General features: G+C 59.7%; 59 protein-coding genes (2 of these 59 running past the window's edge). 10 read left to right on the forward strand and 49 right to left on the reverse strand.

Translation table 11 applies throughout. The features are described from left to right. From V5F23_RS24885 to V5F23_RS24895, 3 genes are all read left to right on the forward strand, one after another. Positions 1-804 carry the 3' portion of an ABC transporter permease gene (locus V5F23_RS24885; protein WP_338496893.1) on the forward strand. 462 nt of this gene lie to the left of the window's left edge, so only the last 804 of its 1,266 coding nucleotides appear in the window; its start codon lies beyond the left edge, outside the window; its stop codon occupies positions 802-804. 11 nt (positions 805-815) lie between these two features. Next, positions 816-1,334, forward strand: a complete 519-nt coding sequence (locus V5F23_RS24890) for a DUF3299 domain-containing protein (protein WP_042729455.1) — start codon at positions 816-818, stop codon at positions 1,332-1,334. A 248-nt stretch (positions 1,335-1,582) separates the two neighbouring features. After that, the gene (locus tag V5F23_RS24895; RefSeq protein WP_042729456.1) at positions 1,583-2,281 is read left to right on the forward strand and encodes an OmpW family outer membrane protein; all 699 of its coding nucleotides are present in this window, start codon (positions 1,583-1,585) and stop codon (positions 2,279-2,281) included. A gap of 135 nt (positions 2,282-2,416) precedes the next feature. Here V5F23_RS24895 and V5F23_RS24900 read toward each other — a convergent pair whose 3' ends face one another. Both V5F23_RS24900 and V5F23_RS24905 read right to left on the reverse strand, forming a co-directional pair. After that, on the reverse strand, positions 2,417-3,346 hold the full coding sequence (locus V5F23_RS24900; protein WP_042729457.1) for an NAD-dependent epimerase/dehydratase family protein: 930 nt from the start codon (positions 3,344-3,346) through the stop codon (positions 2,417-2,419). Further along, positions 3,339-4,223 carry a sugar nucleotide-binding protein gene (locus V5F23_RS24905; RefSeq protein ID WP_042729460.1) on the reverse strand — a complete coding sequence of 295 codons (885 nt, stop codon included), beginning with the start codon at positions 4,221-4,223 and terminating at the stop codon, positions 3,339-3,341. Before V5F23_RS24905 ends, V5F23_RS24900 begins: the two co-directional genes overlap by 8 nt. 314 nt (positions 4,224-4,537) lie before the next feature. Here V5F23_RS24905 and V5F23_RS24910 point away from each other — a divergent pair, with 314 nt between their 5' ends. Beyond that, the gene (locus V5F23_RS24910; protein ID WP_338496896.1) at positions 4,538-8,851 is read left to right on the forward strand and encodes a DEAD/DEAH box helicase; all 4,314 of its coding nucleotides are present in this window, start codon (positions 4,538-4,540) and stop codon (positions 8,849-8,851) included. Between the two features lie 191 nt (positions 8,852-9,042). Here the strand turns inward: V5F23_RS24910 and V5F23_RS24915 are convergent, their stop codons facing one another. After that, on the reverse strand, positions 9,043-11,130 hold the full coding sequence (locus tag V5F23_RS24915; RefSeq protein ID WP_042729461.1) for a mechanosensitive ion channel family protein: 2,088 nt from the start codon (positions 11,128-11,130) through the stop codon (positions 9,043-9,045). 200 nt (positions 11,131-11,330) lie between these two features. On the opposite strand from V5F23_RS24915, the gene V5F23_RS24920 reads away from it, so the two are divergent. Genes V5F23_RS24920 through V5F23_RS24935 form a run of 4 tightly spaced genes read left to right on the forward strand, consistent with a single transcriptional unit; the run spans position 11,331 to position 15,349 of the window. Next, positions 11,331-12,257, forward strand: a complete 927-nt coding sequence (locus V5F23_RS24920; RefSeq protein WP_338496898.1) for a DUF72 domain-containing protein — start codon at positions 11,331-11,333, stop codon at positions 12,255-12,257. Next, positions 12,254-13,066: an endonuclease/exonuclease/phosphatase family protein gene (locus V5F23_RS24925; protein WP_053144071.1), complete on the forward strand. Its 813-nt coding sequence runs from the start codon at positions 12,254-12,256 to the stop codon at positions 13,064-13,066. The genes V5F23_RS24920 and V5F23_RS24925 overlap by 4 nt, the downstream gene beginning before the upstream one ends. Beyond that, entirely contained in the window at positions 13,063-14,361 is a 1,299-nt protein-coding gene (gene clsB, locus V5F23_RS24930) for a cardiolipin synthase ClsB (protein ID WP_047736374.1), read from the forward strand. The genes V5F23_RS24925 and clsB overlap by 4 nt, the downstream gene beginning before the upstream one ends. Continuing rightward, entirely contained in the window at positions 14,348-15,349 is a 1,002-nt protein-coding gene (locus tag V5F23_RS24935) for a lysylphosphatidylglycerol synthase domain-containing protein (protein WP_042732723.1), read from the forward strand. The genes clsB and V5F23_RS24935 overlap by 14 nt, the downstream gene beginning before the upstream one ends. Positions 15,350-15,499: 150 nt before the next feature. On the opposite strand, the gene V5F23_RS24940 is transcribed toward V5F23_RS24935, so the two are convergent. From V5F23_RS24940 to V5F23_RS24950, 3 genes are all read right to left on the reverse strand, one after another. Next, complete coding sequence (locus V5F23_RS24940) at positions 15,500-16,258, reverse strand: alpha/beta fold hydrolase (protein ID WP_338496901.1); 759 nt, start codon at positions 16,256-16,258, stop codon at positions 15,500-15,502. Beyond that, positions 16,248-17,357, reverse strand: a complete 1,110-nt coding sequence (locus V5F23_RS24945) for a DUF3182 family protein (RefSeq protein ID WP_047736377.1) — start codon at positions 17,355-17,357, stop codon at positions 16,248-16,250. The genes V5F23_RS24940 and V5F23_RS24945 overlap by 11 nt, the downstream gene beginning before the upstream one ends. Positions 17,358-17,695: 338 nt before the next feature. Beyond that, a complete protein-coding gene (locus V5F23_RS24950; protein WP_212803081.1) occupies positions 17,696-18,691 on the reverse strand; it encodes a GlxA family transcriptional regulator in 996 nt (331 codons plus the stop codon). 98 nt (positions 18,692-18,789) lie between these two features. Here V5F23_RS24950 and V5F23_RS24955 point away from each other — a divergent pair, with 98 nt between their 5' ends. Further along, entirely contained in the window at positions 18,790-19,347 is a 558-nt protein-coding gene (locus tag V5F23_RS24955) for a cysteine hydrolase family protein (RefSeq protein ID WP_123579612.1), read from the forward strand. A 69-nt stretch (positions 19,348-19,416) separates the two neighbouring features. Here V5F23_RS24955 and V5F23_RS24960 read toward each other — a convergent pair whose 3' ends face one another. Together V5F23_RS24960 and V5F23_RS24965 are read right to left on the reverse strand one after the other, a co-directional pair. Continuing rightward, positions 19,417-19,929: a single-stranded DNA-binding protein gene (locus tag V5F23_RS24960; RefSeq protein ID WP_042729629.1), complete on the reverse strand. Its 513-nt coding sequence runs from the start codon at positions 19,927-19,929 to the stop codon at positions 19,417-19,419. A gap of 9 nt (positions 19,930-19,938) precedes the next feature. Then, positions 19,939-21,336 (reverse strand): MFS transporter, encoded by a 1,398-nt coding sequence (locus V5F23_RS24965; protein WP_042729628.1) that lies wholly within the window; start codon positions 21,334-21,336, stop codon positions 19,939-19,941. 179 nt (positions 21,337-21,515) lie between these two features. On the opposite strand from V5F23_RS24965, the gene uvrA reads away from it, so the two are divergent. Then, positions 21,516-24,350, forward strand: coding sequence for an excinuclease ABC subunit UvrA (uvrA, locus tag V5F23_RS24970; protein WP_042729627.1), 2,835 nt, complete (start codon positions 21,516-21,518; stop codon positions 24,348-24,350). A gap of 108 nt (positions 24,351-24,458) precedes the next feature. Here uvrA and bfr read toward each other — a convergent pair whose 3' ends face one another. The 41 genes from bfr to nusG all read right to left on the reverse strand — a co-directional run. Continuing rightward, on the reverse strand, positions 24,459-24,923 hold the full coding sequence (gene bfr, locus V5F23_RS24975) for a bacterioferritin (protein WP_003176400.1): 465 nt from the start codon (positions 24,921-24,923) through the stop codon (positions 24,459-24,461). Between the two features lie 152 nt (positions 24,924-25,075). Then, positions 25,076-26,530, reverse strand: a complete 1,455-nt coding sequence (locus V5F23_RS24980) for a catalase (RefSeq protein WP_042729626.1) — start codon at positions 26,528-26,530, stop codon at positions 25,076-25,078. A gap of 222 nt (positions 26,531-26,752) precedes the next feature. Then, positions 26,753-27,139 carry a 50S ribosomal protein L17 gene (rplQ, locus tag V5F23_RS24985; RefSeq protein WP_003186009.1) on the reverse strand — a complete coding sequence of 129 codons (387 nt, stop codon included), beginning with the start codon at positions 27,137-27,139 and terminating at the stop codon, positions 26,753-26,755. A 42-nt stretch (positions 27,140-27,181) separates the two neighbouring features. After that, entirely contained in the window at positions 27,182-28,183 is a 1,002-nt protein-coding gene (gene rpoA, locus V5F23_RS24990) for a DNA-directed RNA polymerase subunit alpha (protein WP_003186012.1), read from the reverse strand. 22 nt (positions 28,184-28,205) lie between these two features. Continuing rightward, positions 28,206-28,826 carry a 30S ribosomal protein S4 gene (rpsD, locus tag V5F23_RS24995; RefSeq protein WP_042729625.1) on the reverse strand — a complete coding sequence of 207 codons (621 nt, stop codon included), beginning with the start codon at positions 28,824-28,826 and terminating at the stop codon, positions 28,206-28,208. An 18-nt stretch (positions 28,827-28,844) separates the two neighbouring features. Further along, the gene (gene rpsK, locus V5F23_RS25000; protein WP_002555466.1) at positions 28,845-29,234 is read right to left on the reverse strand and encodes a 30S ribosomal protein S11; all 390 of its coding nucleotides are present in this window, start codon (positions 29,232-29,234) and stop codon (positions 28,845-28,847) included. A 30-nt stretch (positions 29,235-29,264) separates the two neighbouring features. Next, complete coding sequence (gene rpsM, locus V5F23_RS25005; protein WP_042729624.1) at positions 29,265-29,621, reverse strand: 30S ribosomal protein S13; 357 nt, start codon at positions 29,619-29,621, stop codon at positions 29,265-29,267. Between the two features lie 130 nt (positions 29,622-29,751). Next, entirely contained in the window at positions 29,752-29,868 is a 117-nt protein-coding gene (gene rpmJ / locus V5F23_RS25010; RefSeq protein WP_002555468.1) for a 50S ribosomal protein L36, read from the reverse strand. Positions 29,869-29,898: 30 nt separating this feature from the next. Continuing rightward, a complete protein-coding gene (secY, locus tag V5F23_RS25015) occupies positions 29,899-31,227 on the reverse strand; it encodes a preprotein translocase subunit SecY (RefSeq protein ID WP_003186029.1) in 1,329 nt (442 codons plus the stop codon). Next, complete coding sequence (gene rplO, locus V5F23_RS25020; RefSeq protein WP_042729623.1) at positions 31,228-31,665, reverse strand: 50S ribosomal protein L15; 438 nt, start codon at positions 31,663-31,665, stop codon at positions 31,228-31,230. Between the two features lie 3 nt (positions 31,666-31,668). Further along, positions 31,669-31,845, reverse strand: coding sequence for a 50S ribosomal protein L30 (gene rpmD, locus V5F23_RS25025; protein ID WP_003186033.1), 177 nt, complete (start codon positions 31,843-31,845; stop codon positions 31,669-31,671). 2 nt (positions 31,846-31,847) lie between these two features. Further along, the gene (gene rpsE, locus V5F23_RS25030) at positions 31,848-32,348 is read right to left on the reverse strand and encodes a 30S ribosomal protein S5 (protein WP_003186035.1); all 501 of its coding nucleotides are present in this window, start codon (positions 32,346-32,348) and stop codon (positions 31,848-31,850) included. Positions 32,349-32,351: 3 nt separating this feature from the next. Next, a complete protein-coding gene (gene rplR, locus V5F23_RS25035) occupies positions 32,352-32,702 on the reverse strand; it encodes a 50S ribosomal protein L18 (RefSeq protein ID WP_003186037.1) in 351 nt (116 codons plus the stop codon). A gap of 10 nt (positions 32,703-32,712) precedes the next feature. Further along, positions 32,713-33,246: a 50S ribosomal protein L6 gene (gene rplF, locus V5F23_RS25040; protein WP_024077677.1), complete on the reverse strand. Its 534-nt coding sequence runs from the start codon at positions 33,244-33,246 to the stop codon at positions 32,713-32,715. Between the two features lie 12 nt (positions 33,247-33,258). Then, positions 33,259-33,651, reverse strand: a complete 393-nt coding sequence (rpsH, locus tag V5F23_RS25045; protein ID WP_017848802.1) for a 30S ribosomal protein S8 — start codon at positions 33,649-33,651, stop codon at positions 33,259-33,261. Positions 33,652-33,860: 209 nt separating this feature from the next. After that, on the reverse strand, positions 33,861-34,166 hold the full coding sequence (rpsN, locus tag V5F23_RS25050) for a 30S ribosomal protein S14 (RefSeq protein WP_003186042.1): 306 nt from the start codon (positions 34,164-34,166) through the stop codon (positions 33,861-33,863). A 13-nt stretch (positions 34,167-34,179) separates the two neighbouring features. Beyond that, positions 34,180-34,719, reverse strand: a complete 540-nt coding sequence (gene rplE / locus V5F23_RS25055) for a 50S ribosomal protein L5 (protein WP_003186044.1) — start codon at positions 34,717-34,719, stop codon at positions 34,180-34,182. 20 nt (positions 34,720-34,739) lie between these two features. Continuing rightward, positions 34,740-35,054, reverse strand: a complete 315-nt coding sequence (rplX, locus tag V5F23_RS25060) for a 50S ribosomal protein L24 (RefSeq protein WP_003186046.1) — start codon at positions 35,052-35,054, stop codon at positions 34,740-34,742. 11 nt (positions 35,055-35,065) lie between these two features. Further along, the gene (gene rplN / locus V5F23_RS25065) at positions 35,066-35,434 is read right to left on the reverse strand and encodes a 50S ribosomal protein L14 (protein ID WP_008089810.1); all 369 of its coding nucleotides are present in this window, start codon (positions 35,432-35,434) and stop codon (positions 35,066-35,068) included. 23 nt (positions 35,435-35,457) lie between these two features. Next, entirely contained in the window at positions 35,458-35,724 is a 267-nt protein-coding gene (gene rpsQ / locus V5F23_RS25070; RefSeq protein WP_003194644.1) for a 30S ribosomal protein S17, read from the reverse strand. 2 nt (positions 35,725-35,726) lie between these two features. Then, positions 35,727-35,918, reverse strand: a complete 192-nt coding sequence (rpmC, locus tag V5F23_RS25075; protein WP_002555481.1) for a 50S ribosomal protein L29 — start codon at positions 35,916-35,918, stop codon at positions 35,727-35,729. Continuing rightward, the gene (rplP, locus tag V5F23_RS25080) at positions 35,918-36,331 is read right to left on the reverse strand and encodes a 50S ribosomal protein L16 (RefSeq protein WP_003186052.1); all 414 of its coding nucleotides are present in this window, start codon (positions 36,329-36,331) and stop codon (positions 35,918-35,920) included. The genes rpmC and rplP overlap by 1 nt, the downstream gene beginning before the upstream one ends. Positions 36,332-36,343: 12 nt before the next feature. Further along, positions 36,344-37,030 (reverse strand): 30S ribosomal protein S3, encoded by a 687-nt coding sequence (gene rpsC, locus V5F23_RS25085; RefSeq protein WP_003176422.1) that lies wholly within the window; start codon positions 37,028-37,030, stop codon positions 36,344-36,346. A 13-nt stretch (positions 37,031-37,043) separates the two neighbouring features. Beyond that, on the reverse strand, positions 37,044-37,376 hold the full coding sequence (rplV, locus tag V5F23_RS25090; RefSeq protein ID WP_003103908.1) for a 50S ribosomal protein L22: 333 nt from the start codon (positions 37,374-37,376) through the stop codon (positions 37,044-37,046). Between the two features lie 11 nt (positions 37,377-37,387). Continuing rightward, a complete protein-coding gene (gene rpsS, locus V5F23_RS25095) occupies positions 37,388-37,663 on the reverse strand; it encodes a 30S ribosomal protein S19 (protein ID WP_002555486.1) in 276 nt (91 codons plus the stop codon). Positions 37,664-37,679: 16 nt separating this feature from the next. Further along, the gene (rplB, locus tag V5F23_RS25100) at positions 37,680-38,504 is read right to left on the reverse strand and encodes a 50S ribosomal protein L2 (RefSeq protein ID WP_007924198.1); all 825 of its coding nucleotides are present in this window, start codon (positions 38,502-38,504) and stop codon (positions 37,680-37,682) included. Between the two features lie 14 nt (positions 38,505-38,518). Next, positions 38,519-38,818 carry a 50S ribosomal protein L23 gene (gene rplW, locus V5F23_RS25105; protein ID WP_002555488.1) on the reverse strand — a complete coding sequence of 100 codons (300 nt, stop codon included), beginning with the start codon at positions 38,816-38,818 and terminating at the stop codon, positions 38,519-38,521. Further along, positions 38,815-39,417, reverse strand: a complete 603-nt coding sequence (gene rplD, locus V5F23_RS25110) for a 50S ribosomal protein L4 (RefSeq protein ID WP_042729622.1) — start codon at positions 39,415-39,417, stop codon at positions 38,815-38,817. The genes rplW and rplD overlap by 4 nt, the downstream gene beginning before the upstream one ends. Before the next feature lie 12 nt (positions 39,418-39,429). Continuing rightward, complete coding sequence (rplC, locus tag V5F23_RS25115; protein WP_003186059.1) at positions 39,430-40,065, reverse strand: 50S ribosomal protein L3; 636 nt, start codon at positions 40,063-40,065, stop codon at positions 39,430-39,432. Between the two features lie 80 nt (positions 40,066-40,145). Continuing rightward, entirely contained in the window at positions 40,146-40,457 is a 312-nt protein-coding gene (gene rpsJ / locus V5F23_RS25120; RefSeq protein ID WP_003186070.1) for a 30S ribosomal protein S10, read from the reverse strand. 157 nt (positions 40,458-40,614) lie between these two features. Next, a complete protein-coding gene (gene tuf / locus V5F23_RS25125; protein WP_047736380.1) occupies positions 40,615-41,808 on the reverse strand; it encodes an elongation factor Tu in 1,194 nt (397 codons plus the stop codon). Between the two features lie 30 nt (positions 41,809-41,838). After that, entirely contained in the window at positions 41,839-43,944 is a 2,106-nt protein-coding gene (gene fusA / locus V5F23_RS25130) for an elongation factor G (protein WP_212803083.1), read from the reverse strand. 30 nt (positions 43,945-43,974) lie between these two features. Next, positions 43,975-44,445 (reverse strand): 30S ribosomal protein S7, encoded by a 471-nt coding sequence (gene rpsG, locus V5F23_RS25135; protein ID WP_024776462.1) that lies wholly within the window; start codon positions 44,443-44,445, stop codon positions 43,975-43,977. 104 nt (positions 44,446-44,549) lie between these two features. Continuing rightward, positions 44,550-44,921 carry a 30S ribosomal protein S12 gene (gene rpsL, locus V5F23_RS25140; RefSeq protein WP_003186084.1) on the reverse strand — a complete coding sequence of 124 codons (372 nt, stop codon included), beginning with the start codon at positions 44,919-44,921 and terminating at the stop codon, positions 44,550-44,552. A gap of 216 nt (positions 44,922-45,137) precedes the next feature. Beyond that, on the reverse strand, positions 45,138-49,337 hold the full coding sequence (gene rpoC, locus V5F23_RS25145) for a DNA-directed RNA polymerase subunit beta' (RefSeq protein ID WP_042730527.1): 4,200 nt from the start codon (positions 49,335-49,337) through the stop codon (positions 45,138-45,140). Positions 49,338-49,401: 64 nt separating this feature from the next. Continuing rightward, entirely contained in the window at positions 49,402-53,475 is a 4,074-nt protein-coding gene (gene rpoB / locus V5F23_RS25150; protein WP_042730528.1) for a DNA-directed RNA polymerase subunit beta, read from the reverse strand. A 219-nt stretch (positions 53,476-53,694) separates the two neighbouring features. Further along, entirely contained in the window at positions 53,695-54,060 is a 366-nt protein-coding gene (gene rplL / locus V5F23_RS25155) for a 50S ribosomal protein L7/L12 (protein WP_047739312.1), read from the reverse strand. Between the two features lie 78 nt (positions 54,061-54,138). Next, positions 54,139-54,639, reverse strand: coding sequence for a 50S ribosomal protein L10 (gene rplJ / locus V5F23_RS25160; protein WP_003206099.1), 501 nt, complete (start codon positions 54,637-54,639; stop codon positions 54,139-54,141). A 199-nt stretch (positions 54,640-54,838) separates the two neighbouring features. Then, a complete protein-coding gene (gene rplA / locus V5F23_RS25165; RefSeq protein WP_003186095.1) occupies positions 54,839-55,534 on the reverse strand; it encodes a 50S ribosomal protein L1 in 696 nt (231 codons plus the stop codon). Continuing rightward, positions 55,534-55,965 (reverse strand): 50S ribosomal protein L11, encoded by a 432-nt coding sequence (gene rplK, locus V5F23_RS25170; protein WP_003176435.1) that lies wholly within the window; start codon positions 55,963-55,965, stop codon positions 55,534-55,536. The genes rplA and rplK overlap by 1 nt, the downstream gene beginning before the upstream one ends. Positions 55,966-56,082: 117 nt before the next feature. Further along, positions 56,083-56,409: the 3' portion of a transcription termination/antitermination protein NusG gene (gene nusG / locus V5F23_RS25175; RefSeq protein ID WP_010443972.1), read on the reverse strand. The gene runs 207 nt beyond the window's last position; 327 of the gene's 534 nt are visible here — the last part of the coding sequence; its start codon lies off the right edge, out of view; it ends in the stop codon at positions 56,083-56,085.

Genomic DNA, 56,409 nt, shown 5'->3' on the forward strand with positions numbered 1-56,409 from the left:
GCGCTGCACTACAAGCTCGGTGACAAACTGGTGCTGGCCCATGGAGTCGCGGCGATCAGCCTGGTCAAGCACGACGACAAGCCCTTCACCGTGGTGGGCATTCTCAAGCGCACCGGCACCCCGGTGGACCGCACACTGCACATCAGCCTCGGCGGCATGGAAGCGATCCACATCGATTGGAAAAACGGCGTGCCGGCCCAGGGCAACGGTCGCATCAGCGCCGACCAGGCGCGCAACATGGACCTCACGCCGCAAGCCATCACCGCGTTCATGCTCGGCCTCAACAGCAAGATTTCCACCTTTGCCTTGCAGCGCGAGATCAATGAGTTCCGTGGCGAACCGCTCTTGGCGATCCTGCCCGGCGTGGCCCTGCAGGAATTGTGGAGCCTGATGGGCACGGCGGAAAAAGCCTTGTTCGTGATCTCGCTGTTCGTGGTCCTGACCGGTTTGATCGGCATGCTCACGGCGATTCTCACCAGCCTCAACGAGCGGCGTCGGGAAATGGCCATCCTGCGGTCGGTGGGCGCGCGACCGTGGCACATCGCGAGCCTGCTGGTGCTCGAAGCCTTCGCCCTGGCGCTGGCCGGGGTGGTCGCCGGACTGGCCCTGCTGTACATCGGCATCGGTGCCGCCCAGGGTTATGTACAGTCGGCCTATGGCCTGTATCTGCCGCTGGGTTGGCCGAGCGAATATGAATGGACGCTCATGGCTGGCATCCTGGTCGCCGCCCTGCTGATGGGCAGCGTGCCGGCCTGGCGCGCCTATCGCCAATCGCTGGCCGATGGCTTGTCGATCCGTTTATGAGGACCGTGAAGATGCCCCGCGCCCTGTTTGCGCTGTTGATGATGGTCGCCCTGCCCCTCTGGGCGGCCGAGCCGAGGGACCTGGCCTGGACCGAAATGATCCCGGCGGGCGCACCGCCGGAAGTGCCGAACATGACCCCGCTGCACGACCTGTCGCAGATGGGCAATGCCCTGGCCGCCGAGTCCGCCCCCGCGGCCAGGCAGGACCTGCCCAACGCACCGGTGGTCAAGGAACTAGACGGCCAGCGGATTCGCTTGCCGGGCTACATCGTGCCGCTGGAAGTCAGCGAGGAAGGTCGCACCACGGACTTCCTGCTGGTGCCGTACTTCGGCGCCTGCATCCATGTACCGCCACCGCCCTCCAACCAGATCGTGCATGTGAAGAGCGAAGTCGGGGTCAAACTCGACGAGTTGTACCAGCCCTACTGGGTTGAAGGGCCGATGCAGGTCAAGCCATCCACCAGCGAACTGGCCGATGCCGGGTATCAGATGGAGGCCGAAAAGATCTATGTGTATGAACTGCCGGAGTGAATCGGGTGGTGATGGGCAGTCCGTCAGATAGCTATCGCGAGCAAGCTCGCTCCCACAGGAGAGCTCAGTGCCTATGCGACCTGTGTGGGAGCGAGCTTGCTCGCGATGGGGCCGTCAAGGCTTGCTCATCATCATTTCATTGAGCTGAGTCAATTAATCGACCAAGACTCATTGAGCTGTGTCAAAAGACCGGGCCAGGCGGCTCCGTACCATGGGACATCCCTTTTGAAATGTCCTCTGGAGCCCCCATGCACAAGTCCTTGCTCAGCGCTTCCCTCTTTGCCCTCGCGCTCGCAGCCCCACTCGCCCAGGCCCACACCGCCGGCGATATCATCGTTCGCGCCGGTGCCATTACCGTCAATCCAGAGGCCGACAGCGGCAGCGTCAAGGTCGACCGCGGCCCGCTGGCCGGTGCCGACCTGGGCGGCAAGGCGACCATGAGCAGCGACACGCAACTGGGCCTGAACTTCGCCTACATGATCACCGACAACCTGGGTATCGAATTGCTGGCGGCCTCGCCGTTCGAGCACGACGTGAAGATCAAGGGCACCGCCCTGGGCGCAGCCAACAACAAGCTCGGCACGCTCAAGCACCTGCCGCCGACCTTGAGCCTGGTCTACTACCCACTTGACGCCAAGTCGGCTTTCCAACCTTATGTCGGCGCCGGCATCAACTACACCTGGATCTATGACGAACACGTCGGCAGCGAAGCCAGCGCCAACGGCTTCAGCAACTTTCGCGCGAGCAACAGCTGGGGCATGGCGTGGCAAGTGGGCGCCGACTACATGCTGACCGACAACATCATGATCAACGGCCAGGTGCGCTACATCGACATCGACACCACGGCGTATGTCGACAACAACGCCGTGGCCGGCGGGACCCGGGCCAAGGTGAATGTCGACGTGGATCCATGGATCTACATGGTGGGGTTGGGCTACAAGTTCTAAGCCAAACTCGATAGCGACACAAACAATGTGGGAGCGGGCTTGCTCGCGAAGGCGGAGGGTCAGTCACTTGAATGTGACTGACGGAACGCCTTCGCGAGCAAGCCCGCTCCCACAGTTGTTTCTATTGGCCGCAGATCAGCGGCCCAACAGCCGCGCCAGGCCTACGCTCATCGGCGTCTGCGGTGGGAAGCTGAAGCGCTGCAACAACCGCTGGTTGTCGGCCCGCGAGTGGCGAATGTCACCGGAACGCACCGGGCCGTAGCTGACCGGCGGCAAGTTGCCGATCACCGCCGCCAGCGCCTCAAGCAACTGCTTGAGGGTCGTCGCCTGGTTCCAGCCGACGTTCACCGCGCCCACTTCCACGTCCGGTTTCTCGATGGCTTGCACCAGCAAGTCCACCAGGTCTTCGACGTAGACAAAATCCCGGGTCTGCTCGCCGTCGCCGAACACGGTGATCGGCAGGCCTTTCTGCGCCCGTTCGCTGAAGATGCTGATGACCCCGGAATACGGCGAGGACGGATCCTGGCGCGGGCCATAGATGTTGAAGAAGCGGAACACCACCGGCTCCAGCGCGTGCTGGCGGCGATAGAAATCGAAGTAGAACTCGCTGGCCAGTTTGTCCGAGGCATACGGCGTCAGCGGCGCCTTGGGCGTGTCCTCGTCGATGGACTGGCCTTCGCCGTTGTTGCCATAGACCGCCGCGCTGGAGGCGAACAGCACCCGCTTCACGCCGGCCTGGCGCATGGCCTCACAGACATTGAGCGTGCCGATGAAATTGCTCTGGTGCGTACGCACCGGGTCGTCCACCGAGGCTTGCACCGAGGCCACCGCGGCCAGGTGCGCCACGGCGCTGCAACCGACCATGGCCCGCGCGACCAGGGCGGCATCGGCGACGTCGCCTTCGATCAGCTCGACGGCCGGGTTATCCAGCGGCAGGTTGCTGCGCTTGCCAGTGGACAGGTCATCGAGGATGCGCACCGAATGTCCCTTGGCGAGCAAGGCGTCGGTCAGGTGCGAACCAATGAAACCCGCACCGCCGGTGATTAAAACAGGGCCGTCAGCCATGGCGATAGAACCTATCCAGTAAGCCTGGGAGCGCCGCGCGCCAGGCGCGGGGCTTGATCCCGAAGGTGTGCAGAATTTTCTTGCAGGCCAGCACCGCGTGTTGCGGTTCTTGCGCGGCGTCCGGGCGTGCAGCGTGGGCCTGGGCCGTGGGCGACTCGATCGCCAGCGGATGCAGGGCCCGGGCTTCGGTCAGGATCGCCTGGCCCAGCGCCAGCGGCGTGGTCGCCTCATGCCCGGCGTAATGATAGGTGCCCCACAGCGGCGCTGCGCAATCGAGTTGCTTGAGCACCGAAATGATCACCCGCGCCGCATCGTCCACCGGCGTCGGATTGCCCCGACGGTCGTCGGCCAGCAACAGTTCTTCCGGCTGTTCGGCCCGGGCCAGAAAGCGTCCGAGGATGCCGTCGGCGCTGTCGTCCAGCAACCAGCCGAATCGCAGCAGCACGTGTTGCGGGCAGGTGGCGCGCACGCTTTGTTCGATCCGCCACAACGCCTGACCGCGCAGGCCCAGGGGCACCGGCTCGTCCTTTTCGCTGTAGGCCGTTGCGCGGGAACCGTCGAACACCCGATAGCTCGACGGTTGCAGCAAGATGATGTTGTGGTGCTGGCACAGTTCGGCCAGGCGCTCGACGGCGCGCTCCTGGCTGGTCAGGCGCTGCTCGCTGACAGCCTCGGCCTGGAACCAGTCGAAGTAGTACGCCAGGTTGATCAAGGCGTCCGGCCGGGTGTCGTCGAGCAACTGCGTCAGGCTCGCGGCATCCCAACCGTCTTCAGGTGGGCGGGGGGCAAGAAAACCGATGTCTTCTTCTGCACCGAGGCGAATCAGCGCCTGCCCAAGGGCATTTCCGCCGCCCAGTAACATAAGGCGCATTCGCATAAAGTCAGCAGGCCCAGTCTGTTGGCACAAGAATTTGGTCGACAACGCCCGCAGGCGTTGCCGGAATCGTTGCATTTTGCGGGTTTAGTGCGCAACCGTCATCCGTAATGTGCAGATCCTGGAGGTGGGCTGTCCTTCAGGCCCTCTTCGTCGGATCGCCGCCTGGGCAAGCCCGCTCCTACAGTCGACCGCATTTGGTCTGACGAAACCCGATTAATTGTGGGAGCGGGCTTGCCCGCGAAAGGGCCCTCTCTGTCGACAGAGATCTCAGCCGGTACTTGCATCTTCCCCACCCCACCCGCATAACTGCTCCTATGAATCTGCCCCTTGCAGCCGACCACGCCATGGCGGGCTTTCACCCCGCCGTCCGCGCCTGGTTCAGCCAGACATTCCCGGCGGTCACGGCCGCCCAGGCCCAGGCGTGGCCGTTGATCAGCCAGCGTCGCTCGACCCTGGTGGCCGCGCCCACCGGTTCGGGCAAGACCCTGACGGCGTTTCTCGCGGTGCTCGACGACCTGGTGCACCGCGGCCTCGAACAGGGTGGCTTGCCGGACCAGACCCTGGTGGTCTACGTCTCGCCGCTCAAGGCCTTGAGCAACGACATCCAGATCAACCTGCAAAATCCCCTGGCCGGCATCACCGAACAACTGCGCCAGATGGGCTTGCCGCCCCTGCCCATCACCACCGCCGTGCGCACCGGCGACACGCCGCAGAAAGATCGCACGGCGATGCGCAAGACTGCGCCGCATATCCTGGTGACCACCCCGGAATCGCTCTACGTCCTGCTCGGCTCCGACTCCGGCCGGCAGATGCTCGGCAGCACGCGCACGGTCATCGTCGATGAAATCCACGCCATCGCCGCCAGCAAACGCGGCAGCCACCTGGCCTTGAGCCTGGAACGCCTGCAAGCCCTGTGCGCCGAACCGCTGGTGCGCATCGGCCTGTCCGCCACGCAAAAACCCATCGAAGCGGTGTCGCGCTTTCTGGTGGGTGAAGGCCGTTCGTGTGAAATCGTCGACATCGGCCACGCCCGCCCTCGGGACCTGGACATCGAAGTACCGCCCGTGCCGCTGTCGGCGGTGATGGCCAACGACGTCTGGGAACTGGTCTATAACCGCCTCGCCGAACTGGCGCGGGCGCACCGCACCACCCTGGTGTTCGTCAATACCCGCCGCCTGGCCGAGCGCCTGAGCCGGCACTTGAGCGAGCGCCTGGGCAAGGACGCCGTGGCCGCCCATCACGGCAGCCTGGCGAAAGAGTTTCGCCTCGACGCCGAGCAACGCCTCAAGCGCGGCGAACTGCAGGTGTTGATCGCCACCGCGTCCCTGGAACTGGGCATCGACATTGGCGACGTCGACCTGGTGTGCCAGATCGCCTCGCCCCGTTCGATCTCGGCGTTCCTGCAACGGGTCGGCCGCTCCGGGCACCACGTCGGCGGCACACCCAAGGGCCGCCTGTTTGCCACCACCCGCGACGACCTCATCGAATGCGTCGCCCTGCTCGACTGCGTGCGCCGGGGTGAACTGGACATCCTGCACATTCCCGAGGCGCCGCTGGACGTGCTGGCCCAGCAGATCGTCGCCGAGGTCAGTTGCCAGGAATGGCCGGAACAGGCACTCCTGGACACATTCCGCCGCGCCTCGCCCTACGCCCAGCTGGACGACGAACACTACCAGGCGCTGCTGCACATGCTCGCCGAAGGCCTCAATGGCCGCCAAGGCGTGCGCAGCGCCTACCTGCACCGCGACGCCGTGACCCGGACCCTGCGCGGGCGCCGGGGCAGCAAGCTGACCGCCGTGACCAGCGGCGGCACCATCCCGGACAACGCCGACTACAGCGTGCTGCTCGAACCCCAGGGGCTGAACATTGGCAGCGTCAACGAAGACTTCGCGGTGGAGAGCATCGCCGGCGACGTGTTCCAGTTGGGCAATACCTCGTACCGCATCATTCGTGTCGAGGCCGGCCGCGTGCGCGTCGAGGACGCCCAGGGCCAGCCGCCGACCATCCCGTTCTGGCTCGGCGAAGCGCCGGGGCGCAGCGCTGAACTGTCCCTGGCCGTGGCTCGCCTGCAAGCACAGCTGGATCAACGGCTCAGCGCCACGCCGGGCAACCTGCAACCGGCCCTCGACTGGCTCACCGACACCTTGGGCCTGAACCTGGCCAGCGCCGAACAACTGCTGGACTACCTGGCTCCGGCGCGCCTGGCCTTCGGCGCGCTGCCGTCCCAGGACACTCTGTTGATGGAGCGTTTCTTCGACGAGTCCGGCGGCACGCAGTTGATCATCCACACGCCGTTCGGCAGCCGCATCAACCGCGCCTGGGGGCTGGCCCTGCGCAAGCGCTTCTGCCGCACCTTCAATTTCGAGCTGCAGGCCGCCGCCAGCGAAGACGCCATCGTGCTGTCGCTGTCCACCAGCCACAGCTTCGAGCTGGACGAGGTCTGGCGCTACCTCAACAGCCACAGCGCCGAGCAGATCCTTGTCCAGGCGGTCCTCGACGCGCCGTTGTTCGGCGTGCGCTGGCGCTGGAACGCCGGCGTGGCCCTGGCCTTGCCGCGCTACACCGGCGGGCGCAAAGTCGCGCCGCAGATCCAGCGAATGAAAAGCGAAGACCTGATCGCCAGCGTCTTCCCCGACCAGATCGCGTGCCTGGAAAACCTGGCCGGTGAGCGGGAAATCCCCCATCACCCGCTGGTGGAACAGACCCTCGACGACTGCCTGCACGAAGCCATGGACAGCGAAGGCTGGCTGGCGCTGCTGCGGCGCATGGAGGCCGGTGAAGTGCGGCTGATCAGTCGTGACCTGCCCGCGCCTTCGCCCCTGGCGGCAGAAATCCTCAGCGCCCGGCCCTACACCTTTCTCGACGACGCGCCGCTGGAAGAACGGCGCACCCAGGCGGTGATCAACCGGCGCTGGAGCGATCCGCACGCCACCGATGACCTCGGTGCCCTGGACGCCGAAGCCATCGAGTCGGTGCGCGAAGAAGCCTGGCCGACCCCGGCCAATCTCGATGAAATGCACGAAGCGCTGATGAGCCTGGCCGGCATTACCGACAGCGAAGCCAGCGCCCACCCGGCCTGGCATGGCTGGTTGCAGACGCTGGCTGAACAGGGACGCGCCAGCCACGTGCAGATCAGCGCCGAACGCGGCCTTTGGGTGGCCCTGGAGCGGCTGACGTGCGCGCAGGCGGTTTATCCACAGGCCCGCTGGCAACCACCGCTGGCGCCCCTGACCGGTTTCGATGAGCCTTGGGAACACGACGATGCCGTGGTGGAGATGCTCCGCGCCCGGCTCAGCGCCTTCGGCCCGCTGCCGCTGACGGCCATCGCCTACCCGCTGGGGCTGTCGACGCCACAGGTCACCCTGGCCCTGGCGCACCTGGAACAGCAAGGCTATGTGCTGCGTGGGCGGTTCACGCCGGGGACCGGTCAGGAAGAATGGTGCGAACGGCATTTGCTGGCGCGTATCCACCGCTACACCGTCAAACGCCTGCGCCGGGAAATCGAACCGGTGAGCTTGCAGGACTTCATGCGTTTTCTGTTCGACTGGCAGCACCTGTCGCCCTCGACCCAAGGCCGTGGCAGCGCCGTACTGCCGTCCATCGTCAGCCAGTTCGAAGGTTATCCGGCGGCCGCTGTGGCCTGGGACAGCGACCTGCTGCCCGCGCGCATCAAGGACTACTCAGCCAACTGGCTCGATGAGCTGTGCCGCAGCGGCAAGGTGGTCTGGACACGCTTGAGCGCGCGGCAGAAGCTCGCCGCCAGCGCCCTGCGCAGCACGCCGGTGGTGCTGTTGCCACGCAGCCAGGTGGCGTTGTGGAGCAGCCTGGCCGAGCAGACGCCCGTCAGCGAGCTGTCGCCCAAGACGCAAAAGGTCCATCAGGCCCTCAGCGACCACGGTGCTTTGTTTTTCGACGAGTTGCTGCACGAAGCCCACCTGTTGCGCACCGAGCTGGAAATGGCCTTGCAGGAACTGGTGGGCGCCGGATTGGTGAATGCCGACAGCTTCGCCGGCTTGCGCGCGTTGATCACCCCCGCCAGCAAGCGTCAGACCCGCAGCAGCCGGCGCGGGCGCGGGGCGTTTGTCGGCGGCATGGACGACGCCGGGCGCTGGGCCCTGCTGCGCCGCAACCCGCCGGCGCCCGCAGAAGGCAAACGGCACGCGCCCACGCCGCCCGAAACCCTGGAACACATTGCCATGACCCTGCTGCGCCGCTACGGCGTGGTGTTCTGGCGGTTGCTGGAGCGCGAGGCCGACTGGCTGCCGAGCTGGCGTGAGTTGCTGCGCACCTTCCATCGCCTGGAGGCGCGGGGGGAAATCCGCGGAGGACGTTTTGTCAGTGGCCTGGCCGGCGAACAATTCGCCCTGCCCGAGGCGATCCCCCTGCTACGCGAAGTGCGCCGCCGCCCGGCCGACAGCAGCGTGGTTGCCGTGTGTGGCGTGGACCCGCTGAACCTCGCCGGCACCCTACTGCCGGGGGCGAAGGTGCCGGCGCTGGCGAGCAATCGGCTGGTGTATCGCGATGGCGTGCCGGTCGCGGCGCAGGTGGCCGGGAAGGTGCTGTTCTGGGTTGAACTGGAGGCGCAGGCGATGGCTGATATCCGGAGCAAACTCATTCACAAAGGTTGAGGATCGAACGCGCAGCGTGGGAACGATCAGAAAGGTTGAGGGTGTCTGGGCGGGCCTCTTCGCGGGCAAGCCCGCTCCCACAGTTGAAATGTATTCCCCTGTCAGAATGCATTTCCCTGTGAAGATGCATTTCCCTGTGGGAGCGGGCTTGCCCGCGAAGGGGCCATCAGCATCACCCCACGCCGATGCCACTATCGAGGTCGCTCGGGCAACGCTTCCTCTTCCCCGGGCTCTTGCACCAAGCGCTTCGGCAACATCACCTGCTGTGGATAAGTCTGCGCGAAGTGCACCGCCGGATGGTTATCCACAAGCTTCTTCAAGCGTTGGTTGAACGCCCGGCTCACCGCGTACTGCCCACCGGACACCGTACGGAACTGGGCGGTGAGGACCACGCCGTTGAGGTCCATCCGGTCGACGCCGAACACATCCAGCGGCCCTTGCAGGTTGAACTTGAGGAACGGGTCCTCGGAAATCGAACGCCCGGCTTCGCGAATCAGCTCGATGGCCTCCTCGACATCGGTGTCGTAGGTGAACTGCACGGAGAAAAACGCAAAGGCGAATTGCCGCGATTGATTGGTCACGGCCTTGATCTGGCCGAACGGCACCGAATGCACGAAGCCCTTGCCGTCGCGCAGGCGCAGGGTGCGAATGGTCAGGCCCTCGACGGTGCCAGCGTGACCGGAGTCGAGCACCACCCAGTCGCCGATGGACAGCGTGTCCTCGATGATGATGAACAGGCCGGTGATGACGTCCTGCACCAGTTGCTGTGAACCGAAGCCGATCGCCAGCCCCACGACCCCGGCACCGGCCAGCAACGGCGCGACGTTGATCCCCAGGTTGGCCATGGTGGTGATCGCGCAGATCACCACCAGGATGATTTTCGCCGCGTTGCGCAACAGCGGCAGGATGGTCTTGATCCGCGTGCTGGGCTGGCGGGCGCCACGCTTGTTCAGCGGCGGCTTCAAGGCTTCCTGGATCGCCGTATCGAGCACCACCCACATCAGCCAGGTCACCAGGAAGATCAGGCCGATGCGGCTCAGGGAATCGCTGATCGCCCGCCCCACGGCGTTGCGCGAGGCGAACTCGAACAGCGAGATCCCCCAGATCCGCCCGAGGACTTCAATGAAGACCACGGCCAGGACAATTCGCAGCAACGCGTGCAACAGGCTCAGCAGCCGCCCCTTGTAGGCGCTGCTGCGCTGGATGGCCTCGGCCTTGGGCGACTTGAAGACGTGCTGGAACACCGTGCTGAGAAACACCGTCGCAATCAGCAGGATGGTTGTGAACAAGGCACAACGCAGGGCTTTCTGGTTGTCCTCGCCGACGCCGATCAGGCTCACCGCCGACACCAGTACCATCAGCAGGATCGGCCAGTACCAGAGCCCGGAAAAAATCCGCAGCGACTCCTGCAAGGCCGGTTGCTTCAAGCGCTGGGCCAGGGATCGGTTGCGAATCAGGTGGGCCACCGGGCGCCGCAGGCGAATCACCAGCCAGCCAAAGATCATCGACGCCAGCAGGCCGGTGAACACCGCGACGCTGCTGGTGATGTTGCCGCCCAGTTGCCGGGCGATCTGCGGGCTGGTCAAGGCATCGCTGAGGGCGGCGAGAAAGCCGATCATGAACAGCGGCCGGGGGCTCAGGTGCCGGATGATCGCCACCGCCCGGCGCTTGTGCCCGGCGTTGAACATCACGATGACGCACAGCAACACCGAGGTGGAGAAAATGCCGCTGCTGGTGGCGTAGGCAAAGCACAGGGCCAGGGCCCGGCCGACCGAGACCTGCAGGAAGTGACTGACATACAGGGTCAACGGCAGGCAAAGCAGTGCCGGGACGGTGTAGGGCAACACGTAGCCGAGCACATCCCGAACCCGCTGGCGCGTGCGCAGCCAGCGACCCCCGCCAAGGCGCCGCACCAGTAGCCGCGCGCCCGACCAGAGCACGGCAAACGCGCCGATCCAGACACCCGACAGCAACAGGAAATCCCCCGTCACTCGCCAGGACGAACGGGCCGTCTGGTCCACCAGCCGGTCCACCTCATCCGCCGCCCGATCCGCCCGCAGGCGCCAGGCATCCACCAGACTCTGGTTGAGGTCGAGCTTGTCCTGGACGTCGTCGATGCTCGAACTGATGGCGCCGAGCAGGCCGCCCTGGACCAAAGGTTCGGGCTCTGCAGGGGCTTCACTGGGCGCGGCAGTGCCGGGAATGGCGGCTGCGCCGTAGGCGATGCTGCCGGTCAGCGCCAGCAATACCAACAGCAATACACGGCTCAATCGAGACAACACGCGAGGCTCCTTGATGGGAATCGGTAAGGAACTGATCCCTATCGGGCGAGCAAGTTCGCTCCACGGGTCAATACACAACCCTGTGGCCACAGAAAGCCTTGCCGCGTCCACCGGGCACCTGCCCGAAACTTTCTGCCTCGCCTGACAGTCATCAACAAGACACCAGCGGTACGAGGTCAATGGCACGGGAGGGACACATGACGGCGATCCACATTGGTATTTCCGGTTGGCGCTACACGCCTTGGCGGGGGGACTTCTACCCGAAGGGGCTGACTCAAAAACGCGAATTGCAATTCGCCTCGCGAGCGGTCAACAGCATCGAAATCAATGGATCGTTCTACGCCCTGCAACGCCCCGAACGCTATGCCCAGTGGTATGCCGAGACGCCGTCCGGCTTCGTGTTCAGCGTCAAGGCGCCCCGCTTCATCACCCACATCAAGCGCTTGCGCGAGGTGCACAAACCGCTGGCCAACTTCCTCGCCTCCGGCGTGCTGGAGCTCAAGGAGAAACTCGGCCCGATCCTCTGGCAGTTTCCACCGAGCTTCAAATTCGACCCCGAACTGTTCGAGGACTTTCTCAAGCAGCTGCCCCACGACACCGAAGGCGCCGCGACCCTCGCCCGCGAGCACGAACCGCGCCTGGACGGCCACGCCAGCACGACGGCGGATAAAAAACGCCGGTTGCGCCACGCCGTCGAGATCCGCCACGACAGCTTCATCGACCCGCACTTCATCACCCTGCTCAGGCGTTACGACATCGCCCTGGTGATCGCCGACACCGCCGGCAAATGGCCCTATCGGGAGGACGTCACCAGCGACTTCGTCTACCTGCGCCTGCACGGCGCCGAAGAGCTGTACGCCAGCGGCTATACCGACGCGGCGTTGAAGCGCTGGGGCGACCGGATCCAAGCCTGGAGCCACGGCACGCAGCCGGACGACGCGCACCTGATCGACCCGCAGAAGCAACCTCGAGCCCGCAAGAGCCGTGAGGTGTTCTGCTACTTCGACAACGACATCAAGGTCCGCGCGCCCTATGACGCGCGCCACTTGCTGGAGCGCTTCGACCTGGACAAGGACCTCGCCACCGCACCCGGCGTGCGCCCGGCCGAGGGAGTCCTGGCATGAACATTACCCAGTCCACCGAAGCGACCCGCGAGCCCGACCAGGACACCCGCCGAGACCTGGTCCCGACCCAGCGTTTCACCGTGCTGACGGTCAACACCCACAAAGGTTTCACGGCCCTGAACCGCCGCTTCATCCTGCCGGAACTGCGCGAAGCGGTGCGCAGCGTCTCCGCCGACGTGGTGTTCCTGCAGGAAGTCCACGGCACCCACGAACACCATCCCCAGCGTTTCGCCAACTGGCCGAGCATGCCCCAGTACGAATTCCTGGCCGACAGCCTCTGGCCGCAGTTCGCCTATGGGCGCAATGCGGTGTACCCGGCGGGCGACCACGGCAACGCGCTGCTGTCGAAATTCCAGATCGTGCACCATGAAAACCTCGACGTGTCCATCAGCGGCCATGAAAACCGCGGCATGCTCCACAGCGTGTTGCGCCTGCCCAGCGGCGATGGGCCGCAGATCCATGCCATCTGCGTTCACCTGGGGCTGCGCGAAAGCCATCGGGTCGCGCAGTTGAAGCTGCTTTGCCAGCGCTTGAGCGAACTGCCGCCCGAGGCCCCGGTGATCGTCGCCGGCGACTTCAACGACTGGCGCGGCAAGGCCAGTGACTTGCTCGAACCCGCCGGCCTGCGTGAAGTGTTCACCGAACAATGGGGCAAGCCGGCCCGCAGCTTCCCGGCGCGCCTGCCGCTGTTGCGCCTGGACCGCATCTACGTGCGCAACCTCAAGGCCCGTCACGCCCAGGTGCTGAATGTCAGGCCCTGGTCGCACCTTTCAGACCACGCACCGTTGTCGGTGGAGATCGAACTATGAGCGCGACGATGAACAAGGCGACGGTGGAGCAGGTCGAGGCTCCGCCCACCGAGCGCAACCCGGCACTGGTGGACGTCGAATACGGCTGGCACGGCAACAACCGCGTCACCTTGCTGGAGAACGGCGAGGCGTATTTCCCCCGGGTGTTCGAGGCCATCCGCCGGGCCGAGAAGGAAGTGCTCATCGAGACCTTCATCCTGTTCGAGGACAAGGTCGGCAACGAGTTGCGCGACCTGCTGGTGGATGCGGCCCAGCGCGGTGTGCGTGTCACCCTGAGCCTGGACGGCTTCGGCTGCGGCGAGCTGACGCCCAACTTCCTCGCCTCGTTGAGCGATGCCGGCGTGCGCCTGCAGATGTTCGACCCCGCGCCTCTTCACTTGGGCATCCGCACCAACTGGTTCCGCCGCCTGCACCGCAAGGTGGTGGTGATCGACGGGGTGATCGCGTTCATCGGCGGGATCAACTTTTCCGCCGACCACCTGGGCGATTTCGGCCCCGAGGCCAAGCAAGACTATTCGGTGGAAATCAAAGGCCCGGCGGTGGTCGACATCCATCACTTCGCCTTGATGCAGAGCGGTCGTCCGGCCCGGGCCAAATACTGGTGGCAACGGCGCCGCAGCCGGCGCAACGAGTTGGCCTTCAGCGATCATGACGGCCAGGTGCGACTGGTCTATCGCGATAACCATGAGCACCAGACCGACATCGAAGAGGTCTACCTGCAAGTGCTGCGCAGCGCCAAGCGGCGCGTGGTGATCGCCAACGCCTACTTCTTCCCCGGCTACCGGTTGCTGCGCGAGATCCGCAACGCGGCACGGCGCGGGGTGGAGGTGCGGCTGATCCTGCAGGGCCAGCCGGATATGATGATCGCCAAGCTCGCGGCGCGGATGCTCTACAGCTACCTGCTCAAGGCCGGCGTGGTGATCTGCGAATATTGCGAGCGACCGCTGCACGGCAAGGTCGCGCTGGTGGACGAGGACTGGAGCACCGTGGGCTCGAGCAACCTCGACCCCTTGAGCCTGTCGCTGAACCTGGAAGCCAATGTGTTGATCCGCGACCGGGCGTTCAACCGCGAGCTGTTCGAGCGCCTCGACTACCTGATCCGCAACCACTGCACGGTCATGCCCAAGGACCACGCCCCACGTGGCCTGCTGTGGCGCATGACCATCGGTTTCATGGTGTTCCACTTCCTACGCCACTTCCCGTCCTGGGCCGGCTGGCTGCCGGCCCATAAACCGCGTCTGAAACCTTTCTCGCCGCCGACGGCGGTTCGGAGCGAACCCCATGAACCACTCTGAGGCGCACACCGCGCCAGCTGATGCCCAGGTCCGGGACGAGCACAAGCCCGCGTCGCGCTGGAGCCGCTGGAAACGGCCGCTGACCCTGGCGTTCTTCCTGCTGTTGATCGTGCTGTTCACAGCCCTGGCCCGGCGCATCGACTGGTCCGAAGTGTTCGACACCCTGGCCGATTTCAAGGTACGGACGCTGGTCATCGCTGCCGCGTTGACGATCACCAGTTTCATCACCTACGCCTGCTTCGACCTGATCGGACGCACCTACATCCGCCAGAAGCTCGGCTGGCGGCAGATTCTGCCGGTGGGGGTGATCAGCTACGCCTTCAACCTCAACCTCAGCGCCTGGGTCGGCGGCATCGCCATGCGCTATCGGTTGTACTCACGGCTGGGCGTCAGCACAGGGAACATCGCCAAAATCCTCGGGCTGAGCCTGGCGACGAACTGGTTCGGCTACATGACCCTGGCCGGCGTGGTGTTCAGCAGTGGCCTGGTAACCATGCCGCCCGGCTGGAAGCTGAGCAGCACGGCCTTGCAGGGCGTCGGCGTGCTGTTGCTGCTGGTGAGCGCCGGTTACCTGCTGGCCTGCCAGTTCTCCAAGCGCCGGGCCTGGACGATTCGCGGCATGGAAATCAACCTGCCGTCGCTGCGCATGGCCGTGCTGCAACTGGCGCTGGGCGCGTTGAACTGGTCGTTGATGGCGGCGGTGATCTTCACCCTGTTGCCGAGCAAGCTGGAGTACCCGGTGGTGCTCGGCGTGCTGTTGATCAGCAGCATCGCCGGTGTCATCACCCACATTCCGGCGGGGCTCGGGGTGCTGGAGGCGGTGTTCATCGCACTGCTGCAACATGAAGTGTCGCGGGGCAGCCTGCTGGCGGGCCTGATCGCCTACCGGGCGATCTACTTCATCCTGCCGTTGTTGATCACCGTGGTGATGTACCTGCTGATCGAGGCAAAGGCCAAGGCATTGCGGGTCAAGCCTGGGGTGAAGTGAAGCCTTGATTGGGAGGTTGTCTGGCCTGGCCCCTTCGCGAGCAAGCCCGCTCCCACATGAGGTTCGTGGTGAGTGCTGATTTGTGGGCCAGTGAAGACTCCGTGTGGGAGCGGGCTTGCTCGCGAAGGGGCCCGCACAGACACCACACCACTACCGCGCCTGGATAATGCTCAACCGCTCTCCCACCACCATTTCCTTGATCCAGTCCACCAGGATCGAGGTGTAGGCCTGTTGTGACACGGGGTCGCTCAAGGCATGGTCGGCGCCGTCGATGATGCGGTGCGTCAGTGAATGGGTCTGCTGGCACGCCGCACGGTAACTCATGATGGTGGCGTGGGGGACGTGGTCATCGGTCTCCGACTCCACCAGCAACACATCACCGCTGAACTGCGAGCACGCATGCAAGGCGCGGTTGGTGCTGGCGTGCACCAGGGTGCTGCGATAATCCAGCAGGTCGCCTTTGTCCAGGTCGCGCTTGGGCGTGTGCCATTGCTCGTCGCGGTACAGCGCCGGCACCCGCAGGGCCAGCCAGCGCACCGGTCGCAGCGAGGTCAGGATCGAAGCCAGGTAACCGCCGTAGCTGGTGCCCACCACGGCAATCGCCGAGGTATCGAGGGCCGGGTGCGCCAGCAGTCGGTCATAGGCCGCGAGCAAGTCCCGCAGGTTATCTTCCCGGGTGACCCGCGACAGCGGGATTCCCGCCCCGCCGGTATGGCCACGCAAATCGAAGGTCAGGCACACGCAGCCAAGGCCAGCGATGCCCTTGGCCCGCTCCAGGTCGCGCTCCTGGCTCCCGCCCCAGCCGTGCACGAACAGCACGCCGGGGACTTTCGATTTGGGGCTCAGGAACGTCCCGTTCATCCGCTCATCGTCGATTTCGATCTGAATGGTTTCGCTTCTAGCCGTCATAGGATTGAACCGTCACGTATTTGAGAAGGAAGTCGCCATTGTGTGCCGCGCCGCGGTACACCTCCCGAGCGCCCTGTGGCAGCGGCTGGTCGATGTAGGTTTCGACCGAAGACACGTTCACGACGGTGGTCGTGGGGTCGTTGACGAACACCTCCAGCGCCGCCAACTCGGCGCTGCTGGCCCCGCCCATGCGCCAGGACTGCTCCAGCACACCGCCGCGCGGCTGGCCGGCGGCATCGAGGCCCTGGGCGATGTCGTAGTTTCTGCGCGAAGCGAAGAAGTTCGGATAGGCCTGGTTGGCCGCATCGTCAAACACCTGCGCCAGGCGCACCGCCTCGCGCACATCGTCGGGCAACTCCAGCTTGAGCAACTCGATGTAGCCGCCCTGCACCACCAGCAGGTCCGAACCGCCATACACCTCCAACCCCTGACTGTCCTCGGTCAGGTGTTGCACACCGCAATAACTCATGACCTTGCCGTTGATGAAGCTCTGGCCGACGCTCTGGGTCTTGACCTGGCTAAGGTTCTGCTCCAGTACCACGCCGTCGCGAAACAACGCCTGGGCCTCGGGGCTGGCGACCACCTCATCGAACTGCGCCAGGCTCTTGATGACCCGTTGATCACGTCCGGCACAGGCATGGATCGGCTTGAGGCGGATCGGCCCGGTGTACAGCAGTTGCTCGGCCGCCGGACGCGCATCCCGCAGGGAAAACACGCTCACGCCATCCAACACGGCGCCTCGGGTCAGCTTGGCGAACAACGGCGACCAGCCTTGGGGCGCCACCGCCTCCTTGTTCAACAGACCGTGGGCGATCGCCTTGGTGCAAATGAAATCATGCTCGACGAAGCCGCCCCACAGGTCATCCGGGCCATTGACCCCCAGGCGCTGCGCGGCGTCGCGGCCGATCAGGGTCTGCGTGGGCAGCAGGTACAAACCTCGCTGGCCGGGCTGCTGCTCGTCGTAGCTGCCACCGTATTCGACGCCGAGGATCTGCGCCAGCCAGCGGGCCAGCGCGCGATTGGTTTGCACCTCGTGAAGCGGTGCATGAGGATTGACCGACAGGGCCACTACCGTTTTGTTGCGATTGACCGACGTCATGCGTTGCCCTTTTACCTGCGCTCGATGGCTGTGGGTAACAGGGGTGCAGAGATCAGGCCAACCGCTTGGCGCGGGACTGGCGGCAAGAAAAACAGGGGGGTTACGGCAACGCTGGTGGCACCTGGCCTGTTTCATTCTGCACGACATGGCACCACGATCCGGCGAATTGCACGATACTCTGAATCGGCGCAGCCTCCTTGTGGCGAGGGGATTTATCCCCGCTGGGCTGCGCAGCAGTCCCAAAGAAGTTGGTGCAGACTTGCCAGGCATATCGCAATGTCAGATTGGGGCTGCTTTGCAGCCCAACGGGGATAAATCCCCTCGCCACAATGAATTTGCTACAGCTTTGAAACGCCGGCCGGCCCCACTCCGAACCGCGCCCGATAATCACTCGGCGCCAACCCGGTGATTTTCTTGAACGTCGCCCGGAAAGCCCCCGGGTCCTGGTAGCCGACGGTCCAGGCAATGTGCTCAATGGTGCCATTGGTGAACTCGAGCATCTCCCGGGCTTTGCCAACCCTCAGGTGCTGACAGTATTGCGTAGGCTTGAGCCCGGTAGCGCTGCGAAACCGGCGCAGGAACGTGCGTTCTTCCAGCCCGGCCTGTTCCGCCATCGCCGCCAGGGAGACATCCACCGCGCCGCTGCCTTGTAACCAGTGCTGGACCTTGAGGATCGCTCCATCGCCATGCCCGAGGATGGGCGCAAAGTTACTGCCGCACTCGCTGGCGCTGTCGCTGTGTTCGATCACCAGAAATTGCGCCGTACGTGTGGCGATACTCGGGCCCAGCAAGCGGTTCACCAGGCGCAAGCCCAACTCCGACCAGGCCATCAGCCCGGCAGTGGTGATCAGGTCGCCGTCGTCGACAATCGGTTTATCGGCCTCGAGCCTGATCTTCGGGTAACGCTCGGCGAAGGACTTGGCCGATGTCCAATGGGTGGTGGCGCTGCGTCCATCGAGCAAGCCGCTTTCGGCGAGCAGGATCGAGCCGACACACACACCGCCCAACACCGTGCCACCGGCGTGCTGCGTTCGTAGCCAATCCATCAGCGCCGGGGACACGAGCCCTTCGCTGAAACCGGCAATGGAGGGCGGAATCAGCAATGCGGCCAGCCTATGCGCCGTGCCGCTTTCGCTGGCGAATACCCGCAGCGGTGCCTGGCCGCTCTCCGCCCGCCAATGGCTCACCAGCAACCGTGGCAACTGCGCGCCGCCCTGCTCGGCCGCAATCCGCTGCGCGACGCCGAACAGATCGGTCAAACCGTGCACCGCCGCCAGTTGGGCGCCGGGGTAAATCAGCACCCCAAGCTCGGCGACCACCCTTTCCTGCGTCATTGTCAGTTTTCCCTCGCTTATTGTCGTTGCGGCCAATCCTCGAATCGACGGCAAACGCCAATACTGGCTTCACCCCTCATTGATCCAAGGAAATCCTCATGTCCAAGCAAGCGCTCATCGTAGTCGATATCCAGAACGACTACTTCCCCCAGGGAAAATGGCCATTGGTCGGTGCCGACAGCGCCGCCGACAAAGCCGCACGGCTGATCGAAGCCTTTCGCCGGAGCGGGGACCGCGTGGTGCACATCCGCCACGAATTCACCTCCGAGGAGGCGCCGTTCTTCACCCCGGGCTCCGAAGGTGCTCAACTGCACCCCAAGGTACGCAATCGCGACGATGAACCGGTGGTGCTCAAGCATTTCGTCAACGCGTTTCGCGACACCGAACTGAAGGCCATCCTCGAACGCGACGGCATCGAACAACTGGTCATCGTCGGCAGCATGAGCCATATGTGCATCGATGGTGCCGCCCGGGCTGCGGCAGACCTGGGCTACGGCGTTACGGTGATCCACGACGCCTGCGCGACCCTGGACCTGGAATTCAACGGCGTCGTCGTGCCCGCCGCCCAGGTGCACGCAGCGTTCATGGCAGCGCTGGGCTTTGCCTATGCGAACGTGGTGAGCACGGAGCAATTCCTGACGGGTAGCCACTCCTGAAAACCTGCGGTCATAAAAAACCGCGCTTCGGGAAACCGAAGCGCGGTCTTGTTTTTAGCGGACAGCCGCTTAGAACGGAATATCGTCGTCGAAGCTGTCGAAATCCGGGGCCGGTTGCGGCGCGGCCTGTTGCGGGGCTGGACGCTCGCGTTGTGGCTGTGGCGCCGCCTGTGGGCGAGGTGCCTGCTGACGGGGGGCCGACTGCTGGTAGTTGTTGCCACCTTGCTGGTCACCCTGTGGACGGCCGCCCAGCAGTTGCATGGTGCCTTGCATGTCCACCACGATTTCGGTGGTGTAGCGCTTGATGCCGTCTTTTTCCCACTCGCGGGTCTGCAGCTTGCCTTCGATATACACCTGCGAACCCTTGCGCAGGTATTCGCCGGCGATCTCCGCCACTTTGCCGAACATCGACACGCGGTGCCATTCGGTCTTCTCGACCTTCTGGCCGGTCTGCTTGTCGGTCCACTGTTCGCTGGTCGCCAGACTCAGGTTGGTCACGGCGTTGCCGTTCGGCAGGTAGCGAACTTCGGGATCCTGGCCGCAAGTACCGACCAATATGACTTTGTTAACCCCACGGGCCATAACGTTCTCCTAGGCTTCGCACGTGGTCGGGGCCGGGTTGTTCACCAGGCGCTCGAGCGTCGCACGATCCAATAATTCGGTGTCCAGTTTGATGTAAACGGCCGCTTCGTCGGCGACCACCACTGCATCGGTTACTCCAACGACGGCCTTGAGGCGCTCGGTCAGGCCTGCTTCGCGGATGGCTTCGGGCGACAACGGCAAGCGCAGGCTCGTCACATACGGAGGTTCGCGCATGGTAACAGCAAAGACCAGCCAAAGTGCAGCCAGTGCGGCACATCCCAGGAAGACAACCGACAAACCGCCGTGCTGGAACAGCCAACCGCCGAGAATCCCGCCCAACGCCGAACCGAGGAACTGGCTGGTGGAATAGACCCCCATGGCCGTGCCTTTGCCACCGGCCGGTGAAACCTTGCTGATCAGCGACGGCAGCGACGCTTCCAACAGATTGAACGCGGTGAAGAACACCACCGTACCGATCACCAGCGCCCGCAGGCTGTCGCCGAACTGCCAGAAGAATAGCTCAGTGAGCATCAGCGTCAGGACGGCACCGAGTAAAACTCGTTTCATTTTGCGTCGCTTCTCGCCGTAGATGATGAACGGGATCATCGCGAAAAACGAAATCAGCAGCGCCGTGAGATAGACCCACCAATGCTGTTCCTTGGGCAAGCCGGCCTTCTCGACCAGCGCCAGCGGCAAGGCCACGAAGCTGGACATTAGCATGGCGTGGAGCACGAAAATACCCAGGTCCAGGCGCAACAGGTCCGGGTGCTTGAGCGTCGGGATCAGCGCCTGGCGCGCCACCCCGGATTCACGGTGCTGCAACGGCCCGGTGGCTCGCGGCACCATGAAGGCGACGATCAGGATGCCCAACAACGCCATGCCGCCGGTGGCCAGGAACAGGCCCGACAGGCCAAACGCCCGGGTCAGCAACGGCCCCACGACCATCGCGACGGCGAACGACAGGCCGATCGTCATGCCGATCATGGCCATGGCCTTGGTCCGATGCTGTTCGCGGGTCAGGTCCGATAGCAATGCCATGACGGCCGCCGAAATCGCCCCGGCGCCTTGCAGGATCCGTCCGGCGATCACGCCCCAGATCGAATCGGCGCCGGCCGCCAGCACACTGCCGAGGGCGAAGACGATCAACCCCAGGTAAATCACCGGACGCCGGCCAATGCGGTCGGAAATGATCCCGAACGGGATCTGGAAAATCGCCTGGGTCAGGCCATAGGCGCCAATCGCCAGCCCGATGAGGGCTGGGGTCGCGCCCGCCAGGTCCATGCCATAGGTCGCCAGCACCGGCAACACCATGAACATGCCCAGCATGCGAAAGGCGAACACCAGGGCAAGGCCGCTTGCTGCGCGGGTCTCGCCGCCACTCATGCGTTCGCTGTGGGGATCGTGCATGGAAAAACCTCATGTGAACCGGCGGCGATTCTACCAGTCCCATCGATTGAGGGGGTATATGGCGACGGTTTGCCGCGCAGTCTTCATGTATGGCGTAAAACTCACTTCCGATAGTGTGCATCCATCCAGTATTTGCCCGTATACTCCTACGTTTTCGACGCCCGCCGAGCGAGGCCACTTTGGACAAGATCCTGATTCGTGGGGCCCGTACCCACAACCTGAAGAACATCGACCTGACCCTGCCACGGGACAAGCTGATCGTCATCACCGGCCTGTCCGGATCCGGCAAATCATCCCTGGCCTTCGACACCCTGTACGCCGAAGGCCAGCGACGCTATGTCGAATCCCTGTCGGCCTACGCCCGGCAGTTCCTGTCGATGATGGAAAAACCCGACGTCGACACCATCGAAGGGCTGTCGCCGGCGATTTCCATCGAGCAGAAATCCACCTCCCATAACCCGCGGTCCACGGTCGGTACCATCACCGAGATCTACGACTACCTGCGCCTGCTGTATGCGCGGGTCGGTATTCCCCGGTGCCCGGACCACGACATTCCCCTGGAAGCCCAAACCGTCAGCCAAATGGTCGACCTGGTGCTGGCCCAGCCCGAAGGCAGCAAGCTGATGCTGCTGGCCCCGGTGGTGCGCGAGCGCAAGGGCGAACACCTGCTGGTGTTCGAAGAACTGCGCGCCCAGGGTTTCGTGCGGGCCCGGGTCAACGGCAAGCTGTGCGAACTGGACGAGCTGCCCAAGCTGGACAAACAGAAGAAGCATTCGATCGACGTGGTGGTCGACCGCTTCAAGGTCCGGGCCGACCTGCAACAGCGCCTGGCCGAGTCCTTCGAGACCGCGTTGAAGCTGGCCGACGGGATCGCCCTGGTGGCGCCGATGGACGACGAGCCCGGTGAAGAGATCATCTTCTCCGCGCGCTTTGCCTGCCCGATCTGCGGCCACGCCATCAGCGAGCTGGAACCCAAGCTGTTCTCCTTCAACAACCCGGCCGGCGCCTGCCCGACCTGCGATGGCCTGGGGGTCAAGCAGTTCTTCGACACCAAGCGTCTGGTCAACGGCGAACTGACCCTGGCCGAAGGGGCGATCCGTGGCTGGGACAGGCGCAACGTCTATTACTTCCAGATGCTCGGCTCGCTGGCGGCCCACTACAAGTTCAGTCTGGACAAGCCGTTCAACGAACTGCCTGCCGACCAGCAGAAGTACATCCTGCACGGCAGCGGCTCGCAAAGCGTGGACTTCAAGTACCTCAACGACCGTGGCGATATCGTCAAGCGCTCCCACCCGTTCGAAGGCATCGTGCCTAACCTGGAGCGGCGCTACCGCGAAACCGAGTCGGCCAGCGTGCGCGAGGAACTGGCTAAGTTCCTCAGCACCCAGCCTTGCCCCGACTGCCGTGGTACCCGCTTGCGGCGCGAGGCGCGGCACGTGTGGGTCGGTGAGAAAACCTTGCCGGCGGTCACCAACCTGCCGATCGGCGATGCCACCGATTACTTCGCCGGCTTGAAGCTCACCGGCCGCCGTGGCGAAATCGCCGACAAGATCCTCAAGGAAATCAGCGAGCGCCTGCAGTTCCTGGTGAACGTGGGGCTGGACTACCTGACCCTCGATCGCAGTGCGGACACCCTGTCCGGCGGCGAAGCCCAGCGTATCCGCCTGGCGAGCCAGATCGGGGCCGGTCTGGTGGGGGTCATGTACATCCTCGACGAGCCGTCCATCGGCCTGCACCAGCGGGACAACGACCGACTGCTCGGCACCCTCAAACACCTGCGGGACATCGGTAACACGGTGATCGTGGTCGAACACGATGAAGACGCCATTCGCCTGGCCGACTACGTCGTGGACATTGGTCCCGGCGCGGGCGTGCACGGCGGGCATATCGTTGCTCAGGGCACGGCTGCCGAGGTCATGGCGCATCCCGACTCCCTGACCGGCAAGTACCTTTCGGGCCGGGTGAAGATCAAGGTCCCGGCCAAGCGCACGCCACGTAACAAGAAGCTGTCGCTGACCCTCAAGGGCGCGCGCGGCAACAACTTGCGCAACGTCGACCTGGAAATCCCGATTGGCCTGCTGACCTGCGTGACCGGGGTGTCCGGCTCCGGCAAATCGACGCTGATCAACAACACCCTGTTCCCCCTCAGCGCCACGGCGCTGAACGGTGCCACCACCCTCGAAGCCGCTGCCCACGACAGCATCAAGGGGCTGGAGCACCTGGACAAGGTCGTCGACATCGACCAGAGCCCCATCGGTCGTACGCCACGCTCCAACCCGGCGACCTACACAGGCTTGTTCACGCCCATTCGCGAGCTGTTCGCCGGTGTACCGGAGTCCCGTTCGCGGGGTTATGGCCCGGGGCGATTCTCGTTCAACGTCAAGGGTGGACGCTGCGAAGCCTGCCAGGGCGATGGCCTGATCAAGGTGGAAATGCACTTCCTGCCGGACATCTACGTGCCTTGCGACGTGTGCAAGAGCAAGCGCTACAACCGCGAAACCCTGGAGATCAAGTACAAGGGCAAGAACATCCACGAAACCCTCGAAATGACCATCGAGGAAGCCCGGGCGTTCTTCGACGCGGTGCCGGCACTGGCGCGCAAGCTCCAGACGCTGATGGACGTCGGTCTGTCATACATCAAGCTCGGGCAGTCGGCGACGACCTTGTCCGGCGGTGAAGCCCAACGGGTCAAGCTGTCTCGCGAGCTGTCCAAGCGCGACACCGGCAAGACCCTGTACATCCTCGACGAGCCGACCACGGGGCTGCACTTCGCCGATATCCAGCAACTGCTCGACGTGCTGCATCGACTCCGCGACCACGGCAACACCGTGGTGGTGATCGAGCACAACCTGGACGTGATCAAGACGGCGGACTGGCTGGTGGACCTCGGGCCGGAGGGCGGCTCCAAGGGCGGCCAGATCATCGCGGTGGGTACGCCTGAGCAAGTGGCCGAGATGAAGCAGTCCCACACCGGCTACTACCTCAAGCCTCTGCTGGAACGTGATCGGGAGTGATCAAGGCCCGGGCATGAAAAAGCCCCTGTCATCTCACCGATGACAGGGGCTTTTTCATGCTCCGCATGGGAATGTATCCAGTGACGCTCTGCCTCCGGTACCCGGCAATCAGAACTGCGACTGCAGGTAATTCTCCAAACCGATCAACTTGATCAAACCCAACTGCTTCTCAAGCCAGTAGGTATGGTCTTCCTCTGTGTCATTGAGCTGGACACGCAGGATCTCGCGGGTCACGTAGTCGTTGTGCTGCTCGCACAGCTCAATGCCCTTGCACAGCGCCGCACGAACCTTGTATTCGAGCCGCAGGTCGGCTGCGAGCATGTCGGGCACCGTGGTGCCGACGTCCAGATCGTCCGGACGCATGCGCGGCGTGCCTTCGAGCATCAGGATCCGACGCATCAACGCATCGGCGTGCTGGGCTTCTTCTTCCATTTCATGGTTGATACGTTCGTAGAGCTCGGTAAAACCCCAATCCTCGTACATCCGCGAATGGATGAAATATTGATCACGGGCTGCCAGTTCACCTGTCAGCAGCGTGTTGAGGTAATCGATTACGTCCGGGTGACCTTGCATCGCCCTACATCTCCACAAGCTTTTAAAGGCTGTAGTTTGAACCAAGCTGACTCCAAGGTCACGGTTCTATCGCAATAAAAGTGAAGAAAATCCGAGAAAACCGGGCTAAATAACGCAAAAACCGCCCTAATGCGGGCGGTTCTGCTTCTCGTTTAGACTTCGTTAAGCTGTACACCCAACGCTTTTGCGATACCTTCTCCATAAGCGGCATCCGCCTTGAAGAAATGCTGCAGCTGGCGATCGACCACATCTGCCGACACACCCGCCATGGCACCGGCGATATTGCTGATCAGCAGGGCTTTCTGCTCATCGTTCATCAGGCGGAACAACGCCCCGGCGTGGCTGTAGTAATCGGTATCTTCGCGATGATCGTAACGATCGGCCGCGCCACTGAGGGCCAGCGCCGGTTCCGCATAACGCGGAGCCTGCTTCGGCGCTTCCACGTAGCTGTTGGGCTCGTAGTTCGGTGCCGCGCCACCATTGCTGCCAAACGCCATGGCGCCATCGCGCTGGTAAGTATTGACCGGGCTGCGCGGCGCATTCACCGGCAGTTGCTGGTGATTGGTCCCTACGCGGTAGCGGTGCGCATCAGCATAGGCAAACACACGACCTTGCAGCATGCGATCCGGCGAAAGGCCTACGCCTGGGACCATATTGCTTGGCCCGAACGCCGCTTGCTCGACTTCAGCAAAGTAGTTCAGCGGGTTGCGATTGAGCTCAAGCTCCCCCACTTCGAGCAATGGGAACTCTTTTTGCGACCAGGTCTTGGTCACGTCGAACGGATTCTCGTAATGGGCCGCAGCCTGGGCCTCGGTCATGATCTGGATGCAGACACTCCATTTCGGGAAGTCGCCGCGCTCAATAGCCTCGAACAGGTCACGCTGAGCGTAATCCGGGTCGGTGCCCGCCAGGCGTGCCGCTTCGGCCGGCGCGAGGTTCTTGATCCCCTGTTTAGTCTTGTAGTGCCACTTGACCCAGTGGCGCTCGCCTTGGGCATTGATCAGGCTGTAGGTATGACTACCGAAGCCGTGCATGTGCCGATAGCCATCCGGAATGCCACGGTCCGAAAACAGAATGGTGACCTGGTGCAGCGCCTCAGGCGAGTGCGACCAGAAATCCCACATCGCCTGCGCGCTTTTCAGGTTGCTTTGCGGCAGACGTTTCTGGGTGTGGATGAAATCCGGAAATTTCAGCGGATCACGAATGAAGAACACCGGCGTATTGTTACCCACGATGTCCCAGTTACCTTCTTCGGTATAGAACTTCAGGGCGAAGCCGCGTGGGTCGCGCTCGGTGTCAGCCGAACCCCGCTCACCGCCTACGGTAGAAAAGCGCAGGAAGGTGGGGGTTTGCTTGCCTACCGACTCAAACAGCTTGGCGCTGGTGTACTGGGTAATGTCGCGGGTCACGGTGAAGGTGCCGTAGGCGCCCGACCCTTTGGCGTGCACGCGGCGCTCAGGAATGTTTTCGCGGTTGAAGTGAGCGAGCTTCTCGATCAGGTGAAAGTCGTCGAGCAGCAGCGGGCCCCGGGGGCCGGCGGAACGGGAGTTCTGGTTATCGGCGACAGGAGCGCCGCTGGCGGTCGTAAGCGTTTTGATCTGGCTCATGCTCAATCTTCCTAGGTCGGTCTTCGAACTGCCGGCTAATCGGCTGGAGAGGAGTATTGATCATGTTAGTGACAGTATCCAAATTCATTAAATCATGGGCATCGATAGTTATTATCTAACGCCACTACGTTGCCCATAGCGAAGCCAGTCGAAGCGGTGCTTCACCTTTCATCAGGCAACAAAAAACCGGGCACAAGGCCCGGTTTTTTGTATGTTGCCGTCTTACTCAGCGGATACAGCTTCACCGCTGGTAGCACGATCAACCAACTCGACGTACGCCATAGGCGCGTTGTCGCCAGCGCGGAAACCGCACTTGAGGATGCGCAGGTAGCCACCCTCACGGGTAGCGTAACGCTTGCCCAGGTCGTTGAAGAGCTTACCAACGATAGCTTTCGAACGAGTACGGTCGAAAGCCAGGCGGCGGTTAGCCAGGCTATCTGTCTTGGCCAGAGTGATCAGCGGCTCAGCAACGCGGCGCAGTTCTTTGGCTTTCGGCAGTGTAGTTTTGATCAGCTCGTGCTCGAACAGCGACACCGCCATGTTTTGGAACATGGCCTTGCGGTGCGAGCTGGTGCGGCTCAGGTGACGACCACTTTTACGATGACGCATGGTTCATTCCTTACCAAACACAACGTTCGGTGATTACGACGATCAGGCAGTCGCCTTGTCGTCCTTCTTAAGACTTGCAGGCGGCCAGTTGTCGAGGCGCATGCCGAGGGACAGACCGCGGGAGGCCAGAACGTCCTTGATTTCAGTCAAGGATTTCTTGCCCAGGTTCGGAGTCTTCAACAGCTCTACTTCGGTACGCTGAATCAGGTCGCCGATGTAGTAGATGTTTTCCGCCTTAAGGCAGTTAGCCGAACGTACAGTCAGTTCCAGATCGTCAACCGGGCGAAGCAGGATCGGATCGATCTCGTCTTCCTGCTCGACAACCACTGGCTCACTGTCACCTTTGAGGTCGACGAACGCAGCCAACTGCTGTTGCAGGATGGTTGCAGCGCGGCGAATGGCCTCTTCAGGATCCAGGGTACCGTTGGTTTCCAGATCAATAACCAGCTTGTCCAGGTTGGTACGCTGCTCGACACGGGCGTTTTCCACCACGTAGGCGATACGGCGAACCGGGCTGAACGAAGAGTCAAGCTGCAAGCGACCAATGCTGCGGCTTTCGTCTTCATCGCTCTGACGCGAGTCGGCCGGTTCATAACCACGACCACGAGCTACAGTGAGCTTCATGTTCAGGGCGCCGTTAGACGCCAGGTTAGCGATTACGTGATCGGGGTTAACGATCTCGACATCATGATCCAGCTGAATATCGGCAGCGGTAACCACCCCCGAACCCTTCTTCGACAAGGTCAGCGTAACTTCGTCACGACCGTGCAGCTTGATAGCCAGACCTTTAAGGTTCAACAGGATTTCAATTACGTCTTCCTGTACACCTTCGATGGCGCTGTACTCGTGGAGCACACCGTCAATCTCGGCCTCGACTACTGCACAGCCGGGCATTGAGGACAACAGGATGCGGCGCAGCGCGTTGCCCAGGGTGTGGCCGAAACCACGCTCGAGAGGCTCGAGCGTGATCTTGGCGCGGGTTGGACTGACAACCTGCACATCAATATGGCGGGGTGTCAGGAACTCATTTACCGAAATCTGCATGGATGCACCTATTTTCTAGCCCTTACTTGGAGTAGAGCTCGACAATCAGGCTTTCGTTGATGTCGGCGGACAGATCACTGCGAGCAGGAACGTTCTTGAAAACGCCCGACTTCTTCTCAGTGTCTACTTCTACCCATTCTACGCGGCCACGTTGGGCACACAGATCGAGAGCTTGGACAATGCGAAGTTGGTTCTTTGCTTTCTCGCGAACAGCAACCACGTCACCAGCACGAACCTGGTAGGACGGAACGTTTACGGTGTTGCCGTTAACGCTGATCGACTTGTGCGATACCAGCTGACGGGATTCGGCACGAGTAGAACCGAAGCCCATACGGTATACGACGTTGTCCAGACGGCATTCGAGCAGTTGCAACAGGTTTTCGCCGGTTGCGCCTTTCTTGCCAGCAGCTTCTTTGTAGTAGCCGCTGAATTGACGCTCGAGAACGCCGTAGATACGACGGACCTTCTGCTTTTCACGCAGTTGGGTGCCGTAGTCGGACTGGCGACCGCGGCGTTGGCCGTGGATACCAGGTGCTGCTTCAATGTTGCACTTCGATTCGATCGCGCGCACGCCGCTCTTCAGAAAAAGATCGGTGCCTTCGCGACGAGCGAGTTTGCATTTTGGACCAATGTAACGAGCCATTCTTTACAATCTCCTGGATTACACGCGGCGCTTCTTCGGCGGACGGCACCCGTTGTGCGGGATTGGCGTCACGTCGGTGATGCTGGCGATCTTGTAGCCACAGCCGTTCAAAGCGCGGACTGCGGATTCACGACCTGGACCTGGACCCTTGACGTTGACGTCGAGGTTTTTCAGGCCGTATTCCAGCGCAGCTTGACCAGCACGCTCAGCAGCTACTTGAGCAGCGAACGGGGTGGACTTGCGGGAACCGCGGAAACCCGAACCACCGGAGGTAGCCCAGGAAAGAGCGTTACCTTGACGGTCGGTAATGGTCACGATGGTGTTGTTAAAAGAAGCATGGATGTGGGCGATGCCATCAACCACTGTCTTTTTAACTTTTTTACGAGGACGAGCAGCAGGTTTTGCCATGATTAAATTCCTGTCGATTCGCTGGGGCGATTACTTGCGGATCGGCTTACGCGGACCTTTACGGGTACGCGCGTTGGTCTTGGTACGCTGACCGCGTACTGGCAGACCACGACGATGACGCAGACCGCGATAGCAACCGAGGTCCATCAAGCGCTTGATTTTCATGTTGATTTCGCGACGCAGGTCACCTTCAGTGGTGAACTTCGCCACTTCGCCACGCAGCTGTTCAATTTGCTCGTCGCTCAGATCCTTGATCTTTGCAGCTGGGTTGACCCCAGCGTCTGCACAAATTTTCTGTGCAGTAGTGCGACCAACACCATAGATGTAGGTCAGCGAGATAACAGTATGCTTGTTATCTGGAATGTTGACGCCTGCAATACGGGCCATTCAGTGGGACTCCAATTGACAGCTACCTACGCCCCGGAAGCCAAGAAATAGGGCGCGAGATAATATCGCTGTAATAACAAATAATCAACCCGGCAGCGCACTAGCTGCCGGGCTTAAAGCACAATCACACTCAGCCTTGGCGCTGTTTGTGACGCGGTTCCGCGCTGCAAATTACCCGAACAACACCTTCGCGGCGAATAATCTTGCAGTTACGGCACAGCTTTTTCACCGATGCACGAACTTTCATCACCAACTCCTCGAACCTTATGGACGCTACTCAGCGCAACATGCCGCTGCCGTAGCCCTTCAGGTTGGCTTTCTTCATCAGGGATTCGTACTGGTGCGAAACGAGGTGCGATTGTACTTGGGACATGAAGTCCATCACAACCACGACCACGATCAGCAACGAGGTCCCGCCAAGGTAGAACGGTACGTTTGCCGCCACCACCAGGAACTGGGGCAGGAGGCAGACGGCCGTCATGTAAAGAGCACCGAACATGGTCAAGCGAGTCAGAACGCCATCAATGTAGCGCGCAGACTGCTCACCTGGACGGATGCCCGGAATAAAGGCACCGGACTTCTTCAGGTTTTCCGCTACGTCTTTCGGATTGAACATCAACGCCGTATAGAAGAAGCAGAAGAAAATAATCCCTGCACTAAACAGCAGAATATTCAACGGCTGACCAGGAGCGATCGACTGCGAGATGTCCTGCAACCAGCCCATACCTTCAGACTGACCGAACCAGGCACCCAACGAAGCAGGGAACAGCAGGATGCTGCTCGCGAAAATAGCCGGAATTACGCCGGCCATGTTCACCTTCAACGGCAAGTGGCTGGTCTGCGCAGCAAACACCTTGCGGCCTTGCTGACGCTTGGCGTAGTGAACAGCAATGCGACGCTGACCACGCTCAATGAACACCACGAAACCGATAATCGCTACTGCCAGCAGACCGATGGCAACCAGGGCAAAAATGTTGATATCACCCTGACGCGCAGACTCGAAAGACTGCCCGATCGCTCTCGGAAGACCGGCGACGATACCTGCGAAGATCAACATCGAGATACCGTTGCCAACACCACGCTCAGTAATCTGCTCACCCAGCCACATCATGAACATCGCGCCTGCCACGAAAGTGGTTACCGCAACGAAATGAAAGCTGAAGTCAGCAGTGAACGAAACGCCCTGCCCCGCCAGGCCGATGGACATGCCAATGGCTTGAACGAGAGCGAGGACGACAGTGCCGTAGCGGGTGTACTGGCTGATCTTGCGACGGCCAGCTTCACCTTCCTTCTTCAACTGCTCCAGCTGCGGGCTGACGGCGCTCATCAACTGCATGATGATCGATGCCGAAATGTACGGCATGATCCCCAGTGCAAAGATGCTCATCCGCTCCAGCGCGCCGCCGGAAAACATGTTGAACAAGCTAAGAATGGTCCCCTCATTCTGTCGAAACAGGTCCGCGAGTCGGTCCGGGTTGATACCTGGAACCGGGATGTGTGCGCCTATTCGGTAGACGATAATCGCCAGGAACAGAAAACGCAGACGAGCCCAGAGTTCAGACATACCGCCTTTGCCGAGCGCAGAGAGAGCACCTTGCTTAGCCATTTATTCCTCGAACTTGCCGCCAGCTGCTTCGATAGCCGCACGCGCACCTTTGGTGGCGCCGATTCCCTTTCCGATGGTGACAGCACGAGCAACCTCGCCCGACAGCATGATTTTCACACGCTGAACGTTCTGGTTGATCACGTTGGCATCCTTCAGGGACTGCACGGTGACGACGTCGCCGTCCACTTTGGCCAGCTCGGACAGACGCACTTCAGCGCGGTCCATGGCTTTCAGGGAAACGAAACCGAACTTCGGCAGGCGACGATGCAGCGGCTGTTGACCGCCTTCAAAGCCTGGAGCAATGGTGCCACCGGAGCGGGAGGTCTGACCTTTGTGGCCACGGCCACCGGTCTTGCCCAAACCACTACCGATACCACGGCCCGGACGATGCTTTTCGCGACGGGAACCCGGCGCTGGACTCAGATCATTGAGTTTCATCGATTAACCCTCGACACGCAGCATGTAGTAGGCCTTGTTGATCATCCCGCGATTCTCGGGAGTATCCAGGACTTCTACAGTGTGACCGATGCGACGCAGACCCAGACCCTTAACGCACAGTTTGTGGTTAGGGATGCGGCCGGTCATGCTTTTGATCAGCGTAACTTTTACGGTAGCCATGATCAGAAGATCTCCTTGACGCTTTTGCCACGCTTGGCGGCAATGGATTCAGGAGACTGCATAGCCTTCAGACCCTTGAAAGTGGCGTGAACCACGTTTACTGGGTTTGTCGAGCCGTAGCACTTGGCCAGAACGTTCTGAACGCCAGCAACTTCGAGGACAGCACGCATAGCGCCGCCAGCGATGATACCGGTACCTTCAGAAGCAGGCTGCATGTACACCTTCGAAGCGCCATGGGCAGACTTCATTGCGTACTGCAGGGTGGTGCCGTTCAGATCAACCTGGATCATGTTGCGGCGAGCAGCTTCCATCGCCTTCTGGATCGCAGCAGGCACTTCACGCGACTTGCCACGGCCGAAGCCAACACGGCCTTTACCATCACCTACCACGGTCAACGCGGTGAAGGTGAAGATACGGCCGCCTTTAACGGTTTTGGCTACGCGGTTAACTTGAACCAGCTTCTCGATGTAGCCTTCGTCGCGCTTTTGGTCGTTATTTGACATAACTTAGAACTCCAGCCCAGCTTCACGAGCAGCATCAGCCAGCGCCTTGACGCGGCCGTGGTACTTGAAGCCAGAGCGGTCGAAAGCCACCTGCGAGACGCCAGCGGCTTTAGCACGCGTAGCGACCAGCTGGCCAACCTTAGTGGCCGCGTCGATGTTGCCAGTGGCGCCATCACGCAGTTCTTTATCCAAAGTCGAGGCACTTGCCAGGACCTTGTTGCCGTCGGCCGAAATGACCTGGGCGTAGATGTGCTGCGAAGAGCGGAACACGCAGAGACGCACGACTTCGAGTTCGTGCATTTTCAGGCGTGCTTTGCGAGCGCGACGCAGTCGAGTAACTTTTTTGTCGGTCATTTGCTATGCCCTACTTCTTCTTGGCTTCTTTACGACGGACGACTTCGTCCGCGTAGCGCACACCTTTGCCTTTGTACGGCTCTGGTGGACGGAAGTCGCGGATCTCGGCGGCCACTTGACCTACCAGCTGCTTGTCGATGCCCTTGATCAGGATATCGGTCTGGCTAGGAGTCTCAGCGGTGATGCCTTCCGGCAGTTCGTAATCCACTGGGTGCGAGAAGCCAAGAGCCAGGTTCAGAACCGAGCCTTTTGCTTGCGCTTTGTAACCAACACCGACCAGCTGGAGCTTGCGCTCGAAGCCTTGGCTTACGCCTTGGACCATGTTGTTTACCAACGCACGAGTGGTACCAGCCATTGCGCGAGTCTGTTGATCGCCATTGCGAGCAGCGAAACGCAGCTCACCGGCTTCTTCAACGATCTCAACGGACGAATGGATGTTCAGTTCAAGAGTGCCCTTGGCACCCTTCACCGAAAGCTGTTGGCCTGCGAATTTGACTTCGACACCGGCTGGCAGCTTAACGGGGTTCTTAGCGACGCGAGACATGCTTATCCCCCCTTAGAACACAGTGCAAAGAACTTCGCCGCCGACACCGGCAGCGCGCGCAGCACGATCAGTCATCACACCCTTGTTGGTGGAGACGATAGACACGCCCAGGCCGCCGCGAACTTTCGGCAGATCCTCAACGGACTTGTACTGACGCAGGCCTGGACGGCTAACGCGCTTCACTTCCTCGATGACCGGACGGCCTTCGAAGTATTTCAGCTCGATGGACAGCAGAGGCTTGATTTCGCTGCTGATCTGATAACCCGCGATGTAACCTTCGTCCTTCAGGACTTTTGCTACAGCCACCTTCAACGTGGAAGACGGCATGCTGACGACGGACTTTTCAGCCATCTGGGCATTACGGATTCGAGTTAGCATGTCCGCTAACGGGTCCTGCATACTCATGGGCTAGACGCTCCTAATGCAAAAAAATTAGCCTTGCGGCTACTACTTGTCGCCGAGAAACTCCGGGCATGAAAAACACGGGCTCAGGCGAGCCGGGTATTCTAGACACACCCCAGAAATGAATCAAGCCCCAAAAGGGGCTTGATCCAGATTCAAGGCCACCGGTGGTCAGGATCCTGAGACGCCGAACACCGAGACTTTGACAGTGCTTACCAGCTGGCTTTAACCAGACCTGGAACGTCACCACGCATTGCAGCTTGACGCAGCATGTTACGGCCAAGGCCGAACTTGCGGTACACGCCGTGCGGACGACCAGTCAGGCGGCAGCGGTTACGCATGCGCGAGGCGCTGGCGTCACGTGGCTGCTTCTGCAGGGCTACGGTAGCTTCCCAACGTGCTTCTGGACTTGCGTTCAGATCAACGATGATCGCTTTCAGCGCTGCACGCTTGGTGGCGTACTTGGCAACGGTGAGCTGACGCTTCAGCTCACGGTTCTTCATGCTCTTCTTGGCCATTTTCCTACTCCAATCAGTTGCGGAACGGGAATTTGAAAGCGCGCAGCAGTGCGCGACCTTCGTCATCCGTCCGAGCAGTGGTGGTCAGGGTAATGTCCAGACCGCGGAGAGCGTCGATCTTGTCGTAATCGATTTCCGGGAAAATGATCTGCTCTTTTACGCCCATGCTGTAGTTGCCACGACCATCGAAGGACTTGGCATTCAGGCCGCGGAAGTCGCGAACCCGAGGCAGGGAGATCGACAGCAGACGATCCAGGAACTCGTACATACGCTCACGGCGCAGGGTCACTTTGACGCCGATCGGCCAACCTTCACGGACTTTGAAGCCAGCGATGGATTTCCGAGCGTAAGTCACAACGACTTTCTGACCGGTGATCTTTTCCAGGTCGGCAACAGCGTGCTCGATGACTTTTTTGTCGCCGATCGCTTCGCCCAGACCCATGTTCAGGGTGATTTTGGTAACGCGCGGAACTTCCATCACGTTCGAAAGCTTAAGTTCTTCCTTAAGTTTCGGTGCGATTTCCTTCCGGTAAATCTCTTTTAGTCGTGCCATGGTCTTCTACCTAGCAGTGTTCAAGCATCAACCGCTTTTTGGGTCGACTTGAAGACACGAATTTTCTTACCGTCTTCTACTTTGAAACCAACGCGGTCAGCCTTGTTGGTTTCGCCGTTGAAGATGGCGACGTTGGAAGCGTGCAGTGGCGCTTCTTTCTCGACGATACCGCCCTGTACGCCCGACATCGGGTTAGGCTTGGTATGACGCTTGACCAGGTTCAGACCACCTACAACCAGACGGTTGTCAGCAAGAACCTTCAGCACCTTACCGCGCTTACCTTTGTCTTTGCCGGCGATCACGATGATCTCGTCGTCACGACGAATCTTTTGCATGTCGGATCTCCTTACAGCACTTCTGGGGCGAGCGAGACGATCTTCATGAACTTCTCGGTACGAAGTTCACGGGTCACTGGCCCAAAGATACGGGTGCCGATCGGCTCTTGCTTGGTGTTCAACAGAACAGCAGCGTTGCCATCAAAGCGGATGATGGAGCCGTCAGCACGACGAACGCCATGGCGAGTGCGGACTACGACAGCAGTCATCACTTGGCCTTTCTTCACCTTACCGCGAGGAATTGCTTCCTTGACGGTAACTTTGATGATGTCACCGATACCAGCGTAACGACGATGGGAGCCACCCAGCACCTTGATGCACATAACGCGGCGAGCGCCGCTGTTATCGGCCACATCGAGCATGGATTGAGTCTGAATCATATAATTTCTCCGACCCCTAGCCCTTAGACTTCCACAGCGCGTTCGAGAACATCAACCAGCGCCCAAGACTTGGTCTTGGCCATCGGACGAGTTTCACGAATAGTGACCTTGTCGCCGATGTGGCACTGATTGGTTTCGTCGTGCGCGTGCAGCTTAGTCGAACGCTTAACGTATTTACCGTAGATCGGGTGCTTCACGCGACGCTCGATCAGAACGGTGATGGTTTTGTCCATCTTGTCGCTGACAACACGGCCAGTCAGCGTACGGACAGTTTTTTCGGCTTCAGCCATGATCACTTACCTGCCTGCTGGTTGAGCACAGTTTTCACGCGAGCGATGTCACGCTTAACTTGCGAGAGCAGATGAGACTGCCCCAACTGGCCAGTTGCTTTCTGCATACGCAGATTGAACTGGTCGCGCAGCAGGCCGAGCAGTTGCTCGTTCAGCTGCTGTGCGGATTTTTCACGAAGTTCATTCGCTTTCATCACATCACCGTCCGTTTAACAAAGGAGGTGGCGAGCGGCAGCTTTGCAGCAGCCAGGGCGAAAGCCTCACGCGCCAGCTCTTCAGAAACACCCTCGATTTCATACAGGACTTTGCCTGGCTGAATCTGGGCAACCCAGTATTCCACGTTACCCTTACCTTTACCCATCCGAACTTCGAGTGGCTTCTTGGTGACAGGCTTGTCCGGGAACACACGGATCCAGATCTTGCCGCCACGTTTTACGTGACGGGTCAGAGCACGACGCGCTGACTCGATCTGACGAGCGGTGAGACGACCACGAGCAACAGACTTCAGCGCGAACTCGCCGAAGCTGACTTTGCTACCGCGCAATGCCAGACCACGGTTGTGACCGGTCATTTGCTTGCGGAACTTCGTACGCTTTGGTTGCAACATTTGGCGTACCCCTTACTTAGCAGCTTTTTTACGAGGCGCTGGTGCTTGTGGCTTCAGTTCTTCTTGGCGACCACCGATTACTTCGCCTTTGAAGATCCAAACCTTTACACCGATCACACCGTAGGTGGTGTGAGCTTCGTAGTTGGCATAGTCGATGTCGGCACGCAGGGTGTGCAGTGGCACACGACCTTCGCGATACCATTCAGTACGTGCGATTTCAGCACCGCCGAGACGACCGCTCACTTGGATTTTGATGCCTTTGGCACCAATGCGCATGGCGTTCTGTACAGCGCGCTTCATAGCGCGACGGAACATGACGCGACGCTCCAGCTGCTGAGCTACGCTCTGCGCAACCAGCATACCGTCGAGCTCCGGCTTGCGGATCTCTTCGATATTGATGTGCACAGGCACACCCATTTGCTTGGTCAGGTCCTGACGCAGTTTCTCAACATCTTCACCTTTCTTCCCGATAACGATACCTGGGCGAGCGGTGTGGATGGTGATACGTGCAGTCTGAGCCGGACGATGGATATCGATACGGCTTACGGACGCGCTTTTTAGTTTGTCTTGGAGATACTCACGCACCTTCAGATCAGCGAACAAGTAGTCCGCATAAGTCCGACCGTCTGCGTACCAGACGGAGGTGTGCTCCTTGACGATTCCCAGGCGAATGCCAATGGGATGTACTTTCTGACCCATCTCTTCGACTCCGTTACTTGTCAGCAACCTTGACAGTGATATGGCAAGACCGCTTGACGATGCGATCAGCACGGCCTTTGGCACGTGGCATGATGCGCTTCAGCGAACGCCCTTCGTTGACGAAAACGGTGCTGACCTTCAGGTCATCAACGTCTGCGCCTTCGTTATGCTCGGCGTTGGCTACGGCCGACTCCAGCACTTTTTTCATGATCTCGGCGGCTTTCTTACTGCTGAAAGCCAACAGGTTGAGCGCTTCGCCCACCTTCTTCCCGCGGATCTGGTCGGCGACCAAGCGGGCTTTCTGGGCGGAGATTCGAGCGCCCGACAACTTAGCGGCTACTTCCATTTCCTTACCCCTTAACGCTTGGCTTTCTTGTCAGCCACGTGCCCACGGTATGTGCGGGTACCGGCGAACTCGCCCAGTTTGTGGCCGACCATGTCTTCGTTCACGAGAACTGGGACGTGCTGGCGACCGTTGTGTACAGCGATGGTCAGACCGACCATTTGTGGCAGGATCATCGAGCGACGCGACCAGGTCTTAACTGGTTTGCGATCGTTCTTTTCCGCCGCCACTTCGATCTTCTTCAGTAGGTGAAGATCAATAAAAGGACCTTTTTTCAGAGAACGTGGCACTGTCGTATCCCTCTATTTACTTGCGACGACGGACGATCATTTTGTCGGTACGCTTATTACCACGAGTCTTCGCGCCCTTAGTCGGGAAGCCCCACGGCGATACCGGATGACGACCACCAGAGGTACGACCTTCACCACCACCATGTGGGTGGTCAACCGGGTTCATGGCAACACCACGAACGGTTGGGCGAACGCCACGCCAGCGCTTGGCACCAGCTTTACCCAGCGAACGCAGGCTGTGCTCGGAGTTCGAGACTTCGCCCAGGGTCGCACGGCATTCAGCCAGGACTTTACGCATCTCACCAGAACGCAGACGCAGGGTCACGTAGACACCTTCACGAGCGATCAGCTGAGCCGAAGCACCAGCGGAACGAGCGATTTGCGCGCCTTTACCTGGCTTCAATTCGATGCCGTGTACGGTGCTACCAACTGGAATGTTGCGCAGTTGCAGAGCGTTGCCCGGCTTGATCGGCGCCAGGGCACCTGCGATCAGCTGGTCGCCAGCGCTCACGCCTTTAGGGGCGATGATGTAGCGACGCTCGCCATCTGCGTACAGCAGCAGAGCGATGTGAGCAGTACGGTTTGGATCGTATTCGATGCGCTCGACGGTGGCAGCGATGCCATCCTTGTCGTTGCGACGGAAGTCGACCAGACGATAATGCTGCTTATGACCGCCACCCACGTGACGTGTAGTGATGCGGCCATTGTTGTTACGACCACCAGACTTCGATTTTTTCTCGAGCAGCGGTGCGTGAGGAGCGCCTTTATGCAGCTCCTGGTTGACCACCTTGACCACAAAACGGCGGCCAGGGGAAGTCGGTTTGCATTTAACGATTGCCATGATGCACCCCTTCCTTACTCAGCACTGCTGCTGAAATCGAGATCTTGGCCTGGCTGAAGGGAGATAACTGCCTTCTTCCAGTCATTACGCTTGCCCAGACCGCGAGCAGTGCGCTTGCTCTTACCCAGAACATTCAGGGTAGTCACGCGCTCTACTTTCACGCTGAACAGGCTTTCGACGGCCTTCTTGATTTCCAGCTTGGTTGCGTCGGTAGCAACCTTGAAAACGAACTGGCCTTTCTTGTCTGCCAGAACCGTAGCCTTCTCGGAAACGTGCGGGCCAAGCAGAACTTTAAATACGCGTTCCTGGTTCATCCCAGCAGCTCCTCGAATTTCTTCACGGCCGACACGGTGATCAACACCTTGTCGTATGCGATCAGACTGACCGGATCGGAACCTTGGACGTCACGAACATCGACGTGCGGCAGGTTGCGAGCAGCCAGGTACAGGTTCTGATCAACAGAGTCAGACACGATCAGGACGTCAGTCAGGCCCATGCCGTTCAGCTTGTTCAGCAGATCTTTGGTTTTCGGTGCTTCAACAGCGAAGTCCTGAACCACGACCAGACGATCAGTACGCACCAGCTCAGCAAGGATGGAACGCATTGCTGCGCGATACATCTTCTTGTTCAGCTTCTGGGAGTGATCCTGAGGACGAGCTGCGAAAGTGGTACCGCCGCCACGCCAGATTGGGCTACGGATAGTACCGGCACGAGCACGGCCAGTGCCTTTCTGACGCCATGGGCGCTTGCCGCCACCGGAAACGTCGGAACGGGTCTTTTGCTGCTTGCTACCTTGACGGCCGCCAGCCATGTAGGCCACGACTGCTTGGTGAACCAGCGTCTCGTTGAATTCGCCGCCAAATGTCAGTTCGGAAACTTCGATCGCTTGAGCGTCATTTACATTTAATTGCATGTCAGCTTCCCCTTAACCGCGAGCCTTGGCTGCTGGACGTACAACCAAGTTGCCGCCAGTAGCGCCAGGAACAGCGCCCTTGACCAACAACAGATTGCGTTCAGCGTCCACGCGCACTACTTCGAGGGACTGCACGGTCACGCGCTCGGCGCCCATATGACCGGACATTTTCTTGCCCTTGAATACACGACCAGGAGTCTGGCACTGGCCGATAGAGCCTGGAACGCGGTGGGATACGGAGTTACCGTGGGTGTTATCTTGCCCGCGGAAGTTCCAACGCTTGATCGTACCCTGGAAGCCTTTACCTTTGGACTGACCGGTTACATCAACCAGTTGACCAGCAGCGAAGATTTCAGCGTTGATCAGATCGCCGGCCTGGTACTCGCCTTCTTCAAGGCGGAATTCCATTACGGTACGACCAGCGGCAACGTTCGCCTTGGCGAAGTGGCCAGCTTGAGCAGCTGTTACACGCGAAGCACGACGCTCGCCGACAGTGACTTGCACTGCACGATAGCCATCGGTCTCTTCAGTTTTGAACTGGGTGACGCGATTCGGCTCGATCTCAATGACCGTGACCGGAATGGAGACACCTTCTTCGGTGAAAATACGGGTCATACCGCATTTACGACCGACTACACCAATAGTCATGTTGTAAACCTCATGAGTGTACGGGGCTTTCACCCGCTATGGCCGCCCATTTCAGAGCGTTACACGACCAAGACCGAGTCTTAGCCGAGGCTGATCTGCACTTCCACACCGGCCGCAAGATCAAGCTTCATAAGTGCATCAACGGTTTTATCCGTTGGCTGGACGATATCCAGTACGCGCTTATGAGTACGGATCTCGTACTGGTCACGCGCGTCTTTGTTGACGTGCGGGGAGACCAGAACGGTGAACCGCTCTTTACGGGTAGGCAGTGGAATTGGACCACGCACTTGAGCACCAGTACGTTTCGCGGTTTCCACGATTTCCTGGGTGGATTGGTCGATCAGGCGATGGTCAAAAGCCTTCAACCTGATACGGATTTGCTGATTTTGCATTGGATTTCAGACTCCGGCTGCTATTCCCACCGGGCGCAATACGCCCGTTAAAAGGAGGCGCAATTCTATAGACGCCCCTGATAGGTGTCAACCCAATAAAAAAGCCCCCGCTAAGCGGGGGCTTTTTCACTCATCGAGTCGACTCTATAAAAGAGACTTATTCGATGACTTTGGCTACGACGCCAGCGCCGACGGTACGACCGCCTTCACGGATAGCGAAACGCAGACCGTCTTCCATCGCGATGGTCTTGATCAGAGTGACAGTCATCTGGATGTTGTCACCTGGCATTACCATTTCAACGCCTTCTGGCAGCTCGCAGTTACCAGTCACGTCAGTGGTACGGAAGTAGAACTGTGGACGGTAGCCTTTGAAGAACGGAGTATGACGACCGCCTTCTTCCTTGCTCAGAACGTAAACTTCTGCGGTGAACTTGGTGTGCGGCTTGACGGTGCCTGGCTTGACCAGAACCTGGCCACGCTCAACGTCGTCACGCTTGGTGCCGCGCAGCAGCACGCCGCAGTTCTCGCCAGCACGACCTTCGTCGAGCAGCTTGCGGAACATTTCAACGCCGGTGCAGGTAGTTTTCTGAGTGTCGCGCAGACCGACGATCTCAACTTCTTCCTGGATGCGGACGATGCCACGCTCAACACGGCCAGTCACAACAGTACCGCGACCGGAGATCGAGAAGACGTCTTCGATTGGCATCAGGAACGGCTTGTCGATAGCACGCTCTGGCTCTGGGATGTAGCTGTCCAGAGTTTCAACCAGCTTCTTCACAGCGCTGGTGCCCATTTCGTTGTCGTCTTGGCCGTTCAGGGCCATCAGAGCCGAACCGATGATGATTGGAGTGTCATCACCTGGGAAGTCGTAAGTGCTCAGCAGGTCGCGCACTTCCATCTCAACCAGTTCCAGCAGCTCAGCGTCGTCAACCATGTCAGCCTTGTTCAGGAAGACAACGATGTACGGAACGCCTACCTGACGGGACAGCAGGATGTGCTCACGGGTTTGTGGCATCGGACCATCGGCAGCCGAGCAAACCAGGATCGCGCCGTCCATCTGGGCAGCACCGGTGATCATGTTTTTTACGTAGTCGGCGTGACCTGGGCAGTCAACGTGTGCGTAGTGACGCACGGACGAATCGTATTCAACGTGAGCGGTGTTGATGGTGATACCGCGAGCTTTCTCTTCCGGGGCGCTGTCGATCTTGTCGAAGTCAACCTTGGCCGAACCGAAAACTTCGGAGCAGACACGGGTCAGAGCAGCGGTCAGAGTGGTTTTACCGTGGTCAACGTGGCCGATGGTGCCAACGTTGACGTGCGGTTTGTTCCGTTCAAATTTTTCTTTAGCCACGACAATTAACTCCTAGCTTAAAGGGCTGAATCAGCCTTGCTTTTTGGTAACAGTTTCGACGATATGCGACGGAGCTGTATTGTATTTTTTGAATTCCATGGAGTAGCTTGCGCGACCCTGAGACATGGAACGAACGTCGGTTGCGTAACCGAACATTTCACCCAACGGAACCTCGGCGCGAATGACCTTGCCGGAAACCGTATCTTCCATACCCAGAATCATGCCGCGACGACGGTTAAGGTCGCCCATGACATCACCCATGTAGTCTTCAGGCGTAACGACTTCAACGGCCATGATCGGCTCGAGCAACTCACCACCGCCCTTCTGGGCCAGTTGCTTGGTCGCCATGGAAGCAGCCACCTTGAACGCCATCTCGTTGGAGTCGACGTCGTGGTAAGAACCGTCGAACACGGTCGCCTTCAGGCCGATCAGCGGATAGCCGGCAACAACGCCGTTCTTCATCTGCTCTTCGATACCCTTCTGGATCGCCGGGATGTATTCCTTAGGAACCACACCGCCCACGACTTCGTTCAGGAATTGCAGACCTTCCTGACCTTCGTCAGCAGGAGCAAAACGGATCCAGCAGTGGCCGAACTGACCACGACCGCCGGACTGACGAACGAACTTGCCTTCGATCTCACAGCTCTTCGTGATGCGCTCACGATAGGAGACCTGAGGCTTACCGATGTTGGCTTCGACGTTGAACTCACGGCGCATCCGGTCAACCAGGATGTCCAGGTGCAGCTCGCCCATGCCGGAGATGATCGTCTGACCAGTCTCTTCATCAGTCTTGACGCGGAAAGACGGGTCTTCCTGAGCAAGCTTGCCCAGAGCGATACCCATTTTTTCCTGGTCATCCTTGGTTTTTGGCTCAACGGCAACCGAAATAACCGGCTCCGGGAAGTCCATGCGAACCAGGATGATTGGCTTGTCAGCGTTGCACAAAGTCTCACCAGTGGTGACGTCCTTCATGCCGATCAAGGCCGCGATGTCGCCAGCGCGCACTTCCTTGATTTCTTCACGGGCGTTTGCGTGCATTTGCACCATACGACCCACGCGCTCTTTCTTGCCTTTTACCGAGTTGATCACGCCGTCGCCGGAGGCCAACACGCCCGAGTAAACTCGAACGAAGGTCAAGGTACCCACGAATGGGTCGGTAGCGATCTTGAACGCCAGGGCCGCGAACGGCTCGTCGTCGCTTGCGTGACGCTCCATTTCCTCTTCCTCGTTATCAGGGTTGGAGCCCTTGATAGCAGGAATGTCGGTTGGAGCAGGCAGGAAGTCGATAACAGCGTCGAGAACCAGGGGAACGCCCTTGTTCTTGAAGGAAGAACCGCAAACAGCCAGGACGATCTCACCAGCGATAGTACGCTGACGCAGAGCGGCCTTGATTTCCTCGATGGTGAGCTCTTCGCCCTCGAGGTACTTGTTCATCAGCTCTTCATTGGCTTCGGCCGCAGCCTCGACCATGTTGCTGCGCCACTGCTCGGCTTCTGCCAACAGCTCGGCCGGGATGTCCTTGCGAACAGGGACCATGCCCTTGTCGGAGTCATTCCAGTAAACCGCTTGCATATTGATCAGGTCGATCTGGCCCTGGAAGTTGTCTTCCGAACCGATAGCGAGCTGGATAGGCACCGGAGTGTGACCCAGACGCTGCTTGATCTGACCGATCACGCGCAGGAAGTTGGCACCAGCACGGTCCATCTTGTTTACGTAAACAAGACGTGGAACGCCGTATTTGTTGGCCTGACGCCATACGGTTTCCGACTGAGGCTCAACACCCGAAGTACCGCAGAACACAACGACCGCGCCGTCGAGTACACGCAGGGAACGCTCAACTTCAATGGTGAAGTCTACGTGGCCCGGGGTATCGATGACGTTGAAGCGATGCTCGTGTGGGTACTGCTTCTCGGAACCTTTCCAGAAGGCGGTGATGGCAGCAGAAGTAATGGTAATACCACGCTCCTGCTCCTGCACCATCCAGTCTGTGGTCGCGGCGCCGTCATGCACCTCGCCCATTTTGTGACTTTTGCCGGTGTAAAAAAGGACGCGCTCGGTGGTGGTGGTTTTACCAGCATCCACGTGAGCGACGATACCGATGTTACGGTAGCGGTTAATCGGTGTAGTACGAGCCATAAAGCCCTCGCAAATTGAGTGACGCTAAAATTAGAAGCGGTAGTGCGAGAAAGCCTTGTTGGCTTCAGCCATACGGTGCACGTCTTCACGCTTCTTAACTGCAGCACCTTTACCTTCAGCAGCGTCCAACAGTTCACCAGCCAAACGCAGAGCCATGGACTTCTCGCCGCGCTTGCGGGCGAAGTCTACGAGCCAGCGCATGGCCAGAGCGTTACGACGGGACGGACGAACTTCAACCGGAACCTGGTAGGTAGCACCGCCTACGCGGCGCGACTTCACTTCGACCAGCGGAGCGATGGCGTCGAGTGCTTTTTCGAAGAGTTCCAGGGGATCGGAGTTCTTACGCTCTTTAACTTTTTCCAGCGCGCCATAAACGATACGCTCGGCAACGGCTTTCTTGCCGCTTTCCATTACGTGGTTCATGAACTTGGCGAGGATCTGGCTTCCGTATTTCGGATCGTCCAGAATCTCACGCTTGGCTGCTACGCGACGTCTTGGCATTGATAAGCCCTCAAACGGTCTTCAGGTTAGCCCGGGACAGCTGACGCGTGCCCGACCTTACTCTTATCGACTCAATAAAATTAAAAACTGCAAAAAACGGCCGATTATTTCGGACGCTTGGTACCGTATTTCGAACGACCCTGGTTACGACCTTTAACGCCGGAAGTATCCAAAGAACCGCGAACGGTGTGGTAACGAACACCTGGCAAGTCTTTTACACGACCGCCGCGGATCAGTACCACGCTGTGCTCTTGCAGGTTGTGGCCTTCACCACCGATGTACGAGGAAACCTCGAAACCGTTGGTCAGGCGCACACGGCATACTTTACGCAGTGCCGAGTTAGGTTTTTTCGGCGTAGTGGTATACACGCGGGTGCATACGCCACGACGTTGCGGGCAGTTCTGCAGCGCAGGTACGTCGGATTTCTCGACGATACGCTTACGCGGCTGACGTACCAGCTGGTTGATAGTTGCCATCTACTAGCTCCACTGTTGTCTTGCGACGCTATTGTCTTGCAAGAAAAGCAAAATGGCAGGAACGAATTCCCGCCAAATTTAGGGGATCAAGAGTCTAAAGAGGATCTTGTCCCCAGTCAAGGCAAGGCCCCGACCTCCCCGCCCGCCGGATCTCGACAATTTGTCTTGATCCGCCGAACGGGGCGACCAGGGCCCGGCACTCAATTACCGCAGAACTCAGTTACCGCTCGAGTTCAGCGCTTCGGTCAGTGCAGCTTCCACTTCACTGGCGCTTACGCGCAACGGCTTGTCTGCATCACGGCGACGCTTACGCTCGCTGTGATAGGCCAAACCGGTACCGGCCGGGATCAGACGACCCACGACCACGTTTTCTTTCAGGCCGCGCAGGTAATCGCGCTTGCCGGTTACCGCCGCTTCGGTCAGTACGCGAGTGGTTTCCTGGAAGGAAGCCGCCGAGATGAACGATTCGGTGGACAACGACGCCTTGGTGATACCCAACAGAACGCGGGTGAACTTGGCGACAAACTTGTCTTCCGTGCTCAGACGCTCGTTCTCTACCAGTACGTGAGTCAGTTCCATCTGGTCACCCTTGATGAAGCTGGAATCGCCGGACTCGGAGATCTCAACTTTACGCAGCATCTGACGCAAGATGGTCTCGATGTGCTTGTCGTTGATCTTCACGCCTTGCAGGCGATAAACGTCCTGGATCTCGTTCACGATGTACTTGGCCAGCGCACTCACACCCAGCAGACGCAGGATGTCGTGTGGATCGCTCGGACCGTCGGAGATTACTTCGCCGCGGTTGACCTGTTCGCCTTCGAAGACGTTCAGGTGACGCCACTTCGGAATCAGCTCTTCGTACGGATCGCTACCGTCGTTCGGGGTAATGACCAGACGGCGCTTGCCCTTGGTTTCCTTACCGAACGCGATGGTGCCGCTGACTTCAGCCAGGATCGAGGCTTCCTTCGGACGACGGGCTTCGAACAAGTCGGCAACACGCGGCAGACCACCGGTGATGTCGCGGGTCTTCGAAGTTTCCTGCGGGATACGGGCGATAACATCACCGATCGCGATCCGCGCACCGTCCGCAACACCGACCAGGGCGTTGGCTGGCAGGAAGTACTGAGCGATAACGTCAGTGCCTGGCAGCAACAGATCCTTGCCGTTGTCGTCGACCATCTTCACGGCAGGACGGATGTCCTTGCCAGCAGCTGGACGATCTTTCGGATCGAGCACTTCGATGTTGGTCATACCGGTCAATTCGTCGGTCTGACGTTTGATCGTGATGCCTTCTTCCATGCCCACGTAGGTCACGGTACCTTTCATTTCGGTAACGATCGGGTGAGTGTGCGGATCCCACTTGGCCACAATGGCGCCAGCGTCGACCTTGTCACCTTCCTTGACCGAAATCACCGCACCATACGGCAGCTTGTAGCGCTCGCGCTCACGACCGAAGTCGTCGGCAATCGCCAGTTCACCGGAACGGGACACGGCAACCAGGTGACCGTCCACACGCTCAACGTGCTTGAGGTTGTGCAGGCGGACAGTACCGCCATTCTTCACCTGTACGCTGTCGGCCGCGGAGGTCCGGCTGGCCGCACCACCGATGTGGAACGTACGCATAGTCAGCTGGGTACCCGGCTCACCGATGGACTGGGCCGCGATAACGCCGACCGATTCACCGATGTTCACCTGGTGACCACGAGCCAGGTCGCGGCCGTAGCACTTGGCGCAAATGCCGTAGCGGGTTTCGCAGCTGATCGGCGAACGCACGATCACTTCATCGATGCTGTTCAGCTCGATGAACTCTACCCACTTCTCGTCTACCAGGGTGCCGGCAGGAACGATGACGTCCTCGGTACCTGGCTTGAATACGTCACGGGCGATGACACGACCCAATACGCGCTCACCCAACGGCTCGACCACGTCGCCGCCTTCGATGTGCGGAGTCATGACCAGGCCATGTTCGGTGCCGCAATCGATCTCGGTCACCACCAGGTCTTGCGCTACGTCTACCAGACGACGTGTCAGGTAACCGGAGTTCGCCGTTTTCAACGCGGTATCCGCAAGCCCCTTACGAGCACCGTGCGTGGAGATGAAGTACTGGAGTACGCTCAGGCCTTCACGGAAGTTCGCGGTGATCGGGGTCTCGATGATGGAGCCGTCCGGCTTGGCCATCAGGCCACGCATACCGGCGAGCTGACGGATCTGCGCAGCAGAACCCCGTGCGCCCGAGTCGGCCATCATGTACATCGAGTTGAAGGATTCCTGCTCGACTTCGTCGCCATGACGGTCGATGACTTTCTCTTTCGAGAGGTTGGCCATCATCGCCTTGGAAACTTCATCGTTCGCCTTGGACCAGAGGTCGATCACCTTGTTGTACTTCTCGCCCTGGGTTACCAGGCCGGAAGCATACTGGCTTTCGATCTCTTTCACTTCCTCGGTAGCGGTACCGATGATGCGGGCTTTTTCATCCGGGATAACGAAGTCGTTAACACCGATGGAAACGCCGGAAATGGTCGAATAGGCAAAACCGGTGTACATCAACTGGTCAGCGAAGATCACGGTTTCCTTCAAGCCAACCACGCGGTAGCACTGGTTGATCAGCTTGGAGATCGCCTTTTTCTTCATCGGCAGGTTGACGACATCGAACGACAGGCCTTTTGGCACAACCTGGAACAACAGCGCACGGCCGACGGTGGTGTCGACGATACGGGTGTTGGTCACGCTGTTGCCATCGCGATCGTTCACGGTTTCGTTGATCCGCACCTTGACCTTGGCATGCAGTGCGGCTTCGCCGGCACGGAACACACGGTCAACTTCCTGCAGATCCGCGAACACACGACCTTCGCCCTTGGCGTTGATCGCTTCACGCGTCATGTAGTACAGACCCAATACAACGTCCTGCGACGGCACGATGATTGGCTCACCGTTGGCTGGCGACAGGATGTTGTTGGTCGACATCATCAACGCACGCGCTTCAAGCTGGGCTTCCAGCGTCAGCGGTACGTGCACGGCCATCTGGTCACCGTCGAAGTCGGCGTTGTACGCAGCGCAGACCAGCGGGTGCAGCTGGATAGCCTTACCTTCGATCAGTACTGGTTCAAACGCCTGGATGCCCAGACGGTGAAGGGTCGGTGCACGGTTGAGCAGCACGGGGTGTTCGCGAATCACTTCGGCGAGAACGTCCCAGACCTCTGGCAGCTCGCGCTCGACCATCTTCTTGGCGGCCTTGATGGTGGTCGCCAGACCACGCATTTCCAGCTTGCCGAAAATGAACGGTTTGAACAGCTCGAGAGCCATTTTCTTCGGCAGACCGCACTGGTGCAGACGCAGGGTCGGGCCTACGGTAATTACCGAACGGCCGGAGTAGTCAACACGCTTACCGAGCAGGTTCTGACGGAAACGACCTTGCTTACCCTTGATCATGTCGGCCAGGGATTTCAGAGGACGCTTGTTCGAACCGGTGATAGCGCGACCGCGACGACCGTTATCCAGCAAGGCATCCACAGCTTCCTGCAGCATGCGCTTTTCGTTGCGCACGATGATGTCAGGAGCGGACAGATCCAGCAGGCGCTTCAAACGGTTGTTACGGTTGATCACTCGACGATACAGATCGTTGAGGTCGGAAGTCGCGAAACGACCGCCATCGAGCGGAACCAGCGGACGCAGGTCTGGCGGCAGAACCGGCAGAACGGTCAGCACCATCCACTCAGGCAGGTTGCCGGAACCCTGGAAGGCTTCCATCAACTTCAGGCGCTTGGACAGCTTCTTGATCTTGGTTTCGGAGTTGGTTTGCGGAATTTCTTCACGCAGACGGCCAATCTCGTGCTCCAGATCGATCGCGTGCAGCAGTTCACGGACAGCTTCGGCACCCATGCGGGCATCGAAATCGTCACCGAACTCTTCCAGCGCTTCGAAATATTGCTCGTCGTTGAGCAACTGGCCCTTTTCAAGGGTGGTCATGCCCGGGTCGATCACGACATAGCTCTCGAAGTAGAGAACACGTTCGATATCACGCAGGGTCATGTCCATCAGCAAGCCGATACGGGACGGCAGCGATTTCAGGAACCAGATGTGGGCAACCGGCGAAGCCAGTTCGATGTGCGCCATGCGCTCACGACGAACCTTGGCCAGCGCAACTTCAACGCCGCACTTCTCGCAGATCACGCCACGGTGTTTCAAGCGCTTGTACTTACCGCACAGGCACTCGTAATCCTTGACCGGGCCAAAGATCTTGGCGCAGAACAGGCCGTCACGCTCAGGCTTGAACGTACGGTAGTTGATGGTTTCCGGTTTTTTAACTTCACCGAACGACCACGAACGGATCATCTCAGGCGAGGCCAATCCAATACGGATGGCGTCGAACTCTTCGACTTGACCCTGGTTTTTCAGCAAATTCAGTAGGTCTTTCAAGGCCTTTCCTCCTGGCGGAGCAGAGAGCGGGCCAAACAGCCCCGCTCTCGATTCGCGTCACGTGTTATTCGGTTTCCAGATCGATATCGATGCCGAGGGAACGAATTTCCTTGATCAACACGTTGAAGGACTCGGGCATGCCCGGCTCCATACGGTGATCGCCGTCCACGATGTTTTTGTACATCTTGGTCCGGCCGTTCACATCGTCCGACTTCACTGTGAGCATTTCTTGCAGAGTGTAGGCAGCACCGTACGCTTCCAGCGCCCAGACCTCCATCTCCCCGAAACGCTGACCACCGAACTGCGCCTTACCACCCAGCGGCTGCTGGGTAACCAGGCTGTAAGAACCGGTAGAACGAGCGTGCATCTTGTCGTCTACCAAGTGGTTCAGCTTCAGCATGTACATGTAGCCAACGGTAACCGGACGCTCGAACTTGTTGCCGGTACGGCCGTCGAACAGCTGCATCTGGCCGCTTTCCGGCAGGTCTGCCAGTTTCAGCATGGCCTTGATTTCGCTTTCCTTGGCACCGTCGAACACCGGAGTCGCCATTGGAACGCCGCCGCGCAGGTTCTTCGCCAGGTCCAGGATTTCCTGGTCGGAGAAGGTGTCCAGCTCTTCGTTGCGACCGCCGATCTCGTTGTAGATCTCGTGCAGGAACTTACGCAGGTCCGCGACCTTGCGCTGCTCTTCGACCATACGGTTGATCTTCTCACCCAGGCCCTTGGCCGCGAGGCCCAGGTGGGTTTCAAGGATCTGACCAACGTTCATACGCGAAGGTACGCCCAACGGGTTGAGGACCACATCGACCGGGGTGCCATTGGCATCGTGCGGCATGTCTTCAACCGGCATGATCACGGAGACCACACCTTTGTTACCGTGACGACCGGCCATCTTGTCGCCCGGCTGGATGCGACGACGGATTGCCAGGTAGACCTTGACGATTTTCAGCACGCCTGGAGCCAGGTCATCGCCCTGCTGCAGTTTGCGCTTCTTGTCTTCGAACTTGTCGTCCAGCAGACGGCGGCGATCAACGATGTAGGCCTGCGCCTTCTCGAGCTGCTCGTTCAGAGCGTCTTCAGCCATGCGCAGTTTGAACCACTGGCCGTGCTCAAGACCGTCGAGGACTTCGTCGGTGATTTCCTGACCTTTCTTCAAGCCGGCGCCGCCTTCGGCCTTGTGGCCAACCAGCGCAGCACGCAGACGTTCGAAAGTCGCCCCTTCAACGATACGGAACTCTTCGTTCAGGTCCTTGCGGATCTCGTCGAGCTGAGTCTTCTCGATGGACAATGCACGAGCATCACGCTCGACGCCGTCGCGAGTGAAGACCTGTACGTCGATGACGGTACCCTTGGTGCCAGTCGGCACACGCAGGGAGGTGTCCTTCACGTCGCTGGCTTTTTCACCGAAGATGGCACGCAGCAGTTTTTCTTCCGGCGTCAGCTGGGTCTCGCCTTTCGGAGTGACCTTGCCCACCAGGATGTCGCCTGCGCCGACTTCGGCACCTACATAAACGATACCGGCTTCGTCCAGCTTGTTCAGTGCAGCCTCACCCACGTTCGGGATGTCCGCAGTGATTTCTTCTGGGCCAAGCTTGGTGTCACGAGCCACACAGGTCAGTTCCTGAATGTGGATCGTGGTGAAGCGGTCTTCCTGAACCACACGCTCGGACAGGCAGATGGAGTCTTCGAAGTTGAAGCCGTTCCACGCCATGAACGCGATGCGCATGTTCTGGCCCAGCGCCAGTTCACCCATGTCGGTGGACGGACCGTCAGCCATGATGTCGCTGCGCTGAACCCGATCACCCTTGCTGACCAGCGGACGCTGGTTGATGCAGGTGTTCTGGTTGGAGCGGGTGTATTTGGTCAGGTTGTAGATGTCGACACCGGCTTCGCCCGTTTCAACTTCGTCATCGGCAACACGAACCACGATACGGCTGGCATCGACGGAATCGATCACACCGCCACGACGAGCCACGACGCAAACGCCGGAGTCGCGAGCAACGTTACGTTCCATGCCGGTACCCACCAGCGGCTTGTCGGCACGCAGGGTCGGTACAGCCTGACGCTGCATGTTCGAACCCATCAACGCACGGTTGGCGTCGTCGTGCTCGAGGAACGGGATCAGCGACGCAGCCACCGAAACAACCTGCTTGGGCGACACGTCCATCAAGGTGACGTCTTCCGGCGCCTTGACGGTGAACTCGTTCAGGTGACGAACAGCAACCAGCTCGTCGACCAGGACTTTCTTGTCGTTCATCGTGGCCGAAGCCTGGGCGATCACGTGATCGGCCTCTTCGATGGCGGACAGGAACACGATCTCGTCGGTCACCAGGGCGTCTTTCACCACACGGTACGGGCTCTCGAGGAAGCCGTACTGGTTGGTGCGCGCATAGGCTGCCAGGGAGTTGATCAGACCGATGTTCGGACCTTCCGGCGTCTCGATCGGGCATACACGACCGTAGTGGGTCGGGTGTACGTCACGAACTTCGAAGCCTGCGCGCTCACGGGTCAGACCACCTGGGCCGAGTGCGGAGACGCGACGCTTGTGGGTGATCTCGGACAGCGGGTTGTTCTGGTCCATGAACTGGGACAGCTGGCTCGAACCGAAGAACTCCTTCACCGCCGCAGCCACTGGCTTGGCGTTGATCAGGTCTTGCGGCATCAGGCCTTCGCTTTCAGCCATCGACAGGCGTTCCTTGACCGCACGCTCTACACGCACCAGGCCAACGCGGAACTGGTTCTCGGCCATTTCGCCTACGCAGCGAACACGGCGGTTACCCAGGTGGTCGATGTCATCGACGATGCCTTTGCCGTTACGGATGTCGACCAGGGTCTTGAGGACCGCAACGATGTCATCCTTGTTCAGCACGCCCGAACCTTCGATCTCGGTACGACCGATACGACGGTTGAACTTCATCCGGCCGACCGCAGACAGATCATAGCGCTCAGGGCTGAAGAACAGGTTGTTGAACAGGGTCTCGGCTGCATCCTTGGTTGGCGGCTCGCCAGGACGCATCATGCGATAGATCTCGACCAGGGCTTCCAGCTGGTTGCCGGTGGAGTCGATCTTCAGCGTGTCAGAGATGAACGGACCGCAGTCGATATCGTTGGTGTACAGGGTTTCGATACGAACGACCTGAGCCTTGACGATTTTCGCCAGGATTTCGACGGACAGCTCGGTGTTGCACTCTGCAATGATTTCGCCAGTAGCCGGATGCACGATGGCCTTCGCCGTGGTGCGACCCAGGACGTAGTCCATCGGCACCTGCAGCTCTTTGATCCCGGCTTTTTCCAGCTGGTTGATGTGGCGAGCGGTAATACGACGACCCTGCTCGACAATAACCTTGCCTTTGTCGTCCTGGATGTCCAGGACCGCGATTTCACCGCGCAGGCGCTGAGGCACCAGTTCCAGGCTGAGGTTTTCACCCTGCACGTGGAAGACGTTGGTGGTGTAGAACGCGTCCAGCACTTCCTCGGTGGTATAGCCGAGCGCGCGCAGCAGTACCGAAGCCGGCAGCTTGCGACGACGGTCGATACGCACGAAGACGCAGTCTTTCGGGTCGAACTCGAAGTCCAACCACGAACCGCGGTAAGGAATGATGCGCGCGGAGTAAAGCAGTTTGCCGGAGCTGTGCGTCTTGCCACGGTCGTGGTCGAAGAACACGCCCGGAGAACGGTGCAGCTGGGAAACGATTACACGCTCGGTACCGTTGATTACGAAGGTACCGTTCTCAGTCATCAGGGGGATTTCACCCATGTAGACTTCTTGCTCTTTGATGTCCTTGATCGCTTTGTTCGACGATTCTTTGTCGAAAATGATCAGGCGCACTTTTACCCGCAAAGGTACGGCGTAAGTTACACCGCGCAATACGCATTCTTTGACATCAAATGCCGGTTCGCCCAGGCGATAACCGACGTACTCCAGCGCAGCATTGCCGGAGTAGCTGATGATCGGGAAAACGGATTTGAAGGCCGCATGCAGGCCCACGTCGCGGAACTGATCTTTAGTCGCTCCCGCTTGCAAGAATTCACGATACGAATCCAGCTGGATGGCCAGGAGGTACGGCACATCCATGACGTCCGGCAACTTGCTAAAGTCCTTGCGGATACGTTTTTTCTCAGTATATGAGTAAGCCATCAGCGTTCCCCAGCTTGGTCACCTGCTTGTTTGGCCTCTCCCGACGGGAGCAGCCAGAAAATCGTGCAAACCCCATGGTTTGCGCCACCACATCGGGTGGTTACAGCTCGTTACCAGCACCAACCCAGTCGGCTGCCAATAACGGAAAAAGGCCGGTGGCAAGAGCCACCAGCCATCAGCCTGTCGCTTAACGCTCGGGCTGGAGACGCAAGGTCGAAATTACTTGATTTCGACAGCAGCGCCTGCTTCTTCCAGCTTCTTCTTGGCGTCTTCAGCAACTTCTTTGGTAACGCCTTCGGAGATGACCTGAGGAGCGGTGTCAACCTTCTCCTTGGCTTCTTTCAGGCCCAGACCGGTCAGCTCACGAACAGCCTTGATCACGTTAACTTTCTTCTCGCCAGCGGCGGTCAGGATAACGTTGAACTCGGTTTGCTCTTCAGCAGCAGCAACAGCAACAGCTGGGCCGGCAGAAGCAGCAGCAGCGGTAACGCCGAATTTTTCTTCGAAAGCTTTGATCAGCTCAACAACTTCCATTACGGACATGTTGCCAACGGCTTCGAGGATATCGTTTTGAGAGATAGACATGAATCTAAATTCCTGGATTGGGGGACGGCCTACGCGACCATCGAAATAAACAAAAAACGCGGAAAGGAGTGTCGAGCCTTAGGCTGCGGCAGCTTCTTTCTGGTCGCGCAATGCCGCCAGAGTACGAGCCAATTTGCTGGTTGCGCCTTGAATCACGCTCATCAGCTGAGAAATTGCTTCGTCACGGGTCGGCAGAGTTGCCAGTACGTCGATCTGGTTAGCTGCGAGGAACTTGCCCTCGAACGCAGCTGCCTTAATCTCGAACTTGTCCTGACCTTTGGCGAATTCCTTGAACAAACGGGCAGCAGCGCCAGGATGTTGGGTGGAGAACGCGATCAAGGTCGGGCCGGTGAACACGTCGTTGAGAACACTGTATTCAGTGTCAGCAACAGCGCGCTTGAGCAGGGTGTTACGTACAACACGTACGTAAACGCCAGCTTCACGAGCCTCTTTACGGAGTCCGGTCATTGCGCCTACTGTTACGCCACGGGCATCAGCCACGACAGCGGACAGAGCAGCTTTGGCAGCCTCGTTGACTTCAGCGACGATGGCCTTCTTGTCTTCGAGTTTAATTGCCACGGGTTTAACTCCTGCTTGTTACCGTTTCATTCGGTCGGAACCGAATGTCGTTTTGGTGTCTGATTCGGTAAGGAACCGGGAGCACCATCTGCGTAGGCTTGTGGTTTAAGACTTGCGTCGCCTACGGTCTTGGACAGCCCCCGCCAGGCAGGGACCCCAATTTTTCGATTGACGCAATTGCTTGCGCCAACCTTAAGTCTTACGCGTCGAGCGAGCTCTGATCGATGACCAGACCTGGGCCCATGGTGGTGCTCAGGGTAACGCGCTTGACGTAGATACCTTTCGAGGAAGCTGGCTTGATACGCTTCAGATCAGCGATCAGGGCTTCAACGTTTTCCTTCAGCTTGACGGCGTCGAAGCCGATCTTGCCAACGGAAGTGTGGATGATGCCGTTTTTGTCGGTGCGATAACGAACCTGACCAGCCTTGGCGTTCTTGACCGCGGTAGCTACGTCTGGTGTTACGGTGCCGACTTTAGGGTTAGGCATCAGACCACGTGGACCGAGGATCTGACCCAACTGACCCACAACGCGCATGGCATCCGGGGATGCGATCACTACGTCGTAGTTCAGGTCGCCGCCCTTCATTTCAGCAGCCAGATCGTCCATGCCTACGCGGTCAGCGCCAGCAGCCAGAGCAGCTTCAGCCGCTGGACCCTGGGTGAACACGGCAACACGAACGGTCTTGCCAGTGCCGTGTGGCAGCACGGTAGCGCTACGAACGACCTGGTCGGATTTACGTGGGTCAACGCCCAGGTTTACAGCAACGTCGAACGACTCGCTGAACTTGACAGTCGACAGCTCAGCCAGCAGAGCGGCGGCGTCTACAAAGTTGTAGGCCTTGCCTGCTTCGATTTTGCCGGCGATAGCCTTTTGACGCTTGGTCAGCTTAGCCATTACACACCCTCCACGTTAAGGCCCATGCTACGAGCAGAACCGGCGATAGTACGCACGGCTGCATCCATATCAGCTGCAGTCAGATCCGCGTTTTTGGTTTTCGCGATTTCTTCCAGCTGAGCACGGGTAACGGTGCCAACCTTAACGGTGTTTGGACGAGCGGAACCGCTGGTCAAACCTGCAGCCTTCTTCAGCAGAACCGAAGCAGGGGTGCTTTTTGTTTCGAAAGTGAAGCTACGGTCGCTGTAGACAGTGATGATCACTGGAGTCGGCAGACCTGGCTCAAGACCCTGAGTACGGGCGTTGAAAGCCTTGCAGAATTCCATGATGTTCACGCCGTGCTGACCCAGAGCAGGACCAACAGGTGGGCTTGGGTTAGCCTGAGCGGCCTTCACTTGCAGCTTGATGTAAGCGGTAATCTTCTTGGCCATGAGGCACTCCAATTACGGGTTCGAACGCCTCGAAAGGCTCCCCGGTTACTTGCGCGTTTATCCCAGTGACGACAAAACCCCACAGCCTAGGGCTGCGGGGTTGGGATGCCTGCTCAATCAGACCTTTTCGACCTGACTGAACTCGAGCTCTACCGGAGTAGAGCGTCCGAAAATGAGCACTGCCACTTGGATCCGGCTCTTTTCGTAGTTAACTTCTTCAACCGTACCGTTAAAGTCGGCGAATGGACCGTCGGTGACGCGAACCACTTCACCCGGCTCAAACAGCGTTTTCGGCTTAGGCTTGTCGCTACCATCAGCAACACGACGCAGAATGGCTTCTGCCTCTTTGTCAGTAATTGGCGCAGGCTTATCAGCGGTACCGCCAATGAAACCCATCACCCGAGGGGTATCCTTGACCAAGTGCCAAGTCCCTTCGTTCATATC

Origin of the sequence: Pseudomonas sp. WP18 (assembly GCF_036689585.1) — a bacterium.
Taxonomy (GTDB): Bacteria; Pseudomonadota; Gammaproteobacteria; order Pseudomonadales; family Pseudomonadaceae; genus Aquipseudomonas; species Aquipseudomonas chlororaphis_E.

What these genes read in the sequence shown, in the direction of transcription:
- V5F23_RS24890 (WP_042729455.1), top strand. Translation starts at nt 816, where the DNA reads ATGCCCCGCGCCCTGTTTGCGCTGTTGATGATGGTCGCCCTGCCCCTC.
- V5F23_RS24895 (WP_042729456.1), top strand. Translation starts at nt 1,583, where the DNA reads ATGCACAAGTCCTTGCTCAGCGCTTCCCTCTTTGCCCTCGCGCTCGCA.
- V5F23_RS24900 (WP_042729457.1), bottom strand. Translation starts at nt 3,346, where the DNA reads ATGGCTGACGGCCCTGTTTTAATCACCGGCGGTGCGGGTTTCATTGGT.
- V5F23_RS24905 (WP_042729460.1), bottom strand. Translation starts at nt 4,223, where the DNA reads ATGCGAATGCGCCTTATGTTACTGGGCGGCGGAAATGCCCTTGGGCAG.
- V5F23_RS24910 (WP_338496896.1), top strand. Translation starts at nt 4,538, where the DNA reads ATGAATCTGCCCCTTGCAGCCGACCACGCCATGGCGGGCTTTCACCCC.
- V5F23_RS24920 (WP_338496898.1), top strand. Translation starts at nt 11,331, where the DNA reads ATGACGGCGATCCACATTGGTATTTCCGGTTGGCGCTACACGCCTTGG.
- V5F23_RS24925 (WP_053144071.1), top strand. Translation starts at nt 12,254, where the DNA reads ATGAACATTACCCAGTCCACCGAAGCGACCCGCGAGCCCGACCAGGAC.
- clsB (WP_047736374.1), top strand. Translation starts at nt 13,063, where the DNA reads ATGAGCGCGACGATGAACAAGGCGACGGTGGAGCAGGTCGAGGCTCCG.
- V5F23_RS24935 (WP_042732723.1), top strand. Translation starts at nt 14,348, where the DNA reads ATGAACCACTCTGAGGCGCACACCGCGCCAGCTGATGCCCAGGTCCGG.
- V5F23_RS24940 (WP_338496901.1), bottom strand. Translation starts at nt 16,258, where the DNA reads ATGACGGCTAGAAGCGAAACCATTCAGATCGAAATCGACGATGAGCGG.
- V5F23_RS24945 (WP_047736377.1), bottom strand. Translation starts at nt 17,357, where the DNA reads ATGACGTCGGTCAATCGCAACAAAACGGTAGTGGCCCTGTCGGTCAAT.
- V5F23_RS24950 (WP_212803081.1), bottom strand. Translation starts at nt 18,691, where the DNA reads ATGACGCAGGAAAGGGTGGTCGCCGAGCTTGGGGTGCTGATTTACCCC.
- V5F23_RS24955 (WP_123579612.1), top strand. Translation starts at nt 18,790, where the DNA reads ATGTCCAAGCAAGCGCTCATCGTAGTCGATATCCAGAACGACTACTTC.
- V5F23_RS24960 (WP_042729629.1), bottom strand. Translation starts at nt 19,929, where the DNA reads ATGGCCCGTGGGGTTAACAAAGTCATATTGGTCGGTACTTGCGGCCAG.
- V5F23_RS24965 (WP_042729628.1), bottom strand. Translation starts at nt 21,336, where the DNA reads ATGCACGATCCCCACAGCGAACGCATGAGTGGCGGCGAGACCCGCGCA.
- bfr (WP_003176400.1), bottom strand. Translation starts at nt 24,923, where the DNA reads ATGCAAGGTCACCCGGACGTAATCGATTACCTCAACACGCTGCTGACA.
- V5F23_RS24980 (WP_042729626.1), bottom strand. Translation starts at nt 26,530, where the DNA reads ATGAGCCAGATCAAAACGCTTACGACCGCCAGCGGCGCTCCTGTCGCC.
- rplQ (WP_003186009.1), bottom strand. Translation starts at nt 27,139, where the DNA reads ATGCGTCATCGTAAAAGTGGTCGTCACCTGAGCCGCACCAGCTCGCAC.
- rpoA (WP_003186012.1), bottom strand. Translation starts at nt 28,183, where the DNA reads ATGCAGATTTCGGTAAATGAGTTCCTGACACCCCGCCATATTGATGTG.
- rpsD (WP_042729625.1), bottom strand. Translation starts at nt 28,826, where the DNA reads ATGGCTCGTTACATTGGTCCAAAATGCAAACTCGCTCGTCGCGAAGGC.
- rpsK (WP_002555466.1), bottom strand. Translation starts at nt 29,234, where the DNA reads ATGGCAAAACCTGCTGCTCGTCCTCGTAAAAAAGTTAAAAAGACAGTG.
- rpsM (WP_042729624.1), bottom strand. Translation starts at nt 29,621, where the DNA reads ATGGCCCGTATTGCAGGCGTCAACATTCCAGATAACAAGCATACTGTT.
- rpmJ (WP_002555468.1), bottom strand. Translation starts at nt 29,868, where the DNA reads ATGAAAGTTCGTGCATCGGTGAAAAAGCTGTGCCGTAACTGCAAGATT.
- secY (WP_003186029.1), bottom strand. Translation starts at nt 31,227, where the DNA reads ATGGCTAAGCAAGGTGCTCTCTCTGCGCTCGGCAAAGGCGGTATGTCT.
- rplO (WP_042729623.1), bottom strand. Translation starts at nt 31,665, where the DNA reads ATGAAACTCAATGATCTGAGTCCAGCGCCGGGTTCCCGTCGCGAAAAG.
- rpmD (WP_003186033.1), bottom strand. Translation starts at nt 31,845, where the DNA reads ATGGCTACCGTAAAAGTTACGCTGATCAAAAGCATGACCGGCCGCATC.
- rpsE (WP_003186035.1), bottom strand. Translation starts at nt 32,348, where the DNA reads ATGTCAAATAACGACCAAAAGCGCGACGAAGGCTACATCGAGAAGCTG.
- rplR (WP_003186037.1), bottom strand. Translation starts at nt 32,702, where the DNA reads ATGACCGACAAAAAAGTTACTCGACTGCGTCGCGCTCGCAAAGCACGC.
- rplF (WP_024077677.1), bottom strand. Translation starts at nt 33,246, where the DNA reads ATGTCTCGCGTCGCTAAGAACCCCGTTAAGCTGCCAGCCGGTGTCGAA.
- rpsH (WP_017848802.1), bottom strand. Translation starts at nt 33,651, where the DNA reads ATGAGTATGCAGGACCCGTTAGCGGACATGCTAACTCGAATCCGTAAT.
- rpsN (WP_003186042.1), bottom strand. Translation starts at nt 34,166, where the DNA reads ATGGCCAAGAAGAGCATGAAGAACCGTGAGCTGAAGCGTCAGCTCACC.
- rplE (WP_003186044.1), bottom strand. Translation starts at nt 34,719, where the DNA reads ATGGCACGACTAAAAGAGATTTACCGGAAGGAAATCGCACCGAAACTT.
- rplX (WP_003186046.1), bottom strand. Translation starts at nt 35,054, where the DNA reads ATGCAAAAGATTCGTCGTGACGACGAGATCATCGTGATCGCCGGCAAA.
- rplN (WP_008089810.1), bottom strand. Translation starts at nt 35,434, where the DNA reads ATGATTCAGACTCAATCCATGCTCGATGTGGCCGATAACAGCGGCGCT.
- rpsQ (WP_003194644.1), bottom strand. Translation starts at nt 35,724, where the DNA reads ATGGCTGAAGCCGAAAAAACTGTCCGTACGCTGACTGGCCGTGTTGTC.
- rpmC (WP_002555481.1), bottom strand. Translation starts at nt 35,918, where the DNA reads ATGAAAGCGAATGAACTTCGTGAAAAATCCGCACAGCAGCTGAACGAG.
- rplP (WP_003186052.1), bottom strand. Translation starts at nt 36,331, where the DNA reads ATGTTGCAACCAAAGCGTACGAAGTTCCGCAAGCAAATGACCGGTCAC.
- rpsC (WP_003176422.1), bottom strand. Translation starts at nt 37,030, where the DNA reads ATGGGTCAGAAAGTACATCCCATTGGCATTCGCCTGGGAATCGTCAAG.
- rplV (WP_003103908.1), bottom strand. Translation starts at nt 37,376, where the DNA reads ATGGAAGTAGCCGCTAAGTTGTCGGGCGCTCGAATCTCCGCCCAGAAA.
- rplB (WP_007924198.1), bottom strand. Translation starts at nt 38,504, where the DNA reads ATGGCAATCGTTAAATGCAAACCGACTTCCCCTGGCCGCCGTTTTGTG.
- rplW (WP_002555488.1), bottom strand. Translation starts at nt 38,818, where the DNA reads ATGAACCAGGAACGCGTATTTAAAGTTCTGCTTGGCCCGCACGTTTCC.
- rplD (WP_042729622.1), bottom strand. Translation starts at nt 39,417, where the DNA reads ATGCAATTAAATGTAAATGACGCTCAAGCGATCGAAGTTTCCGAACTG.
- rplC (WP_003186059.1), bottom strand. Translation starts at nt 40,065, where the DNA reads ATGACTATTGGTGTAGTCGGTCGTAAATGCGGTATGACCCGTATTTTC.
- rpsJ (WP_003186070.1), bottom strand. Translation starts at nt 40,457, where the DNA reads ATGCAAAATCAGCAAATCCGTATCAGGTTGAAGGCTTTTGACCATCGC.
- fusA (WP_212803083.1), bottom strand. Translation starts at nt 43,944, where the DNA reads ATGGCTCGTACTACACCGATTAACCGCTACCGTAACATCGGTATCGTC.
- rpsG (WP_024776462.1), bottom strand. Translation starts at nt 44,445, where the DNA reads ATGCCAAGACGTCGCGTAGCAGCCAAGCGTGAGATTCTGGACGATCCG.
- rpsL (WP_003186084.1), bottom strand. Translation starts at nt 44,921, where the DNA reads ATGGCAACTATCAACCAGCTGGTACGTCAGCCGCGTAAGCGTATCGTC.
- rpoB (WP_042730528.1), bottom strand. Translation starts at nt 53,475, where the DNA reads ATGGCTTACTCATATACTGAGAAAAAACGTATCCGCAAGGACTTTAGC.
- rplL (WP_047739312.1), bottom strand. Translation starts at nt 54,060, where the DNA reads ATGTCTATCTCTCAAAACGATATCCTCGAAGCCGTTGGCAACATGTCC.
- rplA (WP_003186095.1), bottom strand. Translation starts at nt 55,534, where the DNA reads ATGGCTAAGCTGACCAAGCGTCAAAAGGCTATCGCCGGCAAAATCGAA.
- rplK (WP_003176435.1), bottom strand. Translation starts at nt 55,965, where the DNA reads ATGGCCAAGAAGATTACCGCTTACATCAAGCTGCAAGTGAAGGCCGCT.